The following is a 45192-nucleotide window of genomic DNA, read 5'->3' as shown; positions in this document are numbered from 1 at the left end:
TATTATCGTTGCTGGTTTGTTGTTAAAAAGCCAAGAAAGAAATGCTTCCGGTGTCAGTTCACTGTTTGATTGCACCTTTTTGTTTCTGTGAATACAAATTTGAATAACTTTTTTTGCTAAATCAACGCCAACTCTAGTACGATACATAACAGGACTCTTTTAATATATTTGTGTGGTAACTTTTATATTACCTCACTCGTTAAGGGTGAGGGAGTCCAATTATCTATATAATGCTTTACTAGCTGGGGGAGTTGCAGGACTGAAAAGTAAGTATAGTGAGCTAAAAGAGCAAAATAACCCGCTTCGAGAAAGAACCATCAACTACTTTGGTTATGAATTAATGACAATGAAAAAACTTGATGCCGCCATTGCAATCTTTGAACTCAATGCAGCGCAATACCCTGACTCTGCGAACACGCATGACAGTTTAGGAGAAGCTTATTTAACTGCAAATAAGCCAACACTCGCATTAAGGAGCTATCAAACTGCACTTGCATTGAACCCTGAGAGTGAAAGTGCAAAAAAAGCCATCAAACAACTGCTATTAAAATAAACGAAAAAAGAAACTGCCGATAAATTTATTATCCAAAGATCACGTAATTAGGGTGTACTTGTTGCTTTAGTTTACCAATACACTGGTGTCAAGTATCCCCTTCTCAACAAGCTGTTTTAGTGTTTCGTGTGCTTTTTGTCTGCATACATCACGCAACAACCGCACTGCGGGCGTAATTGATTGCCGACTTGGGCAAATTAGCCACAGCTCGCCGCAGGTATGTTGATAATCAGGCATAACTGTAACGACCCTGTCATTAAGCAGGTCATCTGCAATATCCAGCGCCGATTTTACAGCAAGTCCTTTACCGCCAACACACCAACGCCTAACTAAATCACCATCGTTTGAAGCTCGCCTTCCCTGCATTTTTACTTTGTATTTATTTTCGCCATCGGTAAATTCCCAAACATTATTGATAATGTCTTGTAGCTGATAAAACAGTCCTTGATGCTGTTCAAGATCATCGGGATGTATGGGGTTAGTGTGCTCAGCAAGATACTCTTTGGTTGCACACAATAAACGCGGCACCGTACAAATTTTAAATCCATACACGTTAGCATCATTAGGCGAGCCATAGCGAAGCGCTATATCAACTGAATCACGATAAAAATCTATGTTACTGTCACTTATGTGAGTACGTAAACTCACTTTAGGGTAGTTGTCCATTATTTCATCTATCCAAGGGATCACTAAATTTCGACCAAGATCAGATGACAATGCAACCCTCAGCTCGCCTTCAATTTCATCGTGTTCACCTTTAATGTTTTGCTTTGCCTGCTCAAGTATTGTCAGCGCTTGCTCACACTGCACAATGTACCGCTCGCCTGCACTTGAAAGCCTTAGGTGACGTGTAGTACGTACAAATAATTCACAGCCTAATGCTGATTCTACTCGTTTAATTGCTGCACTGGCAGTGGCTGTACGCATATCTAGTTTTGCTGCGGCGCGCGTAATACTTCTAAACTCCGCTACTTTCAAAATCAGTTTTAAATCTTCAATCTGCATATTATCTATTTTTATTTGATAATGATTCAATCATTATGGTGTTTATCTAAAGCAAAGCAAGGATTACTATGCATGTATAGAATAAACCTAGCTTAGATACATTCATTCGTAGGAGTTAAAGTGGCACAACTGACCATTGTGGCAAATATTATTGCCAAACCTGAACACATTGATTTAGTAAAAGTGCAATTAATAAAGCTTATTGAAACAACACGCGCTGAGCAAGGCTGTATCAATTACGACTTACATCAAAATAATGATAACCCCGCTCATTTTATGTTTTATGAAAACTGGCAAACCCGCCAATTATGGCAAGCACATATGAACAACCAACACCTTCAAGACTATGTTGAAGCTGTTGATGGTGCAATTGAGTCATTTACACTTAATGAAATGACGATTATTAAGTAATCAAGGTTTAGCTAATTTAAACTATTCGCTACAGGAAAAAATATGACACACCCAATTATTAATGACTTAAATACTCGTTACACAACAAAAAAATACGATGCAACCAAACGTGTTGCTGCTGACGATTTAGCCGTATTATATGAAGCAATGCGCCTATCACCTTCATCTATCAATTCGCAGCCGTGGAAATTTATTGTGATTGAATCAGATCATGCTAAACAACGTATGCATGACACTTTTGAAAACAAATTTCAGTTTAATCAGCCGCATGTTAAAACAGCCTCGCATATTATTTTATTTGCCCACAACCCTAAATACAGCCGTGAAGATTACGCCAGAGTTATTGATGCGGATATTAAAAATGGTCGTACACCAGCAGAGAACCGTGAACAAGCATTTGGCGCTTACGCATTTGTTGACCTTAACACCGATGAAAATGGCAATAACGAAGCATGGACAAAAGCACAAACATATATTGCACTGGGTAACACAATGCATACCGCGGCGCGCTTAGGGATTGACTCAACACCAATGGAAGGCGTAGATCCACATCTTATTAGCCAAATATTTGCAGATGAACTCGACGGATACATTTGTGATGTTGCACTTGCTATTGGCTATCATGAAACGGTAACCGACTATAATGCTAAATTACCAAAATCACGTTTGGGCCAAGAGCACGTGATCAGCATTTTATAGCTTATAAATACACATCACTATAATTCCAAAATAAAATGCACAAAAATAACAATTGTGCATTTTTAATCTTATTCGTAATAACCGTTAATTTGTGTTTTAAGATAAAATAGCCCTTAAAAAATTGATACGTTATCCACCCTATCTACCTTACATTTGAAGTCAACCTCACCAGCAAATTGCGCAAAAAAACGCTCAAATCCAGCTGATAATTCAACCCTAATATGATATTTAAATTCAAGTCACTTTGAAAAATGGTTGAATTTGTAGTATTTTTGTACCGCTTTTACATTTCACCTTGATTACCCAACAATAATGAAAGGGAAGACAAGCTAAGTGGCACTCAGCGATTAGGCTGAGTGGTTAGGCTGAGTGGTTAGGCTCAATACTAATCAATTAAAAGGAATTATCATGAACAACATAAATAAAATATGTGTGCTTTGTATTACTTTTCTAAGTTTTACATTTAGCATACAAGCAAAGCCCCTACTTTCACCCTACCCAAATGCAAAGTTGCAGAATTCAGTTATTTTAGCAGGCGAAGAAACTCGCCTTGTTACAAAATTTGTGCCTAAAGAAAAACGACCTCAACAATTTGAATATCAAAAATTTATTGGAGATACCGGACATTACTCTTATACGATAAAAAATGTTGCTTCGTTAAAGGTAACAAAAAATTATGAAAGTGCGTTAAGTGATGCTGGTTTTAAAGTGGTTTATACATGTTCTTTAAGTGATTGTTATTCAGGAGATAGACATGTACAAAGAAAATTATTAGCTGACAAGTCTAGCTACTTTAACTCTGGTAATCAATTCCAACAACCTCACTATATTTTCGCCACAAAAGGGGATGAGTCCCTCGATGCTGCTATTTCGTTATTTGTTGGTCAGTATAAAAATACGACGCGAGTATTATTAACCACAGTGGATATAAAAGACATTGAATCAGGACTTGTCACTGCCAATTTTGACGCATTTACCAAACACAATAATAAACAGATAACCAAGGCACCACGTAAAGATAAAGGAGGCTCAGCAGACCATCCATTAATAAGTCGCTACCCTAGTAGTTATATTGAAGATTATAAACAGGTTGATTATGAAGAATTCAGCATTCCTGTTGGTATTGTTGATACAAAAACAAACACACTCCCAATGCTAGACGTTACCGGAGACTTAACCAAAATTACTTATATCGTAAACAGGGTGTCAACGCTAAAAATTTATCATAATTATCTAAGTGCTTTAGTTAAAGCAGGGTTTGAAACGGTATTCTCTTGTCAAAAAAATACATGCAGTGGTAACACCAGAGATAGGTTAATCGATGAGGATTTACAAAAGTTAGGTGATAAGCTCGCTGTAAAACAAGCTTATAATTACTGGCGCCAACCTCGATACCAAGTTATGAAAAGTACTGTTGATGGCCAAACTACCTATGTAGCTTTTTTTATAGGTAACTTTGAAGGCGATTCTCGTATTCAGCTTGTAGTGATGCAGAGCGAGCCATTATTAACTGGGTTAATAGAGACAAATAGCGATAAAGTGTTAGAGCAACTTAAGCAAAAAGGTAAAGCCTCAATCTATGGGGTGTTATTTGACTACGATAAAGCGGGCATAAAGCCTGAATCTAAACAATCATTGGATGTCATTGCGCAAGTTTTAGAAAAAAATAAGGCATTGAGTTTGTATGTTGTTGGTCACACAGATGATAAAGGCTCTGCTGAATATAATTTAGAGCTTTCTAAACGTCGGGCTGATGCTGTTGTTAACGCTTTAATTACTAACTATGGTATCGCTGAAAAAAGATTAATTTCACAAGGTGTTGGGCCCTATTCCCCTGTAGCAACTAACAAAAATGAATTAGGCCGCGAACTTAATCGACGTGTTGAGTTAGTGGAACAAATGTCGGATTCAAAATAATTAACCTCTGCGCTACTACGGTATGGTTAATGTTTAATACATTCTGCATAAGTTAGATGAATAAGTGGCTTATTTCCCTAATAAGCCACTCTTTGTGCAACTGGTTAAGCATAAAACAGTTAATACCAATCTTAGAGCTGCGCGAGGTAAACTCCCTCCTACGATACATGCATAAAGATCTAAACCTGCCGTAGGCGGGGCTTTATGCCGCGCATGATTTACTAATATTCACAAAAGAAGGTACTACTCTAAATACGTTATTATTTTAGCGTTTTTAACGAGTGTGTTTTCAAGCCTTGCACTGATCTTCACTTTTGCTCCATTAACTAAACATAAATTGGGCGCTACATGACCAATATCTGCATCTATTATTACTGGAAATAAACGATCACTGAGTGCAAGTTCCAGCGCTTGGTAATAATCAATATCTTGCTCTTTTGTACTTATAACCGCACTTCGACCAATAATTAAGCCATTAATAAGACCAAATATATCATTTAGCTTAAGTGAAATAATAAACCTTAATACAGCTGCCGGCTGAAGCTCTGCATTTTCTAGATACAAGACCAAACCATGCGGCGCGAACTGCTTTTTAAATTCATGTAGTGATAAAAAAGGTGACGTAAGCAATAAACCTAATGTATCCAAACAGCCACCAAATAGTCGCCCAGAAAGCTCAACATCACGGTTGTCTTTTACATTGAGACAACGCCATTGGCTAGGCTTTGACAGTGAAAATAACGCATCCGGTGATTGTGCATAATTAATTGCATCACCTTGATAAAAGGCCGCAGGGGTTTGAGTAAACTCATTGCCCGCTTCAAGCTCAAGCGTTTTAAATACTTGTAAGCAATGAGTATCTTGTTCGTCTGGATGTAATTGCATTAAATTTGTACAGTGCAATGTGGCCCAACCGCATTTCGCTGTTATTACACAAGCAAGTGTACTTATATCAGAGAACCCAACCAGCCATTTAGGGCGAGACTTTTTAATCACATTAAAATCAAGGTGTGGAAGTATTTCCATAGCAAGCTCACCACCCCAAGGTGGCATAATTGCGGCAATGCTATCATCAGTCAAAAAAGTCATTAACTCATCTGCACGTTGCTTTGCAGAGCAATTTTTTTGCCTTAAACACTCCCCTTCTATTACTTCGTAGCCGCGCAGTGTTAAACCATTCAATACAATATCAAGGCGTTTATGGAAAGGGCTTTCTACACTAGAAGAAAACGCACAGATTGCAATTTTATCGCCACTTTGTAATGCTGTAGGGAAAATAACCTTTTCCATAAAAAACCTAAAGTATAAGAAACAATTACTTCTAACGTACCTAGTTTATTAATGAATGTCGAGGTTAGCATAGGCATAAAAAAACCGATGCTTATTGCTAAGCATCGGTTTTTAATAAAACGTGAAAGTCAGTAAAGTAATTAAACGTACTCAACCTCAAGGATTTCGTATTCCACGTCGCCTTTCGGGGTTTTAATGATCACAGCATCATCAGCTTGTTTACCAATTAAACCACGGGCAATCGGTGAATTTACCGAAATACGGTTATCTTTAATACTCGCTTCATCATCACCAACTATTTGGTATTTAACTTCAGCGTCAGTATCAACATTAACGATTGTTACTGTCGTACCAAAAATAACTTTACCTGTATTTGGTAACTTAGTTACATCAATGATTTGTACATTTGAAAGCTTTGCTTCAATCTCTTGAATACGGCCTTCACAAAAACCCTGCTGTTCACGCGCTGCGTGATATTCAGCGTTTTCTTTTAAGTCACCATGTTCACGTGCCACTGCAATATCAGCAACAATTTTTGGACGGGTAACTGTTTTTAATTCGTTAAGTTCTTTGCGCATTAAATCTGCGCCACGAACTGTCATCGGAATTGTTTGCATACTTTTCTCACTTAATCCCAAGGCCGATTAAGGCCTTGGCACATTTCCTTAGTTCAATCGCTGGTGTAGTTCTTGAACTGACGTCACTTTGCTGCGGTCGTCTGCTTGGTTAGCAGTACAGTTAGCAAATGCCGCATTCAAGGTCGTAGTATAGTTAGTCTTGTGTTGCAATGCACCACGACGTAACACCTTCGAATCTTCGATCGCTTGGCGACCTTCGGTAGTATTAACGATATAGCTATACTCGCCATTTTTGATTCTATCAAGAATATGCGGGCGACCTTCAAATACTTTGTTTACACGGCGTACCGCAATACCAGCATCTTCAAGTGCAGCAGCTGTTCCACCGGTTGCATCTAGTTCAAAACCAAGATCTGTCATGGTTTTAGCTAGCTCTACAATACGTGGTTTATCGCTATTACGCACAGATAGTAACGCGCGACCACCGCGTGGTAAAGTATTGCTTGCACCTAATTGCGCTTTTGCAAAAGCTTCAGCGAACGTATCGCCTACACCCATCACTTCACCAGTAGAACGCATTTCAGGGCCACGGATTGGATCCACGCCTTGGAACTTAGCAAATGGTAATACCACTTCTTTTACACTGTAGTAAGGTGGAATAACTTCTTTAGTAATACCTTGGCTTGCTAAAGATTGACCTGCCATACAACGCGCCGCTACTTTAGCAAGTGCAACCCCCGTCGCTTTAGAAACAAACGGTACTGTACGTGCTGCACGTGGGTTAACTTCGATTAAATATACTTTGTCTTCTTTTACAGCAAACTGTGTATTCATCAAGCCAACTACACCAAGCTCAAGTGCCATATCAGTCACTTGCTTGCGCATTACGTCTTGTACTTCTTGTGATAACGAATGTGCTGGTAATGAACAGGCTGAGTCACCTGAGTGAACACCGGCCTGCTCAATGTGTTCCATGATGCCGCCGATAATCACTTGCTCACCGTCGCAAATTGCGTCAACGTCAACTTCAATCGCATTATCTAAGAAACGGTCAAGCAATACTGGCGCTTCATTTGATGCTTGTACAGCTTCGGTCATATAACGACGTAAGTCTTGCTCGTCATACACGATTTCCATCGCACGGCCACCAAGTACATACGAAGGACGTACTACTAATGGAAAACCAATTTCAGCTGATTTTAAAATCGCTTCTTCTGTTGAAGTCACTGTTGCATTTTCAGGCTGAAGAAGGTTTAAACGCTCAACTAATTGTTGGAAACGCTCTCGGTCTTCTGCACGGTCAATCGCATCTGGCGAAGTACCAATTACTGGCACACCGTTCGCTTCAAGTTCACGAGCAAGTTTAAGTGGCGTTTGACCACCGTATTGCACGATTACACCAACTGGCTTTTCAACACGTACGATTTCTAGCACGTCTTCAAGGGTAATTGGTTCAAAGTATAAACGGTCTGAAGTATCGTAGTCGGTAGAAACCGTTTCAGGGTTACAGTTAACCATGATAGTCTCAAAACCATCTTCACGTAATGCAAGCGCTGCGTGAACACAACAGTAATCAAACTCGATACCTTGACCTATACGGTTAGGACCGCCACCAATAACCATGATTTTATCACGATCAGTTGGGTTCGCTTCACACTCTTCATCGTACGTTGAATACATGTAAGCGGTATCAGAGCTAAATTCAGCAGCACACGTATCAACGCGCTTGTATACTGGCAAGATGTTTAATAAATGACGCTTCTTACGAATCTCAGCTTCAGATACACCGGCAATTTCAGCAATTCGCGGGTCAGCAAAACCTTTACGCTTTAACTTACGTAGGAAGTCAGCATTTAAACCAGCCATACCTACATCGCTAATTTTTGCTTCGTCTTTTAAAATGTCTTCAATTTGTACTAAGAACCAGCGGTTGACTTTAGTCAATTCGTAAACATCTTCAACACTCATACCATGACGCATTGCATCGGCGATGTACCAAATACGCTCTGCACCTGGTTCACGTAGTTCACGGATGATTTTTTCTTTCGCTTTAGGGTCATCAAGTGCCACAATTGGGTTAAAACCCGTTGCGCCTACTTCAAGACCGCGTAATGCTTTTTGTAACGACTCTTGTTGGTTACGACCAATCGCCATTACTTCGCCTACAGATTTCATTTGCGTCGTTAAACGATCGTTTGCACCGGCAAATTTTTCAAAGTTAAAGCGAGGAATTTTTGTTACGACGTAATCAATCGATGGTTCAAATGACGCAGGTGTTTTACCACCAGTAATATCATTTTGTAATTCATCAAGCGTGTAGCCAATCGCAAGCTTAGCCGCGATTTTAGCAATCGGGAAACCTGTTGCTTTTGACGCTAGTGCAGATGAGCGTGATACACGAGGATTCATCTCGATGATAACCATACGGCCATCTTCAGGATTAATACCAAACTGTACGTTTGAACCACCTGTTTCAACACCAATTTCACGAAGAACCGCCATAGAAGCGTTACGCATTAATTGGTATTCTTTATCGGTTAATGTTTGTGCTGGTGCAACAGTGATCGAGTCACCTGTATGCACGCCCATAGGGTCAAAGTTTTCAATGGTACACACGATAATACAGTTGTCGTTTTTATCGCGAACAACTTCTGTTTCGTATTCTTTCCAACCAATGAGTGATTCATCAATCAGTAATTCGTTAGTTGGCGAAAGGTCTAAACCGCGCTCACAAATTTCTTCAAACTCTTCTAAGTTATACGCTACACCGCCGCCGGTGCCGCCCATAGTGAAAGAAGGTCGAATAATACACGGTAAGCCAATACGCTTGATGATGTCTTTTGCTTCATCCATTGAATGAGCGATTTCAGCACGTGGGCATTCTAAGCCGATGCTTTTCATTGCCACATCAAAACGTTCGCGGTTTTCTGCTTTGTCGATTGCATCAGCCGTTGCGCCAATTAGCTCAACACCGTGTTTAGCTAAAACACCATGCTTGTCTAATTCTAGTGCACAGTTTAATGCTGTTTGGCCACCCATAGTAGGCAGTACTGCATCAGGCTTTTCTTTTTCAATAATTTTTTCTACAACTTCCCAGTGAATTGGCTCGATGTACGTCGCATCAGCCATATCAGGATCAGTCATAATTGTTGCAGGGTTTGAGTTAACTAAAATAACTCGATAGCCTTCTTCTCTGAGTGCTTTACACGCTTGAGCACCAGAGTAGTCAAATTCACAGGCTTGGCCGATTACAATCGGGCCAGCGCCTAGGATAAGAATGCTTTTTATGTCGGTACGTTTTGGCATTGTTACTCCGGTCTAATTAGTTGTTACGCGCTTGCATCAAATCGATGAAGTGGTCAAATAATGGGGCTGCATCGTGTGGGCCTGGGCTTGCTTCTGGGTGACCTTGGAAGCTAAACGCTGGTTTATCGGTGCGATGGATACCTTGCAACGTACCGTCAAATAACGACTTATGCGTAGCACGAAGGTTATCTGGTAACGTTGTTTCATCAGCAGCAAAACCATGATTTTGCGCTGTGATCATCACAACACCACGGTCTAAGTCTTTCACTGGGTGGTTACCACCGTGATGACCAAACTTCATTTTCACTGTTTTTGCACCCGAGGCAAGAGCTAGCAATTGGTGACCTAAACAGATACCAAAAATAGGTGTTTCAGTTTCTAAGAAGGTTTTAATTGCATCGATGGCGTATGTACACGGTTCTGGATCGCCCGGGCCATTCGATAAGAAGATACCATCTGGGTTTAGTGCTAACACGTCAGCTGCCGAGGTTTGTGCAGGTACAACGGTTAATTTACAACCACGATCTACAAGCATACGTAAAATATTACGCTTTACACCGAAGTCATAAGCAACAACATGAAACTTTTCATCGGCTGCGTTTAGAGTTTTGAACCCTTCGCCTAATGTCCAGCTTGATTCACGCCACTCAAAGTTTTCCTTGGTTGAGACTACTTTCGCTAAATCCATACCTTTTAAGCCTGGGAAGGCTTGCGCAGCTGCGAGCGCTTGGTTTTCGTCTACTTCGTCACCGGCAACAATACAACCGTTTTGAGCGCCTTTATCGCGCAAAATACGAGTCAGTTTACGGGTGTCGATATCTGCAATACCTAAGATATTACGTTCTTTTAAATAATCATCTAACGATTGCTCGTTACGAAAATTACTTGCTAGCAGTGGCAAATCACGGATCACAAGGCCTTTAGCCCAAATGTGACTCGCTTCTTCGTCTTCGCTGTTAGTACCCGTATTACCGATATGTGGGTACGTCAAAGTTACGATTTGTTCCGCGTATGAAGGGTCAGTCAGAATTTCCTGATAACCAGTCATAGACGTATTGAATACTACTTCACCGACAGACATGCCGTCGGCGCCGATTGCAGTACCGCGAAACACTGTGCCGTCTTCTAGAACTAACAGAGCGGATTTAGTCAAGTTAACCTCCTAACAGTAAAAAACGGGCGTAAAGTCATTTGCTTTACTACCCGTTTATAGCGATTGGAAACACGCAATTATGAATTTTTGGCAAATTAGCGCTATTTTATAGTAATTTGGCTTTTAGGTCTAACCCTATTTCAATAATTAGCAGAAATAAGCCTTATTAGCTAAAAAAGCCACCAAACACCCAAAAATGCAACTAAACTACTTCAAGTCAAGCACATCTTGCATATCATAAAGTCCTACAGGCTTATTTTTCAACCAGCCTGCAGCTCTTACTGCGCCTAATGCAAAGGTCATTCGCGAACTGGCTTTATGAGTTAATTCAAGCCTTTCGCCAGAAGTTGCGAAATATGCGGTATGTTCACCAACTATATCCCCCCCTCTAAGCACCGAATAACCAATTTCATTTTGCGATTTTTCTTTTTCTACTTGGCTACGATCAAATACCGCAACATCATCATGTACCCAGCCTTTTGCCTCTGCAATGGCTTCGCCAATAGCCAGCGCAGTGCCTGATGGCGCATCTATTTTATGGCGATGATGCGCTTCGAAAATTTCGATATCTAAGTCATCACCAAACTTTGTTGCCGCGGTTTGTACTAAGTTAAGCAGTAAATTCACACCTACGCTATAGTTGCGCGCAAATACGATCGGGATATGCTGTGCTGCCGCTTGTAAGGTTTGCATGTCATCATCATTTAAACCGGTAGTACCAATAACCATTGGGATTTTTTGCTTGATGGCCGTCTTTAAGTGCTCACGCATACCGGCAGGCAATGTGAAGTCAATTAGTACATCAATGTCTTCAACATTACGCTCATCACTAAAGTCCATAGCAACTGGCGCTGCACTATTTAACTGATTAACCGCTAAATTAAGTAAGGGCGAACTACTACGGACATAGGCTGCGCCAAGCTCTGCATTATTATTTTTATGTGCGGCTTCGACTAATGCCAGCCCCATTCTTCCATTTGCGCCAAATACGCCGATTCGATTCATGTTATTAACCTATGCATGTTTGAGTTCGCTAGATTTTATCTAAAACTCGTGTAATAGTCAGGTAACCCTTTAAAATAATAATAACAGATACCCATAGACTTTAGCCATCTATACATTTAAACTTCCTTCTTTGCGCCGATTTGGTCTTTGGCTTGCGGGCGCTGTTGAGGTACTTATCTTTTTTGATGAGACAAACAACTAAATTCAGCTAAAAGAGGGAAGCTTTGGCTGTTGTAATGAGTTATCTAACGAGGAATATGATGCAGCCAGCATTTAATAAAACAACAGCAAAATTATCTTTGCTCCCCCTACTTACCTTTGTGGCCTTATTTTTAGGTGCTGGTTTATACCTGCAATCACAAGGGGTTGATTACGCCTTTTATCAACTTCCTGCCCCCGTCGCGATTTTACCTGCGATTATGCTAGCGTTTATCCTTAATAAAAATACCATCAACCACAGTGTCGAAACCTTTATAAAAGGCGCAGGCCATAACAACATCATTACCATGTGCTTGATTTATTTACTTGCCGGTGCGTTTTCTGCCGTAGCGGGTGCCACTGGGGGTGTTGATGCCGTTGTTAATGCGGGCTTATCGCTTATTCCACCAGCCTTTCTTTTACCTGGTTTATTTTTAATTGCTGCGGTTGTCTCTACAGCAATGGGAACGTCAATGGGCACCATTGGCGCGATTGGCCCTATCGCCTATGCCGTATCAATTAAAACCGGTATTGACCCTGCATTGATGGCCGGTACGATTGTATCTGGTGCTATGTTTGGTGATAATTTATCTATTATTTCAGATACGACGATTGCCGCAACACGTACGCAAGGTTGTGAGATGAAAGATAAATTCCGCGAAAATTTAAAAATAGCCTTGCCTGCTGCAGCGCTAACAATTGGCTTATTATTTTATTTAACACCAGCTGCGCAAGCTGTTGAAACGAGCGATTACAACATTTGGTTAGTGCTTCCTTATGCGTTTATCTTAGTGTTAGCCGTAATGGGCTTTAATGTTTTTGTGGTGTTATTTAGTGGTATTATTTTCGCCGCACTCATGGGCTTTACGGGCAGTTATGAAGGCGCAAGCTTTGTAAAAGATATTTATAAAGGCTTTACCGATATGCAAGAGATATTCTTGTTATCAATGTTTATAGGTGGCTTATCTGAGTTTATCCGTATTAACGGCGGCCTTGATTATATAGCGCATAAAATTCAGGCTATCACCAAGGTAATTGCCAAATGGCACCGTAAGGTAGCAGATCAAATTGGTATTGCCGCATTAGTAATGACCAGCAATATGTGTATCGCCAACAATACTGTGTCGATTATTGTTGCAGGTCCTATCGCTAAGAAGCTAGCCGATGATGGTAAAATTAGTGGTAAACGCTCAGCAAGCTTGTTGGATATTTTTGCCTGTGTAACACAAGGCTCGCTGCCTTATGGCGCACAAGCTTTACTGTTAGGTGCAACATTTAAAATTAGCCCATGGGAAGTATCAACCTCCTCGTACTACTGTTTTATATTGGCGTTTACCGCCATCACTGTAATTTGCTTACGTCGAAATAAAGCATAAAAGATAATAAATCCCGTGCTGCGCCCAATTCTAGGCGCAGCTGCTATACTTTGCTTTGAATTTTCCATTAAGCATAACGTTATGAACTTAAAAACATCTTTACCTTTAATTACGCTTTGCATACTAAGCACTTCAAGCTTTGCAGCTAGTTGGAGCAAAACCCAGTTACATATAAATCGTGGTGATATTACAAACCCATTCACTTCATTAGAAGCAGGCACTACCAATGTTTCTCTACAACATGCATCTGGTTACGATTACGGCGATAACTTTTTCTTCATTGATTATTTAAATGATGATTTAGAAGATGATTACCAAGATCGTGACTTTTACGGCGAATGGTATTCAACTTTCAGCCTGTCTAAAATATCTGGTAATGACTTTTCATTTGGTGCCATTTCTGATGTCGGTTTAACCGCTGGGTTTAATGCCTCAGGAGAGGCTAAAGTATTAAAATACTTACCCGGGGTAAAAGTTAATTGGCAAGCACCCGGGTTTAGCTTTTTATCGACCTTAGTGACCGCCTACATTGATGATAATGAAGGTATTGCACGTGGTGGTGCACCAAGTGAAACTAATAGTTGGATGCTTGATATTGCGTGGGGGTATCCATTTACGATTGGTTCTCAACACTTTAATATTACAGGCCACATTGAATACATTGCTGAACGCGAAAATGAATTAGGCAATGATGTTAAAGCGTGGATTTTAGCGCAGCCAATTATTACTTGGGATTTGGGCAATGCCATAGATATGAAAAAAGACACACTCTTAATAGGTTTAGAATGGCAATACTGGCATAACAAGCTAGGCACTGATACCAATGAGTCTGTGCCACAACTTCATGTAGAATGGACCTTTTAACGTCAAATATTATAATATAAGCAACGTATTAAAATACGTTGCTTATATCTAACTTAATTAATACCAATCAGCATAAATATTTGAACAATTTAACGAATTAAATAGACCCCATATCTACCCAGATTGATATAACCCATCAATGGTTATTGCGTATTTGCTGACACTTTCACCCAGTCGTATGCTGATTGACCATACAACCCAATAGCAAGCACCTGTCCTGATGTAACAGGCACTGTGCATGTCTGTGCTGAACCACTCGTTACTGACTTACAATCATAACTAGTCAGACTAACCTCGCCCGCTACTTTTACGTATAAATTAACATCACCTATTTGTCCTGACGTTTCTATCGTTACGCTACTTTTGTTTGCAGGAACTGTATACGTATATTTATTCCATAAACCCGGGTGCCCATAAGCACGTGAGGTAATGATTGAACTTGAGCCATTACCTGATCCTGGTGGAGGCGTAGGTGTCGTTGTAGGCATATCATAATCTGCTAAGATGCTGACATTACTAAAGCTGGCATACCCCTTAAGCATAATATGGTATCGACCTTGGCCAGTATTTAAGCTACATGTTTCATTATTGCCATTTCGATACGGACGGCAATCGTAGCTAGCTGACGTTGGTTTACTGCCTTTTTTAACATATAAATCAACATCACCTGAACCACCTGACGTGGTAACTTTTATGTTCGTTGCTTGAGATGGAATATCGATAAAATAACGTATTTCTGAGCCTTTATTACCGGCTAGATTACTAATCGTCTGCCCTTTGGTTAATTTATTTACTGGAGGCTGAGAGTCGCTGCTGACAATGATTTGTTTTGTAATCGTGTTTGTTTGATTATTGCTATCGCGAATTGATAATGTAACATCGTAATTACCCGCTGCATTATATGTATGTACGGCAGTTACACCATTACTTGTTTGGCCATCGCCAAATTGCCAATCAAAACGGTTTACCGTTCCTGATGAACTTGAGTTTGTTGCATCAAAACTGCATTGCTCAAAATCACATTGATAACTAAAACGTGCAACAGCTGGCGGCGTTGTTCCTGCGTTATCTCCAACGGGTACCACGCCATTGAAAAAAGTAGATACTTGTGGCCAAATTCTACTAATTTTTGCACCTTTATTGTAACAACCGCCCAAGTGGTGCAACGCAATTACCTTATTACTCGATGCTGCGATAACAGGTGAGCCCGAAGACCCTCCTATTGTGTCACAGTAATAGCCCATATCTGTGTTAGTGCCTCGGCCATTCACTGAGGCATTATTTATTTGGCATAATCCGTTAGTATCGCGATCAGATTCTATAGCGAGCTCTTTAGGGTTTCCGGCACCATGTTGAGGTATATATATTCGTTCGCCATTAATACCGCTGCGAACATCAAGGCCCAAATGCCCAAACTGGGTTATTGAAGAAAAGTTGTTAACACTAAATAAGGTGTAATCAAGCATGACGTCCGTTTTTAAAAAGTCTTTTCCTGACACTTTAACAACCGACTCCCGAATCGTCCCATTGCAACTTTTATGTTGATAATTAAACCACACTTCAGTTGATGCAAGTTCAGCGGCGGTTTCGACGCAGTGGTTATTAGTAAACATTTTATTGTCACTACCTACTCGCCAGCCCGTGCATAAACTACGCCCACCTATAACAAGGCGTGCAATAGGTCGGCTTCGCTCGAATTCTGTTGGGTGAGTATTAGCCCAACACTGAACATCTTGACGTTCATTTACGCCACAGGTTGATGATGGCGCTACGTCACTCAAATCGTACTGAGCTGTGTGGCTTTCTGTACCATAAAAATAGTTATCTATATGGCCAAACTCTGTCAATGAAGTAGCATCAAGGGGATCTGGATAATACTCTATGATAGCGCTGTCATTTGAGACCGACATAGACGAAAAAGAATGGATACCATCATCACCTTCACGTGAATCAAAAGTAGCAAATCGCATATTACTTGCGGTGTATTCGTATCGTTCAGAATTATCTGCATTTCTCACGACCAGTTTAGCATTGCCTTGTAAGTGTAAATCTTTAAAGTGCACTTTTATAAAATCGGCCCCAGGGTGGCTTACTTCATGGCTTATAACCACAACCCCGTCTGCCATAGTTTTATATTGATTGGAAAAACTTAAATCAATATCAGCGCTCTCACCTATTGTGCTTTTTCTTGCTTCACTGGTGTATTGTAGTATTTGTAGTTCATTCACCTCTGCCTGACTATACTGGCTACAAAGTGCGGCGGCTAACAAAGGGATACATTGACGTAACTTCATCTTCATTCCTGCTTTTTAATTGTTGTAATAATATTTATTAAGTTAAAACGAAAAGCACCTAAAAGGTACACGCTAAACTTAGAGCGTATTACAAACAAAACAAGTTTATGATTAAATTAAAGCCCCCCAACAATTACTGCGTTAAATGAAATAGAAAAAGTTATAATGATCCATACTAAATTTGCAACCCCCCTTTTTTATAGACTGCTTTATAAAGGCTTTACATTATAATTTGCAAACACCCCACTGTAAGCAAAAGGTTAATAGTGAGTTTCAAATTGTAAATTTATACATACAGCTATGCACATATCTAATCACAGAAAAACTCACTAGAAGTACCTGTATTTAGTGCAAACTAAAGTATTTAAAGGCAAATTAAATATTTAAGAGGGTAAATTACATTAAATTAGTGAGCTGTAATAACGATAAGGAAATAACTCATTTACTGAATTACCTCCTTTGACAAGATAATCACGTTTTTAATAATATTAAGCGATTTAATTGTAATTCTGTTTTGCAGCCCATTTTGAAATGTAGCGGCCACCTGCTAAGGCTATTTTTTCAAGTCGATCACATGCTCCAAACGCTGCACCTGAGCCAATTTCTTTACTAATAGTGGCGACAACCTGATCATTTTTGAGTATTTCAGCTTTAACCGTTGCCGACGAACTAGGCCTTAAAGATGGAAATACCCATCTGTGCGCATTTACGTTTGTGTACGTTGCTTTTAGCACAAATTCTGTTTGAGCGACTCCAGCTATTCTTTCTTTAACGACTAAAGGATACCTTTGTGATGATTTTAAAATAGCAGTCGTTAAACGCTCTAACATCAAACACTCCACTTTTACTTTCGCACCTGCTGTATCAGAAGCAAAATCAACAGTGTCTAGCGTAAGCGAAATAGCCTTATTGTTTTGTTCTACGGGGTTAGACGGGTTAGTCTGTTGTTTTGGGCTGCTATTACATGCACACAAGAGTACACTCGCGACTGTAATAAATGCCATGTTCTTTTTCATTGTTAACTCGCTATTTTTATTATTCCATTGATGATAAGCCGTAATCAAAACGTCCCCGTTATAAGCATTTCGGTGTCTTTTGATTTTAAAAAAGCCTGTAAATATTGATTCACAGGCTTGTTATATTACAGGTTACACTGCGGGTTTTTACCCGCTACTTTTTGCTCGTTCAATGCACCAGGCATTTTATTTTGCAGCTCTTTAATACGATTACTCGGTGATGGATGAGTTGACATAAACTCAGGTGTATTGCCACTGCCTGCTTGGCTCATATTTTGCCAAAGTGTCACGGACTCCTGAGGGTTAAAGCCCGCTTTCGCCATTAAATCTAAACCGATTACATCAGCTTCTGATTCGTGTGAGCGACTAAATGGTAAAATTACGCCATACTGCGCACCTAAGCCTAATGCCTGCATAATTTCGCCACGATATTGTACATTACCCATATCAAGTGCAGCGCCGCCAACTTGCATACCGGTTTGGAGCAATGCACTTTGTGAAACACGTTCATTAGAATGCTCTGCAATTACATGGCCTACTTCATGGCCTATTACTGTTGCTAATTGATGTTGGTTCTTCGCAACTTTTAATAACCCCGTATGCACGCCAATGTAACCACCTGGTAATGCAAATGCATTCGCTGAATCATCTTCAAATACAACAACTTCCCAAGCCTGAGTTGCATATTGCTGTGGTAAAACAGCAATGACATCATCAGCAATACACTTCACATACGCGTTAACTCTTGGGTCATTATTTATTTTTTGATTCTTTTTCATATCAACAAAACTTTGCTGACCCATCTGGCTCATTTGCTGATCTGAGTAAAGTGCAATTTGCGTGCGCCCTGTCGGCGATGTTTTACAACCGGCAAGTACCGCTGTTGCAAGGATTGCTATAACTAATTTTTTCATTGTATTTCCAAAAATCACAATTTGATTCCCTATAGAATAACAAACCAATTATCAATTTAACATCATCATAAGTTCTATAAAAAGGAACATATGTTACACCGATGTTAAAGGCAATCAATATCAGCCAAACTAAGTACACAAGGGTGTTCGGCACTGCTACAATGCGCTTCTTTTTCAGATGGATGGATTCGTGATGCAAGCCTCAGCTGCCTATTTAAATAAACGTATTCTACTTCCCTTATTAGCAAGTATTGTTGCCATCACTCCACTGGCTATTGATATGTATTTACCAGCAATGTTAGTCATTGCTAACGATCTAAATACCACAATGCCAAATGTACAAATATCTTTGAGCCTATATTTAGCCGGTTATGCGCTTGGGATGCTATTTTTTGGCCCTATAGCGGATCAAATTGGACGCAGAGTACTTGCAAAAGTCGGGTTGGCTTTATTTGGTGCCAGTTCGTTAGCGCTGGCATTTTGCAGTGACATTCATCTATTTTGGTTTTTAAGAATCGTACAAGCTTTTACCGGCGCTGCTGCTACCGTGGTTGTGCCCGGGATCATTCGCCATATTTACCAAAAAGATACCGCAAAAGGAATGTCTTACGTATCAATGATTATGATGGTTGCGCCATTAGTCGCCCCCACTGTTGGATCATTAATTTTAGGGCTTTCTCACTGGCAAACCATCTTTTTAGTTCTAGCCAGCTACAGCTTTACCATATTAGCTTTAGTGCAAATTTATTTAATTGATATCCCTATTTTCAAAAGTCCCTTAAAAGGTTTTGCGTTATTTTTTGATAGCTATAAAACAGTTTTTAAAAATAAAGATACCCGCGCTGATATAGCAAGCTCAATGTTTGTGTCTTTCGGTTTCTTTTGCTTTCTAACAGCGGTGCCTTTTGTGTACCTCGACTACTTCAAAGTATCAGAACAACTTTTTGGGCTACTCTTCGCTTTTAATGTGATGGCATTAATGGTGGGTAATTTTTTAAACACCCGACTAGTGCCGCGTATAGGCTCACGAAAAATGCTCTACTACGGATTAACGGTAGGCTTTATCTCAGGCGGCGCATTACTCACCTTTAGTATTTTACATTTATCGTTGTATTTTATTGTAGCCGCAATTGCACCTTTGATGATGAGCTTAGGTGTTACAGCAAGTAACGCAGATGCGCTAATATTAATGGAATTTGAAGAAAAATCTGGTACAGCAACGGCTGTCATCGGTACGCTTAGATTTGGCAGTGGCGCATTAGTGGGCCCCATACTCGCGCTTATGCATGCGCAAAGTGCGGTCCCCTTCTCAAGTTTAATGTTTAGCGCACTGGTACTTACTTTAATTGCCCAGCTTTGGCATCGAGCTCGAAACAAAAAAAATGCCCGTTTATAACGGGCATTTTTATTTTGTTACTTTAAGCATTGCTTAGTCAGCAGCTTTAGATACCATTACCATTGCAGGGCGTAATAAACGACCATTTAATGTATAACCTTTTTGCATAACAGCTAAAACAGTATTAGGTGTTACATCATTACTCGGTTGAATAGACATGGCTTGATGAAACTCAGGGTTGAACTGCTCACCCTGTGGGTTAACAATTTCAACACCAAACTTTGCAACCGCATCATTAAAGCTCTTAACTGTCATATCAATACCTTCAAGCAATGGCTTTAAGGTTTCGTTCTCTTTATCGGAAAACTCAATAGCACGCTCTAAGTTATCAATAACAGGTAATAATTCGTTAGCGAACTTTTCAAGTGCAAACTTATGTGCTTTTTCTACATCTTGTGCAGCACGACGACGAATATTGTCAACATCTGCAGCAGCGCGAACTACACCATCTTTTTGATCAGCGATTGTTTGCTTAGCATCTTCAAGCTCTGCATACAGCATAGCAATTTCAGCTTCAGGGCTTACTTCTTCGCCCTCATGTGCATCGGCAGCTTCTACAGCGGCTTCAACTTCTGCTTTCATCTGCTCTAGCTCTTCGTTTAGTTCAACTTCTTGCTCTGGTGATTTTGTCTGCTCAGACATAGTTTAAATGCTCCAATTCTTTTCAATTGCGGTAATTATGGGGATTGAATCAAAAGATTCAAGAGTCAGGTGACTCGATTAATTTAAATTCTTGGATGATTGCTTCAATTTGCGCCGATTTAGGGCAAATTACACAAAAACGACTTTGGTATTCATGATTTTGAAAATACGGCACACTTATCACCATTAACTCATCGCAATCAGTAAAAGGCAATTGCGCTGTATTTAAAACCGACACGCCATTTTTGAACGCTAATTTATCTTCTACAAAGTTCAAAAATGAGACACCGATATTTAAACTTTGTTCGCAATCAATTTGACGATATAAATAATTTTCGCCCACAACAATACTGTTGTCTGAGCCTAACTTTTGGCTTAATTCACGTGTCCATTGATTTAATGAATCATGACAGTTTCGTGGTGCGGTATTCGCCATTGCTTGCATTCGATACAATCCTTCCATCAACGTTTGTTGACTAAAAACTGTATTTAACCACGTAGCAAATTGGTAGCGTATTGTATCTGACGCGTCATCTGGCTTATGAATACAAATATTATGGCTTTGCCCTGCCCGATCAAGCAACAAAATAAGCCAGTCATTACCATCAAAGTCTAGCACTTCAACCCTAAACACTTGTTGCGAACTAACCTGTGGTAATCCAACGCAACAACACACTTGATAGCGCTGACTAATACCATGCGCCATTTCGACTAGTTGCGCCTGTGCTGGTTGCCAATACTGAGCAATTTCAGTCAATGGGAAAAACTCATTCAACCAATAATCGAACCCGGCATTGGTAGGCACGCGCCCAGCGGAAGTGTGCGGTGAGTACAACAGGCCTATCTTTTCAAGACGCGACATGGCATTTCTCACTGTCGCAGAACACACAGCCATGCCTTTTTGTTTAGCAATACGGCTAGACGCCACAGGCTGCCCTTCACCATTACAGTAAAGGCTCATTACCGCTGAAAATATTTGTTGATCTCGGGGATTTAAATTCATAATTTCTACATCTTGCTGCATACAAGGTATATCGGGGCAAAGAGAAGTTATTTCAAGGCACCGATGTTTTCAAAGCGATCATTTTTGAGTTACTCTAGTAATATTATAACTATTTGCGTAAACATCATGGAATCACCGTTTAAAACCATAGGCTTAATTGGAAAAGCAAATCACGATGGCGCAGCTGCAACATTACAGCGACTTTATACATTTTTAAACGCACTTGGCTTTAATGTTATTGTGGAGCAACGTACAGGGCATCAACTAGCTGGCGTTCCAAAAGAAAAACTCGTTAAATTGATCGAACTTGGCGAGCAAGCAGATTTAGCGATTGTTGTTGGCGGTGATGGAAATATGCTTGGTGCCGCGAGAGTGTTAGCACGCTTTGATGTGGCTGTAATTGGCGTTAACCGGGGTAATTTGGGCTTTTTGACCGATTTGAATCCGCAAGAGTTTGAACCAAGTTTAGAGCAAGTATTAAGCGGCCAATATATTGAAGAAAAACGCTTTTTATTAGAAGTTGAAGTATACCGCCATGGTGAACTCAAAAGCGCTAATTCAGCAGTCAATGAAGCGGTACTGCATGCCGATAAAGTCGCCCATATGATTGAGTTTGAAGCCTTCATTAATAACGACTTTGTGTTTTCGCAGCGCTCAGATGGCCTTATTGTATCTACGCCAACAGGATCGACCGCCTACTCTCTTTCTGGTGGTGGCCCAATATTAACCCCTGAGCTCAATGCAATGTCACTGGTGCCAATGTTTCCGCATACACTATCAAGTCGCCCTTTAGCTGTTGACGCTGATAATGAAGTGCGTTTAAAACTCAGTTTAGAAAATACGGATAGCTTACAAGTTAGTTGTGATAGCCATGTTGTATTAGCTGTTTTACCCGGTGACGAAGTGGTTATTAAAAAAGCAGACAAAAAACTACGTCTTATTCACCCTAAAGATTACTCTTATTACCACGTACTGCGCACCAAATTAAATTGGGGTAGTCGTTTGTATTAACACTATTGCGGTTTCCCATACTTTATTGCAAAATAGCTAAAATTAATTTAATACCCATATTAGGGAATTCGACACAATGACTTACGTTGTATTTTTTGCCATATTATTACTTATCACCCTGCTTGGCAGTTATTTGGTGATTGAGAATAACCGTCGAAAAGCGGTCGAAGCGAAAAAAAAGTTATTTAATGCACGCGTCACAGAAGTGACAAACAATTTGAAAGCAAAGCTCAATGAGTTTAGTGACGCAAAAATACTACGCCCAAAATATATCGCACGCACTCAAGTTATCGCCAGTAATTTTTTTGTTGTACAGCCACACACTGATGAAAATTTATTGTACCTAGAAGGAATTATAGAGTCATTAATAAGCACCATAAGCAGTGAACTTGCAAAAACCTATGTGACTGGTGAGCGTGACGCATTAGCCGAAAAGTTAGATTACTTTGTTGCAGACTTACCCCAAACTGGTATTGCTTATAACCATGGGTTTTATCGTGAAATACTTCCCTCCCTGATCAAAATATTACAATCTCCTGAGCTGCAAAATAATGATAACGAAGACTATTCAAACGCAACAGAACAAACTGAAATTACACCTCCTATTTCACCTCCTAAAATAGACACACAAGAAATAAACTTAGCTTAATAATAAAAATTTATTTGCAAAAACCCAAAACACTGTATAAATTAACAGTTAATTGACTGGATGGATAAACAGTATGTTAATTGGGTTAGAAATTAAAAATTTTGCGATTGTAAGTAATTTAAGCACTGAATGGCACAGTGGCATGACCGCTATAACTGGTGAAACAGGTGCCGGCAAGTCTATCGCTATTGATGCGTTATCACTGTGTTTAGGTGAACGTGCTGAAGCCTCAGCCGTTCGTCCTGGCACTGAACGCGCTGAAGTTTGTGCCGCGTTTGATTTGACCTCACTGCCCTTCGCTAAGCAATTTTTAGAGCAAAACTTACTCTCTAATGATGAGCAAGAATGCCTACTACGACGTGTAGTGTGCAAAAACGGGCGAAGCAAAAGTTACATTAATGGCAGCCCTGTCACCGCAGCACAACTTAAAGAGCTCGGTCAGCATTTAATTTCTATTCACGGGCAACATGCTCATCAGCATCTGCTAAAAAGCGAACATCAGTTACAGCTACTTGACGCCTACGCGGGACACCATACATTAGTGGGTACTGTACGTACGCACTATCGTAATTATCATAATTTACAAAAAGAATTTACGGTTCTTGAACAAGCACAATTACAGCAAGCTGCACAAAAACAACTACTTGAATACCAAGTGGCTGAGCTAGATGAATTTGCTTTACAAGAAAATGAATTTACACAAATTGAAGCCGAACATTATAAGCTCAGCCATAGCCAAACCATCATCGACGCGTGCCAACGTGAATTGCAAAGCTTGTATGAAAATGAAGAACAAAATGCATGCTCACTACTGCAACACAGTGCACAGCAATTTGCTGAACTTGCTAGTTTTGACGAAAGCTTATCAGGTGTTGCCGCATTACTTGAAGAGGCAGCAGTACAAGTTGAAGAAGCCAGCCGTGAAATTCGCAACTATGGCGAGCAAACAGATCTTGATCCAGCCCGCCTTGATGAAGTAGAAGCACGCCTAGCAGGCATAATGGACCTTGCGCGTAAACATCATATAAAACCTGAGCAATTGGTTGAGTTTCACCAAAATATAACGCAAGAGCTTGAGTCAATAAGCAACAACTCTACCCGATTAGCTCAGCTAGAAAGCGAAATAGCCAACGCATTTGACGCATACCAACTTGCAGCACAAAATTTAAGTGACAGCCGATTTATTTCTGCACAAACATTAAATGAATTGATCAGTGCAAGTATGGCGCATTTATCAATGGAAAATGGCGTATTTGAAATTGCGTTATCACCGCAACCAGACAAAGCCCCTAACAATCTAGGGTTTGATAATGTCTCGTTTTTAGTGTCAACCAACCCAGGGCAACCATTACAACCATTATCAAAAGTTGCCTCTGGTGGTGAATTATCACGTATTAGCTTAGCTATTCAAGTGATCATTGCACAAAAAGTAGTAACGCCAACACTTATTTTCGATGAAGTTGACGTAGGTATTTCAGGCCCCACAGCATCAGCAGTTGGTAAGCTTTTACGACAACTAGGCAAATCTACTCAGGTAATTTGTGTCACTCACTTACCGCAAGTGGCCAGCTCTGGGCATCAACAGTTTTTTGTAGCGAAAGAAATTGCAAATGGAGAAACCTATACGTCCATGCTTCCACTGAATAAACATGGCCGAATTGATGAGATAGCGCGCCTACTTGGTGGCGATAACATTAGTAAAACCGCCAAAGCTAACGCCAAAGAGCTTATAATGGCGCACGCTTAATGACTATTTAGCTTAACGTTTAAAAACGTTTTAGCTAAAAAAATATATAAACATAGCTTTGTATGGCTGTACTGCAAAGCGACTATAACCACAAAATAAAGACACGACACATAATGATAACAACACACACCTTGCAACCATTATTAATGGCAGCGTTTAGCTGTATATTATTAACCCCATTAGCGAGTACATTACTTTTAGTATTTAGCCGCTGGAAGCATCTGCAATTTAAAATAATGTTACAGCGTTATTTACATGCATCACTTATTTTTATGCTTATCCTCGCATGGTTTATCGAATTATATTTACCAACGAGGGCTGCTAACCGCATAGAGCTATTACTTACTCTTTGTGCATTAGCCATGCAAATGGCGTTAGTCGTTTATGCTTTTTTAAAAGTAAATAAGCAGAAAAAACAACACCACAGAGCAAAAAACTTTTTGTAAGTGCTTATTTTAAAATACAAATAAAAACAATTAATTTACATAATTGACACATCTAATTGTGCAACTTACACTGAATAAAATAAAAAATCGATGGAATGAATAATGAAAGCAGCACAATCCAAACTCACACAGCTCAAACGCTGTTATGCAACATTACAACTGGGTGTTGCTAAAGCAGATGGTCGTTTAACACTCACTGATAACCTACTGCATTTTGAAGCCCTAAATAAACAACTTAATTTAGGCAGTTATGCCATCAAACTTAATAATATTTCCCGCGTTGAGAAATGTTCAGGTAAAGCTGGCGGTTTAATCCCCATAACCACCGCGGGAATCAAAATAACCACCAAAGAGAACCACCACTTAGAGTTTATTTTAGCCGAACCCGATGAGTGGCTTAATTGCTTGCAAGCTAGTCATTAAATTGGGAAGAAAAAGAGCCTAGCTGCTAGATTCTGGGCGCTAGGGCGTGTTGACCTTTGTGGATTGAAATTTGTTCAATCTAGGGGAAATTTAATCGCGGCGCGAGGTTTGTAACCTAGTGGGCTAAGTAAAAACCGAGCAACAAAGAGTTAATTGTCCCTAGAAAGAACCCGGAGGGCAGCGCATGTTTGGCATTTATGCTGCGTTATCGCCTATTAATGGGGAATAACCACACTACATAGGCTCTGCCTTGCCTAAAAACCAAACATACAGCTGCAAAATCAATCACGAAAGGTCAACACGCCCTAGAGCACCGATCAGTATACATTCTAACCAGATCGACATTTGCTTCAATTCATGATCAAATAGCGTGTCTTAGCTAACGTAGTCATATCATGAAATATAATCGCCATTGGCAATGCCCTGAAGCATTCATTCGAGGTATTATTCACAGTCGAACGCTGTTCATCACTATCACAACACGGTGATCTATGTGAATTTAAGTTCATTTGTAGTATCTCCTCTGGTTAAGATGTTCAGGCCTTCACCGTGTCCCCTCCATTACGATGGGCGTTTGGCTACTCGGCAACTGCTCCTGCGTTGCTCTACCTTCTGCATCCATGCAGTCGTATGCCATCTGCTGACTTCTGATAAATCACTCTAGCGATTACTCGATAAAGCGCGTCTAAACTAACGCTTGTTTACTGCTATTTCGCTCGCTGTAGGTCGCAGCAACCAGAGCGCCAAGGGTTGAACAACCAGTCCCTAACTGGTAATCTCCAAGCGTTAGCGCGGATGCGTGTTTATCAGATCTCCCCCCCTTTTTACCAATAAAGAGCAGGTGCATTGACTTTCTCTGCACAACTGCATCATTTACGGTGGCGGTTAGATCACATGACTTCGCTATCTTGTGCTAGCTCGTCTCCAGCCTACGCCTCATATGATGTTTTTGTTCATCAGCTCGCACTTATTTTTATAAAGAATGCTAGCGGCTTCCTCCAGACTATCTCTCACGATTTAGCCCTTGCCATTTGCGAGTGTCTATCGTTTAATAACAGTATGTTATTTAAACGGTGATCTTCCTACAGAGGACTTTCACCTCATAAGTCAATGCCCATGTCGGGCGTACACAAGGCAATTAAGTCGGATTCGTAACAGTTTGCTCGGTTCCACTTCGTTTCACATTTTAGCAAGCTATTACTCACCGCTTATGGCGGCGGTTAGGTGTTTCTCAGGTTTGGAGTTCAAATGGGATTTAAGTTTTGGTTCGTTAGAGCATTAAAAGTATTTCTTGCAGTAGCAGCCTTACTTTTTATAGTTGAGTTGCTTAAACAGCATTCAGTTCAAGAAGCATTAATTTTTGCTTGTACTTGGTCTTTAATTACAACAACAGTGTTTATATGTTCAAGATTATATCAATCACGTAAAGGTGTAGAGTGTGCTTTATGTAATGATATTCCAGACAAAAGTGATAAAAACACCTAACAAGCGCCTTAGCTCCGACAATGTTAAGTTGTCATGGCTTTGGCAAACAACGCAAAAAGCCATGCCAACACATTGCGTGTTAGGCGGGCGTTGTGGCTGTAGAATTACTCTTTTTTAAGAAAAACAGCCTGTTTTATGGGTTCCAAATGCATTACCTAATGCTTTAAAAACGCTTAGAGTTAATCACAGGAGCTCGTTTTTTAATTGAATTTGGCTGTTAGAGTTATTCTACAGCCTCGTTGTGGCTGTAGAATTACTCTTTTTTAAGAAAAACAGCCAGTTTTGTGGGTCCTAAATGCATTGCCTAGTGCTTTAAAAACGCTTAGAGTTAATTGTAGGAGCTCGTTTTTTAATTGAATTTGGCTGTTAGAGTTATTTTACAGCCTCGTTACTAAACTTTACAAGAATCTGCTCCATATCAACTTGTAGTGCAGTAATCTGTGTACTCCAATGATTATTTATACTTTTGCAGGCTCCAATTATTTATTACATGGAATGACCTGCGGACTTATTATGTCTAAGCTATTTAACGCGCCAATGGCTTTATTTTTTCGACAATCTCCAGAGCTAGTTCTTCTGATGATGCAGATAATAAAGTTTCGCTGAATATTAGGTTATTAGTACAACCGTGTAAATTCATTACCACTGAACCAGACTCTCTTAGACAAATGATTAGTGCTGCACTATCCCAAGGCTTCATTATAGTATCTATCGCCGCATCAACTTGACCTAGAATTACTTGTACATGCTGTATGCAATCACCTGTAAATTTGAATAACTTTGCATCCTTAAATATTCTTTGCAATTCCCATGGGGTAGAGCCATTTTCTAACCAAGTTGAGGTCCCATGTATCCCAGACGCTGAAATAGTTGCATCTTTAATATGATTGACTACAGAGGACTCTGTAGGTACTTTTTCACTTTTATCATATTCTTCAACAAAGCACCCACCTCCTTCGAATGCATAACAGACCTTGTTAATACCTGGTAGGCTAATACAACCTATAACTGGTTCTCCATTTTTAATAAGGCTTATAAGCGAACCATAAACGGGTATACCCATTTTATACCAAGCAGTACCATCAATTGGATCGATCAGCCAATAAGTATCCTCTGATTCAACCCCTTCAGAGCCAAGTTCTTCACCATAAACTGGCGTGTTGGGATCAATTGATTTTAAATTTAGGCTTATAAACTTTTCAACACTAATATCAACTTCACTTACGTATGAGCTATCATTTTTAAGAGAGAATTTAGCATTTTTTTTAGATGCTTCAATCATATTAGATGCATCTTTTGCTATTTTAAGAACTTTAAACATTAGGTCTTCATACATGATTTTTAGCCTTTGTGCTGAATAAATATAAATTATATGAAATTAATACAAATATTAATGCTGAGTACGATATAAATGTATGTCCTTCGATGCTTTGATTATATAAAACTATACCTATTGATATTCCAAGAACAGGTGAGAGTAATTGGTATATTGAAAGTATGTCAAAGCTAACCACCTTAGTTGAACTTACAAACAATAATAGAGGAAGCACAGTAAGTATCCCTAGAATTGACAAGTATAAAATTTCAATTAACTCCCAATCTGAAATAAGCGCAAAATTAACAAATGGAAGTATAATTATTCCGATAGGAAGCATTAAGCTAGTTTCATAGAATAATGCTTTTACAGGCTCTAAGTTATACTTAGAGTGCCAAAGTATGTAGGCCGCAAATGGTGCTGCTATAGCAAACCCTATAATCGGGAAAACGCCTTTGAGATAGCACTCGAATGCAACAATCGCCAAGCATAATAATATACAAATAATTGAACTTCTATGAGCAACGCTACTCAACATATGCCCAACAGTAAGGAGAAGTACTGGTAATATTAAGTATGCAAAACTTGCTTCGATAACATAGCCAGCTTTAACTGCAACCGCATACCCTCCCCAATTAATTGTCAATAAACACGCCGGTACAATACTGAGTTTTAGCTCTAAAAACGAAAATACATTTCTTTTGCTTATTAATAAGAATAATAAGACGACTAGAAAGGTAGAAATCATCTGAACAGACAGTAAAATTAAGGGGGGGTACTTGCCAATAAAATAAAAGTATATCGGCAAAGACCCCCAAATCACGTTAGCAATAATTGCTTTCAAGTGACCTTTGAACATCAGTAGGCGCACTCAATGCAATAAGTTTTATCTACCATTCTGTGTATAGCTTCGTCATCAGTTAAAGCTTTGACTTCCGTTAAGGGAACCCACTTTAAATTTTTTGATTCTTGACTGATTTTTACTTTGGCATCTTCAGGAGCTACGATATAGCAAGTCACATCAAAGTGTGGATGACTTTTAATACCTTTGTATTCTGGAATTTCATGTATATCTAAATCAATTATGAAAGAACCATCCAGTGTCAAACCAACGATACCGCTTTCCTCAATAGCTTCACGCAAACAAGCATTTAAAAAACTACTATCTTCTTCTTCTATATGGCCCCCTAACTGAAACCACTTACCTAATTTAGCATGCTCGGTTAGTAAAACAGATTTCCCGTCATGAGATACAATCCAAGCAGATGCTGTAAAATGGCCAGCTGTATTAGTTAGATATATTGGGTTTTCGTTAGCTCTTAAAAAATTAAGCATTTTCTGCTTATACTGAATTTCAACCGAACCTTCAGAGGAATAATTTGAAAGTATTTCTTCAAGGTCATTTTTAACATTTAATGAGTTCATCGTGTTAATCCAACAAATAATTTAATTAAAGGGTGCTTTTCCAGCTTGATAACGCTGAGTGCAATTTACTTTCTAATAATTCAAAATCAATTGATTCATGAGCCAAGCAAATGAATGAATTATGCCCCTGCAAAACAAATACACCATTTGTTATGAACTCCTTTTTTAAGAGTTCTCTTGACGTGTAATTATTTATCATCGAGTCTGAAAATTTAAGGTCAAATAAAGTATTGTCTAATAGTGGGACAGCTTTTAAGTATTCATTTGTCCCTGAAAGTTGAATAGCTTTGTTAAAAGTATCAACTACCTTTTGGCAAGCGTCTTTAATTCTTACATAGCCGTTCCGCTCTTGCATAATGTTAGCAACTATAATCCCTGCACTTGCCGAAAGAGTTTCCTTTGTATGAGTGCCACCAATTCTTGCTTCACGGTATATCTGCAATTGCTCTGGTTGACCCATTAGGATTGATAAAGGAAGACCGTTTCCTATCGCTTTCCCTAAGACAATATAGTCAGCTTCAAACTTTGATGTATCAATATAGCCACCAGCGCTCCCTCTACCTGCAGTTTTTGTTTCGTCTATTATAATTTTAATCCCATATTTTGAAGCAAGTTTAAGGGCCTTACTAAATGTTTCTAAGGGAATAAATGCTAACTGGTAGACATCAATAGCAAATGCGGCAGCTTGTGAACCGTGTATACTTAAAAGCGATTCTAAGTAATCCAAGTCCCCATCTAACCAATTAAATACTTGCTCTGAATCATCAATACCGCGCATTCCAGTTTTGAACCGTGTTTGTATACGCTTGTCACTACCAGGCCATTCATGCCAACTAGGTGTCTTTGCAAGTTGTGTGTCATGCCATCCCAAAAAACCACACCGGATTATTTTCTTTCGTCCTGTTTCGATCATAGCGCAACGTATAGCTGCAGTGACCGCCTCTGAACCTGTTTTAAAAATTGAGACAACCTTATGTGACTTGTACACACTTTCATATACGCTTGCTAACTGTGTATGTACTTCTGAAAAGCCTGGATAAGAAAGCCCTTTTTTCAACTCTGATGTAATTTTAGAGATAAATTCAGGGTCTGAATGACCCAATATTACTGGTCCCAAACCTAAAACAAAGTCCGTATATTCTTTGTTATTTTGGTCAAATATAGAACTTTCTGAACCGTGACTAAATAATATAGGCTCATTTTTAGCATCAAAGTATCTATCACTTCCGACTAAAGGGGATAACATATTTAATTTCCTTTTATAGAGTAGCTACATGTTGTAAATGTTCTTTTTTAGGTAGTTTTTTCCAGCCATCATGACTAAACCCATACATTCTTATTAACCAACGATCATTTCCATCGTAAAATGAGTCATTTTTCAAATCGTCTCTGCCGTGTAATAATGTTCGGTTGTTTAGAATCAGCACTTGCCCAGGCTCAACAACGAGCCTATCTACGTTATTTGCATCATCTAGATATTCTTTTAAGCGTTTCAATGCATTTTTAGCTCGTATAGTGTCACCTTTGAGTTTTGAATAGCTGAATCGAATGCTCAGACGGTCTCCGTATTGGGAAATTACACTAACTCCCTCTAAGTTATGTTCAACATCGAAACTAGATTGGCTAGTTGTACTAAATTCTGGCCGCATTAAATCTCTTACTACAGAAAATGGTAAGCTTTTCAAAATATCTTCTAAGTACCAAACTCGTGTCGCACATTTAGCTGGGTTTCTAATGCTAGCTAATCCAAAAACATTTGGAGCTATACAATACCCTGCATTGTTCGAGAATATTTCTTCAGGCCATAAACCATTTACAACCTCGGTATGAGGCATCAACTGTTTAGTCGAACGACTTTTATATACTTCATTATTTAGGGCTGGCATAACCATATGAGCTAAACGACCTTTCATTTCGCCTTTATAGCTTGCCACTTTGTGACCAGTTGATGAAATTAGCCCCATGAGGATTGCTGCAGGAATTTTCCACGACTCATTTTCTGGAGGTGTATCATTTATCGGAGTTAATGGCATAAAAGAAGTATCAAAGCAGTTCTTGAATAAAATCCAATCGTAACGCTCATCTTCTTCAAAATTTTCTATTAAAGAAAGGTCTATTTTTTTGTCAATAATTTCATTTCTAATAACTTGTTTAACTAACTCACTAATTACATAAGGCTGAGTTTCTTGATCGTATAAACTCAGCTGTTTTTCTAATTTTTGTTGTAACAAGCTGCAAGATTCAAAATCTATCTCAAGCCCTCTACCGTTAGTATTTTCTTGAATTGGAAACACTATTTAACCTCCTTTTAAACCATACTCTCAAAAAATAAAGCAACTAAATTCACTGCAATTTCTGTATGTTACACAGGTAATTGTGCACAATCTTGCACAACAGATGTTAGGAAAGTGGCGAATGGAGTAAAGTTTAAGCAGGTTGGGTTAATGGATTTAGAAAAGAGTCCTGAGTAAAAATGTTTGAAAATTATAGGATGCCACCCCTATCTATGGTTTTAATAAAGGGGCTAAATCTACTAATGTATCTAAAAAATTCCTAACCCTAGGTGGTGTATTTTCTCTTTTTAGGAATAAAGCTTGTAGCTTAACTTTATGGGTCCAATTAGTTAGACAGGGGATTAATTTACCCTCAGCAATCAAATCAGAGCATGTAAAATCTAAGAGGGTAGTAACTCCCGAGCCGTCTAGTGCAAATGACATGAGCATTTCATCGCTATCGCATATGTGAGAGGCTCCTATGTCTACCAAAAACACATGCCCATTTTCAATAAAGCCCCATTTACTACCAGTTTTACAGTGGCGATAATTTACACACGGTAAATCTCTTAGCTGGTTCGGATGCACAGGATAATCATATTTATCCCAAAATGATTTACTAGCTACAACGTAGGTGTCAAAAGACGTTATAGTGCGACAGATGTAGCTGCTATCTTGTAATTCTCCAAGATGAAGTGCTACATCAACTTTCTCATTTACTAGGTCACAAACATTATTATCTACTAATATTTTTAAAATAACTCCTGGATACTTTTCTTTAAACTTTCTGAGTAGAGTATGAAAGTTTTTATTATCAAGTACAGTGGGAATTTTAATGCATAGACCACCAGCATCATTGTTTGAAAAATTAGATAGGAGTTCATTACTTGACTGAAGTAAATAGTTTAATTCCCGACATTTATCTAATAATTTCTCCCCTTCTTCGCTAAGTGAAAAACTTCTGGTTGTCCTATTAATTAATCTTATCGAATAGATTGATTCAAGCTCATAGATGTGATTAGTTAAAGTACTCCGTGATTGTCGTAAAATACGGGATGCTTTACTAAAGCTACCAAGGTTTGCGACGTGGTAAAATGATTGCATTAAGAGGCTAAGTTTTGGGTTCATTTCAGAATTATTTACGCACATGTTATTATTATCTTTTATGAAAATGTTCGTAACTTAACATAGAATATAAGGTAAGCGTATAGCTAACGACACCTCATAGCTTAGTTCTTAAGGAACATTGATCGCGTAACTTCCTATTTTAAAACGGCAAATTTCACTCTCTTTTTCAATGGATTGACGCTTACAATTTTCCGCTAGTAGCTTTAGTACACGGTGTATCTTGTGGCTGCACCGTGTTTGCTCCATGCAATCTAGAATATCATCCAACCAAAGATAACTGCACTTGCTCGCTCTAAATGTTGAGATCGCACACTTAAACATAGTTGCCGCACTATGGCAGATAAAACGCTTGATAAGTGTTTGCAGTATGCTCAGCCAAACCAATGATTCGGCAATGTGTGGATCTCGTGTGATAAACCCTTTAAGGTTATTCCATGACTTTAGCTCTTTGAAATGGAACTTAGGATGACACCCATCTTAACCCGAATGCACGGTTTCCATTAAGCTGTTGTAATGATCCATTGACATAACGACAGCATCTCTGCGGGTAATGATTGCATAGTCTGCATCATTCACTACATGATCGAGTACAGATTTAAGCCCATTTCTTGCTTCAGTAAAAGACACTATTCTCATAATTAACTCACTTTAAGTTGTACAACTAATAAGACAAGTTTAATTAAAAACTATAACGTGTCCAAGATTGAGTACACGTTATACTTAAGCAACTAACGAGGCTGTAAAATAACTCATTTTTAATTTATTTTTATTGATAGTTCAACAATAGCTGAGTTCCTATTTTTGGTTCAATCGGTTACTTTGATTTTACGTAAAATATAAAAAGAGGGTTTGGTGTTGTTTTAATGGACGTTTTAGAAGGTATTATAGTGGTTTAGTGGCTGATTTAAGACATCGATAATGTAAAAAACTGGTGTTAACTGGTTGGTTTTTTTCGTTGGGTTTCGTGGTACTCAAGCCAACCTACGTTACTTAGTTTAACACCGAGCAAGCTTATGCCTTACAACTTACAACTTACAACTTACAACTTACCCGCTATTATCCAATGCATAAAAAAAGCAAGCCAGTAGGCTTGCTTTTTACATTCTTAAACTTTCAAAGCGTTACACTTTCAAGTAGTCCATGATCCCTTCGGCGGCGTTACGCCCTTCAAAGATTGCGGTGACTACTAAGTCTGAGCCGCGCACTATATCACCACCAGCAAAGATTTTTGGGTTGGTTGTTTGATGTGTAAACTCACCTTTTTCTGGTGCGTTAATGCCGCCCCAGTGATTTATCTCTACATCGTATTTTTCTAACCAGTCCATTTTGTGTGGTTTGAAACCAAATGCCATTATTACTTGGTCGGCTTCAATCACATGTTCTGAGCCAGGTACTACTTCTGCGCGGCTGCGGCCTTTTTCATCTGGTTCACCCATTTGGGTTTTTACCATTTGTACGCCTGCTACATGGCCGTTGTCGTTTAGTACTATACCTGTTGGTTGCACGTTAAAGGTAAATTCAACACCCTCTTCTTTGGCGTTTTTCACTTCACGTCTTGAACCTGGCATATTTTCTTCATCACGACGATAAGCACAAATTACTTTTTCTGCGCCTTGACGAATCGAGGTACGAAGACAATCCATCGCTGTATCGCCACCTCCAAGTACCACGACTTTTTGATCTGCCATATCAAGGTATTCTTGATTTGATTCGTCGTAACCCATTACGCGGTTTGTATTGCCAATTAAAAACGGTAGTGCATCATGAACGCCTGGTGCATCTTCATTTTCAAGGCCCGCTCGCATACTTTGATAAGTCCCCACTCCCAAAAATACTGCGTCGTATTCTGCCAATATTTCATCCATCGTGATATCAACACCAACTTCAACATTGAGTTTAAATTCAACACCCATTTCGGTGAAAATTTCACGACGTTTTTGCATAACTTCTTTTTCAAGTTTAAACGATGGAATACCGAACGTTAGCAGACCACCAATTTCTGGATGACGGTCAAATACCACGGGTTTTACACCATTTCTCACCAGAATATCAGCACAACCTAGACCCGCAGGGCCTGCGCCGATGATAGCTACTTTTTTATCTGTCCATACAACGTAGGACATGTCAGGCTTCCAGCCCATTTTAAACGCGGTATCGGTAATATATTTTTCAATATTACCAATCGTTACAGCACCAAATTCTTCGTCAAGCGTACAGGAGCCTTCGCATAAGCGGTCTTGTGGGCATACGCGGCCACACACTTCCGGTAAACTATTTGTACGGTGTGACAGCTCTGCTGCTTCAAGAATGCGACCTGTACGAATTAACTTTAACCACTGTGGGATATAGTTATGTACTGGGCATTTCCATTCACAATATGGGTTACCACAATCAAGACAACGATCGGCCTGAGAGTTTACTTGCTTCTCTGAAAAGGGTTCGTAAATTTCAACAAATGACTTTTTACGTGATGAAATTGGCTTCTTGCGGGGATCAACCCGCTGCACGTCTATAAATTGATATACATTTTCGCTCATACTACCCCCTTACTGTGCTTGAACACGAAGTTCAGCACTACTGCGAGCGCGATGCCCGAGTAAACTTTTCACATCACTTGATTTCGGTTTAACAAGTTTGAATTTTGGTAAATACGCTTCAAAACTGGCTAAAATGTTTTCTGCACGGCTTGAACCGGTTAGCTCCAAATGCTCAGCAATTAGACCTCGTAAGTGTTCTTGATGTGACGCAAGCTCATCTAATAGCACGACTTCAACAAGCTCTGGATTGATGCGTTTTTCAAAATCATTACGCTCATCCAATATATAGGCAAAACCACCGGTCATACCTGCACCAAAGTTAACGCCTACATTACCTAGTACACAAACAACGCCACCGGTCATGTATTCACAGCCATTATCACCCACGCCTTCAACAACCGCTTGCACACCTGAGTTACGAACAGCAAAGCGCTCACCTGCACAACCTGCTGCAAATAATTTGCCGCCTGTTGCACCATATAAACAGGTATTACCCGCGATAGTCGCTTCATGGCTTTTAAACGAAGACCCTAGCGGTGGGCGAATAACGAGCTTACCGCCCGCCATGCCTTTACCAACGTAATCGTTGGCATCGCCTACTAGCGTCATTTCTAGACCACCGGCATTCCAAACACCAAACGATTGACCCGCTGTACCATGTAATTCAATTGATACAGGATCTGCTGCCATCCCTTGGTTACCATGCTTATCGGCAATATAACCCGATAACATCGCGCCCACTGAACGGTCAGTGTTACAAATACGACTGACTAATGAAATACCACTGCTGGTATCAATTGCTTGTTGCGCTTTTGCTAATAGCGTTTCATTTAACTTACCTAAGTAATGAGACGTATTAGGCGCGCTACAATAAAGCGTTTCACCGGTTGGGTTATTAGGCTGTGCAATCACTGACGATAGGTCAATTTTTTGCTGTTTCGCCGTTTTACCTTCAATCGCTTCAAGCAAATCAAGACGGCCAATGAGGTCTGTTAATTTAACAACCCCTAGGCTTGCCATAATTTCACGCGCTTCTTGAGCAATAAACTTAAAGTAGTTCATCGCCATTTCAGGTAAGCCGTGGTAATGCTTTTGACGTAGCGTTTCGTCTTGCGTTGCAACACCGGTCGCGCAGTTATTCAGGTGGCAAATACGTAGATATTTACAGCCTAATGCAACCATAGGCCCCGTACCAAAACCAAAGCTCTCAGCACCTAAAATAGCGGCTTTGATGATATCTAACCCGGTTTTTAAACCACCATCTGTTTGTAAGCGAATACGATGACGTAAGCCATTTTCAACCAGCGCTTGTTGTGTTTCAGCCAGACCAAGTTCCCATGGGCTACCTGCATATTTAACCGAGGTAAGCGGGCTTGCACCGGTACCGCCGTCGTAGCCTGAAATAGTGATTAAATCAGCATACGCTTTTGCTACACCGGTTGCGATAGTGCCAACACCTGGCTCTGAAACCAGTTTCACTGAAATTAACGCTTTTGGATTAACTTGCTTTAAATCGAAAATCAGCTGGGCTAAATCTTCAATCGAATAAATATCGTGATGCGGCGGTGGTGAAATCAAGGTTACACCCGGCACCGAGTAACGAAGCTTTGCAATATACGGGGTTACTTTTTCACCCGGTAATTGACCACCCTCGCCTGGCTTTGCACCTTGCGCTACTTTGATTTGGATAACGTCAGCACTGCGTAAGTAATGCGGTGTTACACCAAAACGCCCTGACGCAACTTGTTTAATACGTGAGTTTTTCTCCGTACCGTAACGAAGCTTATCTTCGCCGCCTTCACCTGAATTTGAACACCCGCCTAAACGGTTCATTGCAATTGCAAGTGCTTCATGCGCTTCTGGTGATAATGCACCAATACTCATTGCAGCAGAGTCAAAACGCTTATATAGCTCAGTTGCAGGCTCAACCTCATCAATATTAATGCCTTCAGCTGGCAGTTTAAGCGATAACATGTCACGTAATGTAGCAATTGGGCGTTTATTCACTAAATCAGCGTACACGCTGTAATCAGTGTATTCACCTGAGCGCACTGCTTTTTGCAGCGTTTGAATTACATCAGGGTTGTACGCGTGGTACTCACCACCGTGAACATATTTTAATAAGCCCCCATGGCTTAATAATTTACGTTTGCTCATTGCTAAAGTATGCAGTTTGCGTTGGTCATCATCAAAGTCAGTAAAGCAGGCACCTTTAATACGACTTGCTACACCGTGGAAACACGTCTCAACAATACTGTCTGATAAGCCTACTGCTTCAAATAACATTGAACAACGATACGATGCCACGGTACTAATACCCATTTTTGACATGATCTTGTACAGGCCTTTGTTGATCGCATTACGATACGCCAAAGTAACCTGACAATAGCTTTTATTAATCACTTTATTATCGCTCATCGCAACCAGTGATTCATACGCTAAGTATGGGTAAATAGCCGTTGCACCAAAACCAAGTAATACCGCAAACTGATGTGCGTCGCGCACACTGCCGGTTTCAATAATGATGTTTGATTCACAACGTAAATTGTTATCAACAAGACGCTTTTGCACCGCACCAACCGCCATAGCCGCAGGAATTGGTAATTGATTCTCATCAAAATTACGGTCACTTAAAAACAACATGACACAGCCAGCAGCCGCTTTTTCTTGTGCTTCATCACAAATACGAACTACCGCATCGCCCAGATTTTCATCTTTGTTGTAGGTAATGTCTATTTTGCAATAACTGTAGTGCGCTTGATCGGCGCTGAGTAATTGTTGCATGTCTGCATACATCAAAATAGGTGTATCAAACTGCAATCGCTTAGCGTGACCTGTGGTCTCATTAAATACGTTTTGCTCACTACCGATGCACGTTGCCAACGACATTACGTGATTTTCACGCAGTGGATCAATTGGCGGATTTGTAACTTGTGCAAACTTCTGGCGGAAGTAATCAAATAAAGAACGGTTACCTTCAGAGAGCACTGCAAATGGCGTGTCGTCCCCCATAGAACCCGTTGCTTCTTGACCAATTTCACCCATCACGCGAATAACGCTATCAAGCTCTTCATTGGTGTAGCCAAACATTTTTTGATATTTGGCCAAGGTTTCGTCATCAAATGAACGATTTCCTGCATCTTGTTCTGATAATTGCTCAAACGGGGTTAAACGCTTAACGTTTTCTTCAAGCCAAGCTTTGTATGGATGGCGAGATTTTAAATCCTGATCAATTTCATCAGAATGCCAAATTTTCCCCTGCTGAGTATCTATTACAAGTAACTCACCTGGACCGACTCGGCCTTTCTCAACCACTTCATCGGCGGTGTAATCCCAAATACCCACTTCAGAGGCAAGTGTGATAAAACCATCTTGGGTGATCACATAACGCGCAGGGCGCAGACCATTACGATCCAAGTTACACGCAGCAAAACGACCATCAGACATTACAATACCCGCGGGGCCATCCCATGGTTCCATGTGCATTGAGTTAAAGTCATAAAATGCCCGTAAGTCATCATCCATTGCACGGTTTTTTTGCCATGCCGGTGGCACAAGCATACGCATAGCACGGAACAAATCCATGCCGCCCGCTAAAAACAGCTCAAGCATGTTATCTAAGCTTGATGAATCTGAACCCGTTTCGTTTACAAACGGTGCCGCTGATTGTAAATCTGGGATCAGTGGCGATGAGAACTTATATGAACGTGCACGTGCCCATTGGCGGTTACCTTGAATGGTATTAATTTCACCATTGTGCGCTAAATAGCGAAATGGCTGTGCTAATGGCCAACGTGGCTGTGTATTTGTTGAAAAACGTTGGTGAAAAACACAAATCGCACTAGTCATGCGAATATCAGCCAAGTCTAAATAAAAATTAGGTAAATCTACCGGCATCATTAGGCCTTTGTAGATAGTCACTAAGCCTGACAAGCTGGCAATATAAAAACCGTCGTCTTCGCTTAAACGCTTTTCAGCACGACGACGCGCAACATACAAACGGCGCTCTAAATCTTTAGGACGCCAACCTTCTGGTGCACTTACAAAGATTTGCTCAAACTTTGGTAATTGCTTGATTGCAATAGGCCCTAAGCATGACTCATCAGTTGGTACTACACGCCAACCTTGAATATTGAGGGTTTCTTTTTCGAGTTCTTCACTCAATATATCTTTAGCAGCTTGCGCAAGTACTGGATCTGAATTTAGGAAAATCATACCTACAGCATAATTTTTACCCAGGTGCCAATTTTTTTCAGCGGCAATAGCGCGGAAGAAACTGTCTGGTTTTTGTAATAATAAACCACAGCCATCGCCTGTTTTACCGTCGGCAGATATACCACCACGGTGTTCCATACGGTCTAAACCCGTGATCGCTGTACGAATTAAGCGATGACTTGCCTGACCATTAACTTGGGCTATTAAGCCAAAGCCACAATTATCTTTTTCTAATTTTGAGTCGTATAACATAGACCCCTCCCCTTGCTACAACAGCTAGCTATGAATGACCTTCTCGACGGTTTGCTAGCAGACAGTCAAAACTATCGCCAATTGTACATTGAGTCAATAGTGTTTTGAATACATATTCACATTCTTGAATATTTCTCACCACAACACAATCTTTTTATTTCATGCCTTTTTTTAACATTTAGCGATATTTTGGTCATTATTTTTTTATGACACTGGTGTCATAATTAACAAGTTGTAAAATCACAAAATAAAAACAGTACAGTTTACGTAAACGTAAGCCTCGTCAAAAGTGAATAAATATTCACTAATCCATTCACCGATATATTTGCTTTAGCCTAAATAGTTGCCATTTAATTTGCACACTTGAGCAGCGTTACTCGTACCTGTAGAGCGCTGGCTCTAATCTAGACGCAAATTGTTATATATAAAAGGCAGCTAACTAATGCATAAAAATAATAAAATGTAGCTTTACTGCATAATTAATACTGATTGACCCTGCAAGTTTAAGAACTTAACCGCGCCGCTCTTTACCTCAACGCAAAGCATACATGTCCGCAGCGGACACTTTAACTGTCCGCGGACAGTTAAAAAATACAAAATAAAAATAATAAACAATAAAATCAAACACCTAAATATTGGCATGCTTTTCGGATAATAAACTTATGATAGTTAATGGACAGCACCATGTTTATTTTAAGCATTTTTTTAGTTTCGCCAGTTACCATGATTTTAGTTGCATACATGATCACTGTTTTTGAAAAATCACATGCCTAGCCATTCACTCGTGGCTTTGCCTTTAAAGCAAGCAACCCAATTTAGTTATGCTGATTTTAAGTAAGGGATAAAAATGATCAAAGATACCAGCGCACAAGATGTAAGCGTAAAACCTACAACTAACTATAAGAAGACGTTGATCATTGTTTTGACTCTGCTGTTATTTATTGTTTTGTGTAGCCAAGTTTTTATTGCACAGACCTCTGCAAGCGTGTCTGTAGAACTTAAACGCGTAAATACAGCAACTGTGATTATTGATACGTTAATAAGAGACGTAGCCGCAAGTGGCAAAATAGTTGCTGCAAATGCGCCTCAGGTATACAGCCCTGAACGTGGTTTTGTAGATTTGAAAGTTAAAGCAGGTGATAAAGTACAACTAGGTGATGTTATAGCCACGTTAGAAAGCCCCGAATTAACTAACGAATTAAAACAACAACAATCTGTTTTGCAACGCTTACATGGAGAGCAACAACGCAAGCACTTAGAAGCCCGTCGTCAAACACTCAGCCTAAGTAAAACACTCGATATGGCTCAAGTTGAGCTCAATGCAGCGGATAGAGAAAATCGTCGCGCCCAACTTTCAATTGAAAAAAACCTTATCAGTCAAATTGATTTAGAAAAAGCGGTAGATGAGTTAGCGCGTGCCAAATTAACATTTAAACATGCACAACAAGAAGCTTTACTTGCTAAAGACACCCTTGCCTTTGAGCTACAAGCAGCACAAAGTGATGTTAACCGCCAACAGCTAGTCGTTGATGATTTAACGCGTAAAGTTAATAACTTATCTATTCAAGCATCGGTTACCGGTATTGTCGGGAATTTATTAGTGCAAGAGAAATCAGCCGTTATACAAAGTCAGGCACTGATGACTTTAGTTGATTTAAGTAATTTTGAAGCTCAACTACAAGTACCTGAAAGTTACGCCAACGAGCTGGGTTTAGGGATGCAAGTTGAATTAAAGCTCGGCGCTAGAACTGTAATGGGTGTACTTTCTGCGATCTCCCCTGAAGTTAATAATCGCGAAGTCACTACCCGTGTCCGTTTTGATGAGCCACTTGATAACATCCGTCAAAATCAACGCCTCACGGCACGTATTATATTAGATAACCGTGACGATGTGTTAATGATTAAACGCGGTGCATTTATGCAACAAGGTGGCACTGTGGCTTACAAAGTAACCGGAGATACTGCTACCAGAATTCCTATCAGCATTGGTGCCACCAGCATTACCGCCGTTGAAATTTTACAAGGTGTAGCGCCAGGTGATGAGTTAATCATTTCCAGCTACAGCGAATTTAAGCAAGCCGACACTATATTATTACGCTAAAGACTAACAACCTAAACGATAACAACCAAATTAAGTGATATAAACAGGATCCCAACCATGTTAAAAATGAACAATATTAGTAAGATGTACCAAACTGAAATGGTACAAACCCACGCACTAAGAGATTTTAACTTAAACGTTAATGAAGGCGAGTTTATTGCCGTTACAGGCCCAAGCGGTTCAGGTAAAACCACCTTTTTAAATATTGCCGGTATGTTAGAACCCTTTAGCGACGGTGAATATTTTTTAGATGATATTAATGTAGGCAAGCTTAATGACAACCAACGCGCTGACTTACGCAATCAAAAAATTGGTTTTATCTTTCAAGGATTCAACCTTATCCCTGATTTGAATCTCTATGAAAATATTGAAGTACCGCTACGTTATCGTGGTATTAAAGCCAACGAGCGAAAACGCCGTATTGAGCAATGTTTAGAACAAGTCGGTTTGGCCTCACGAGCAAAACATTTACCACAACAATTATCGGGTGGTCAGCAGCAGCGCGTAGCGATTGCCCGCGCACTTGCAGGTGAACCTCGCTTTTTATTGGCTGATGAACCAACTGGTAACCTCGATAGCCTTATGGCACGTCAAGTTATGGAGTTACTTGAACAAATTAATCGCGATGGCGCCACCATTATTATGGTGACTCACGACCCTGAACTTGCCCGCAGAGCACCGCGTAATATTCAAGTAGTTGATGGTCAACTTGCCGACTTTACCTTGTACCAAGGTGCGCAAAATCTTAAAAATGTGGCTGGAGTGTAACTTATGCTATTACATTATCTTGATTTAAGTTGGCGTAGCTTTAAGCGCACGCCATTAGTCAGCTTTTTAATGGTACTGGCAATTGCAATCGGTATTGGTATCACCATGACCAGCTTAAGTGTTTACCATATGATGTCGACGGATCCTATTCCTGAAAAAAGCAGTCAATTATACAACGTGCAATTACAAACCATGGATGAAGGCCGTACCTGGTGGAAATACGACAACATGCCTTTACAGCTTACCTATCAGGATGCGGTAAACCTACTAAATGCCCCTGTAGAAACAAACAAAGTGGCTATGGTACGTTCAGGATTTTCAGTGCACCTTAATTCAGATACGTTAAAGCCATTTATTGGCGGTGCTCGTTTAACAACGCCTGATTTCTTTAACATGTTCAATGTACCATTCATCTATGGTGGAGTATGGACACAACAGCAAGAGCAAACTGCTGCGCCTGTGGTTGTACTGAGTGAAAAAATCAATGATAAGTTATTTGCAGGTGAAAACTCCGTCGGAAAAATGATCTATCTTGACGATCTAAGTTACGAAGTTATTGGGGTAATCGCTGACTGGCAATTAACAACCAAATACTATGATTTAAATAACGGTGCTTTTAACGATACTGAAGAGCTATTTATGCCTTTTAGCTTGCTTGAAGCGAATGAGTTCAATAATTGGGGTAATACTAACGGCTGGAAACATGAGGTTACTCATACCTTTAAAGATAAACTGCAATCAGAGAGGTTTTGGATTCAGTTTTGGGTGCAATTGCCCGATGAAAAAGTAAAAAATAAATACCAAGACTACTTACTTGCCTATATGCAAGACCAACAAAAAAATGGTCGTTTTAATCGAAAAGAGCTTCAATACACATTGCGTGACGTAAAACAATGGATGGCCTACAACGATGTTGTAAGTGAAGACAACAAAATTTTAGTGGCACTAAGCTTTATGTTTTTAGCTGTGTGCTTAGCAAATATACTCGGACTCTTATTAGCTAAATTTTTGCGTCGCGCGCCTGAAGTGGGTGTTCGCCGTGCACTTGGAGCCAGCAAACGCCAAATATTTTTACAACACTTAGTCGAAGTTGCAATGCTGGGCTGTTTTGGTGGGCTGCTTGGTATCGTGCTCGCACAAATAGGTTTATTAGGCGTACGTCAAAGTTATGATTATTACTCATCATTAGCAACAATGGATTTAACGATGCTTATAAGCGCACCACTTATTGCTATCACCACCTGTATTCTTGCTGGGCTTTACCCTGCTTGGCTGGTGTGTCGCACTAATCCTGCTATTTACTTAAAAAGCCAATAAAGGAGCTATCACTATGTTAGAGATCAAACCTATATTTCATGCACTGTGTCGCTCCAAAGTGGGCGCTATGTTACTACTGATCCAAATAGCAATTACAACTGCGATTGTCAGTAATGCCGCTTTTATTATTCAAGATAAAATAAGCTTTTTGAGCCAGGAAACAGGTTACCCTGAGCAAGATATTTTCCTATTTAATGTTATGACGTTTGGTAAAGACGTAAATGTTACGCAACAGTTTGAATTAGATGAAGCCATGATCAGGCAATTACCTGGTGTGGTAGGTGCAGCAATGAGTAGCAGTGCCCCATTAACTGGTAGTGGTAGTGCGTCTGACTTTAGCCTAAAACCCGCGCCACAAGAAAGCCTATCAGTCAGAACAGGGTACTTTTTTATTGATGAGCACGGTGTTAACACTTATGGCGTAAAACTAATAGCAGGTAGAAATTTTACCGAAGAGGAAGTAGTCGTTACTAACAACTT

The 45192-nt window shown here is 39.8% G+C and carries 38 protein-coding genes and 1 pseudogene (1 of these 39 running past the window's edge); 17 read left to right on the top strand and 22 right to left on the bottom strand.

From position 1 onward, the window contains the following. Positions 1-340 precede the first annotated feature (340 nt). A complete protein-coding gene (locus ACJJVX_RS12605; RefSeq protein WP_405631705.1) occupies positions 341-553 on the top strand; it encodes a hypothetical protein in 213 nt (70 codons plus the stop codon). A gap of 66 nt (positions 554-619) precedes the next feature. On the opposite strand, the gene ACJJVX_RS12600 is transcribed toward ACJJVX_RS12605, so the two are convergent. After that, positions 620-1558 carry a LysR family transcriptional regulator gene (locus ACJJVX_RS12600; RefSeq protein WP_054206238.1) on the bottom strand — a complete coding sequence of 313 codons (939 nt, stop codon included), beginning with the start codon at positions 1556-1558 and terminating at the stop codon, positions 620-622. A gap of 120 nt (positions 1559-1678) precedes the next feature. On the opposite strand from ACJJVX_RS12600, the gene ACJJVX_RS12595 reads away from it, so the two are divergent. From ACJJVX_RS12595 to ACJJVX_RS12585, 3 genes are all read left to right on the top strand, one after another. Then, complete coding sequence (locus tag ACJJVX_RS12595) at positions 1679-1969, top strand: putative quinol monooxygenase (RefSeq protein WP_054206237.1); 291 nt, start codon at positions 1679-1681, stop codon at positions 1967-1969. Positions 1970-2011: 42 nt separating this feature from the next. Beyond that, complete coding sequence (locus ACJJVX_RS12590; RefSeq protein WP_054206236.1) at positions 2012-2668, top strand: nitroreductase family protein; 657 nt, start codon at positions 2012-2014, stop codon at positions 2666-2668. Positions 2669-3076: 408 nt separating this feature from the next. Continuing rightward, positions 3077-4585: an OmpA family protein gene (locus ACJJVX_RS12585; protein ID WP_054206235.1), complete on the top strand. Its 1509-nt coding sequence runs from the start codon at positions 3077-3079 to the stop codon at positions 4583-4585. Between the two features lie 243 nt (positions 4586-4828). Here ACJJVX_RS12585 and ACJJVX_RS12580 read toward each other — a convergent pair whose 3' ends face one another. From ACJJVX_RS12580 to dapB, 5 genes are all read right to left on the bottom strand, one after another. Then, positions 4829-5875, bottom strand: a complete 1047-nt coding sequence (locus tag ACJJVX_RS12580) for a S66 peptidase family protein (RefSeq protein ID WP_054206234.1) — start codon at positions 5873-5875, stop codon at positions 4829-4831. Between the two features lie 140 nt (positions 5876-6015). Continuing rightward, positions 6016-6492 carry a transcription elongation factor GreA gene (gene greA, locus ACJJVX_RS12575; protein WP_054206233.1) on the bottom strand — a complete coding sequence of 159 codons (477 nt, stop codon included), beginning with the start codon at positions 6490-6492 and terminating at the stop codon, positions 6016-6018. Positions 6493-6540: 48 nt separating this feature from the next. Next, entirely contained in the window at positions 6541-9759 is a 3219-nt protein-coding gene (carB, locus tag ACJJVX_RS12570) for a carbamoyl-phosphate synthase large subunit (protein ID WP_054206232.1), read from the bottom strand. A gap of 16 nt (positions 9760-9775) precedes the next feature. Further along, the gene (gene carA, locus ACJJVX_RS12565) at positions 9776-10912 is read right to left on the bottom strand and encodes a glutamine-hydrolyzing carbamoyl-phosphate synthase small subunit (RefSeq protein WP_054206231.1); all 1137 of its coding nucleotides are present in this window, start codon (positions 10910-10912) and stop codon (positions 9776-9778) included. 207 nt (positions 10913-11119) lie between these two features. Beyond that, a complete protein-coding gene (dapB, locus tag ACJJVX_RS12560) occupies positions 11120-11917 on the bottom strand; it encodes a 4-hydroxy-tetrahydrodipicolinate reductase (RefSeq protein ID WP_054206230.1) in 798 nt (265 codons plus the stop codon). Between the two features lie 260 nt (positions 11918-12177). Here dapB and ACJJVX_RS12555 point away from each other — a divergent pair, with 260 nt between their 5' ends. Both ACJJVX_RS12555 and ACJJVX_RS12550 read left to right on the top strand, forming a co-directional pair. Further along, positions 12178-13491, top strand: coding sequence for a Na+/H+ antiporter NhaC family protein (locus ACJJVX_RS12555; protein WP_054206229.1), 1314 nt, complete (start codon positions 12178-12180; stop codon positions 13489-13491). 81 nt (positions 13492-13572) lie between these two features. After that, positions 13573-14355: a nucleoside-binding protein gene (locus ACJJVX_RS12550; protein ID WP_054206228.1), complete on the top strand. Its 783-nt coding sequence runs from the start codon at positions 13573-13575 to the stop codon at positions 14353-14355. A 143-nt stretch (positions 14356-14498) separates the two neighbouring features. On the opposite strand, the gene ACJJVX_RS12545 is transcribed toward ACJJVX_RS12550, so the two are convergent. From ACJJVX_RS12545 to ACJJVX_RS12535, 3 genes are all read right to left on the bottom strand, one after another. After that, positions 14499-16649: a pre-peptidase C-terminal domain-containing protein gene (locus tag ACJJVX_RS12545; protein WP_064435887.1), complete on the bottom strand. Its 2151-nt coding sequence runs from the start codon at positions 16647-16649 to the stop codon at positions 14499-14501. Positions 16650-17146: 497 nt separating this feature from the next. After that, positions 17147-17665: a hypothetical protein gene (locus tag ACJJVX_RS12540; protein WP_152960638.1), complete on the bottom strand. Its 519-nt coding sequence runs from the start codon at positions 17663-17665 to the stop codon at positions 17147-17149. 125 nt (positions 17666-17790) lie between these two features. Continuing rightward, positions 17791-18579, bottom strand: coding sequence for a M48 family metallopeptidase (locus ACJJVX_RS12535; protein WP_054206225.1), 789 nt, complete (start codon positions 18577-18579; stop codon positions 17791-17793). A 193-nt stretch (positions 18580-18772) separates the two neighbouring features. Between ACJJVX_RS12535 and ACJJVX_RS12530 the strand changes: the two genes are divergently transcribed. After that, on the top strand, positions 18773-19975 hold the full coding sequence (locus tag ACJJVX_RS12530) for a Bcr/CflA family efflux MFS transporter (protein WP_054206224.1): 1203 nt from the start codon (positions 18773-18775) through the stop codon (positions 19973-19975). 33 nt (positions 19976-20008) lie between these two features. Here the strand turns inward: ACJJVX_RS12530 and grpE are convergent, their stop codons facing one another. Both grpE and ACJJVX_RS12520 read right to left on the bottom strand, forming a co-directional pair. Beyond that, positions 20009-20617 carry a nucleotide exchange factor GrpE gene (gene grpE / locus ACJJVX_RS12525; RefSeq protein WP_054455452.1) on the bottom strand — a complete coding sequence of 203 codons (609 nt, stop codon included), beginning with the start codon at positions 20615-20617 and terminating at the stop codon, positions 20009-20011. Positions 20618-20675: 58 nt separating this feature from the next. Then, entirely contained in the window at positions 20676-21641 is a 966-nt protein-coding gene (locus tag ACJJVX_RS12520) for an HrcA family transcriptional regulator (RefSeq protein WP_054206222.1), read from the bottom strand. Between the two features lie 105 nt (positions 21642-21746). Between ACJJVX_RS12520 and nadK the strand changes: the two genes are divergently transcribed. From nadK to ACJJVX_RS12495, 5 genes are all read left to right on the top strand, one after another. Continuing rightward, on the top strand, positions 21747-22631 hold the full coding sequence (gene nadK / locus ACJJVX_RS12515) for an NAD(+) kinase (RefSeq protein ID WP_405631715.1): 885 nt from the start codon (positions 21747-21749) through the stop codon (positions 22629-22631). A 76-nt stretch (positions 22632-22707) separates the two neighbouring features. Beyond that, on the top strand, positions 22708-23280 hold the full coding sequence (locus ACJJVX_RS12510; protein WP_054455450.1) for a hypothetical protein: 573 nt from the start codon (positions 22708-22710) through the stop codon (positions 23278-23280). 73 nt (positions 23281-23353) lie between these two features. After that, entirely contained in the window at positions 23354-25027 is a 1674-nt protein-coding gene (recN, locus tag ACJJVX_RS12505; protein WP_342883996.1) for a DNA repair protein RecN, read from the top strand. A 113-nt stretch (positions 25028-25140) separates the two neighbouring features. Next, the gene (locus ACJJVX_RS12500) at positions 25141-25473 is read left to right on the top strand and encodes a hypothetical protein (protein WP_054206219.1); all 333 of its coding nucleotides are present in this window, start codon (positions 25141-25143) and stop codon (positions 25471-25473) included. Positions 25474-25575: 102 nt separating this feature from the next. Then, positions 25576-25896: a GRAM domain-containing protein gene (locus tag ACJJVX_RS12495; protein WP_054455445.1), complete on the top strand. Its 321-nt coding sequence runs from the start codon at positions 25576-25578 to the stop codon at positions 25894-25896. Positions 25897-26246: 350 nt separating this feature from the next. Here ACJJVX_RS12495 and ACJJVX_RS12490 read toward each other — a convergent pair whose 3' ends face one another. Both ACJJVX_RS12490 and ACJJVX_RS12485 read right to left on the bottom strand, forming a co-directional pair. Beyond that, positions 26247-26405, bottom strand: coding sequence for a hypothetical protein (locus tag ACJJVX_RS12490; protein ID WP_405631698.1), 159 nt, complete (start codon positions 26403-26405; stop codon positions 26247-26249). Between the two features lie 176 nt (positions 26406-26581). Continuing rightward, positions 26582-26743 (bottom strand): hypothetical protein, encoded by a 162-nt coding sequence (locus tag ACJJVX_RS12485; protein WP_157601503.1) that lies wholly within the window; start codon positions 26741-26743, stop codon positions 26582-26584. Between the two features lie 401 nt (positions 26744-27144). Here ACJJVX_RS12485 and ACJJVX_RS12480 point away from each other — a divergent pair, with 401 nt between their 5' ends. After that, positions 27145-27381 (top strand): hypothetical protein, encoded by a 237-nt coding sequence (locus tag ACJJVX_RS12480; protein WP_054205789.1) that lies wholly within the window; start codon positions 27145-27147, stop codon positions 27379-27381. Positions 27382-27907: 526 nt separating this feature from the next. Here ACJJVX_RS12480 and ACJJVX_RS12475 read toward each other — a convergent pair. The 9 genes and pseudogenes from ACJJVX_RS12475 to gltB form a co-directional block, all read right to left on the bottom strand. Continuing rightward, positions 27908-28717, bottom strand: a complete 810-nt coding sequence (locus ACJJVX_RS12475; protein ID WP_054205788.1) for an inositol monophosphatase family protein — start codon at positions 28715-28717, stop codon at positions 27908-27910. Continuing rightward, the gene (locus tag ACJJVX_RS12470) at positions 28710-29555 is read right to left on the bottom strand and encodes a hypothetical protein (protein ID WP_054205787.1); all 846 of its coding nucleotides are present in this window, start codon (positions 29553-29555) and stop codon (positions 28710-28712) included. Before ACJJVX_RS12470 ends, ACJJVX_RS12475 begins: the two co-directional genes overlap by 8 nt. Continuing rightward, entirely contained in the window at positions 29555-30121 is a 567-nt protein-coding gene (locus tag ACJJVX_RS12465; protein ID WP_054205786.1) for an NUDIX hydrolase, read from the bottom strand. Before ACJJVX_RS12465 ends, ACJJVX_RS12470 begins: the two co-directional genes overlap by 1 nt. 25 nt (positions 30122-30146) lie before the next feature. Continuing rightward, on the bottom strand, positions 30147-31367 hold the full coding sequence (locus tag ACJJVX_RS12460; RefSeq protein WP_054205785.1) for an aminotransferase class III-fold pyridoxal phosphate-dependent enzyme: 1221 nt from the start codon (positions 31365-31367) through the stop codon (positions 30147-30149). Positions 31368-31380: 13 nt separating this feature from the next. Further along, positions 31381-32415: a TauD/TfdA family dioxygenase gene (locus ACJJVX_RS12455; RefSeq protein WP_054205784.1), complete on the bottom strand. Its 1035-nt coding sequence runs from the start codon at positions 32413-32415 to the stop codon at positions 31381-31383. A 210-nt stretch (positions 32416-32625) separates the two neighbouring features. Beyond that, a complete protein-coding gene (locus ACJJVX_RS12450; protein ID WP_231659058.1) occupies positions 32626-33522 on the bottom strand; it encodes a LysR family transcriptional regulator in 897 nt (298 codons plus the stop codon). Between the two features lie 486 nt (positions 33523-34008). Then, positions 34009-34158 (bottom strand): annotated as a pseudogene (locus ACJJVX_RS12445) (type II toxin-antitoxin system Phd/YefM family antitoxin); the annotation flags it as partial. Between the two features lie 485 nt (positions 34159-34643). After that, positions 34644-36059: an FAD-dependent oxidoreductase gene (locus tag ACJJVX_RS12440; protein ID WP_054205782.1), complete on the bottom strand. Its 1416-nt coding sequence runs from the start codon at positions 36057-36059 to the stop codon at positions 34644-34646. A 9-nt stretch (positions 36060-36068) separates the two neighbouring features. Then, complete coding sequence (gltB, locus tag ACJJVX_RS12435) at positions 36069-40526, bottom strand: glutamate synthase large subunit (protein WP_054205781.1); 4458 nt, start codon at positions 40524-40526, stop codon at positions 36069-36071. An 847-nt stretch (positions 40527-41373) separates the two neighbouring features. On the opposite strand from gltB, the gene ACJJVX_RS12430 reads away from it, so the two are divergent. The 4 genes in view from ACJJVX_RS12430 to ACJJVX_RS12415 are tightly spaced (at most 57 nt apart) and all read left to right on the top strand, a layout consistent with a single transcriptional unit that may run on beyond the window. After that, positions 41374-42627, top strand: coding sequence for an efflux RND transporter periplasmic adaptor subunit (locus ACJJVX_RS12430; RefSeq protein ID WP_405631694.1), 1254 nt, complete (start codon positions 41374-41376; stop codon positions 42625-42627). Positions 42628-42684: 57 nt separating this feature from the next. Next, a complete protein-coding gene (locus ACJJVX_RS12425) occupies positions 42685-43395 on the top strand; it encodes an ABC transporter ATP-binding protein (protein WP_054205779.1) in 711 nt (236 codons plus the stop codon). Positions 43396-43398: 3 nt separating this feature from the next. Beyond that, entirely contained in the window at positions 43399-44712 is a 1314-nt protein-coding gene (locus ACJJVX_RS12420; RefSeq protein WP_405631692.1) for an ABC transporter permease, read from the top strand. A 13-nt stretch (positions 44713-44725) separates the two neighbouring features. Continuing rightward, positions 44726-45192 carry the 5' end (the start) of an ABC transporter permease gene (locus ACJJVX_RS12415; RefSeq protein WP_405631690.1) on the top strand. 739 nt of this gene lie beyond the right edge of the window, so only the first 467 of its 1206 coding nucleotides appear in the window; its start codon is at positions 44726-44728; the stop codon falls past the right edge of the window.

It is taken from the genome of Pseudoalteromonas sp. Ld20, assembly GCF_045064175.1.
Taxonomy (GTDB): domain Bacteria; phylum Pseudomonadota; class Gammaproteobacteria; order Enterobacterales; family Alteromonadaceae; genus Pseudoalteromonas; species Pseudoalteromonas neustonica.
This window is presented reverse-complemented; position numbering and strand designations above follow the sequence as displayed.

Coding starts and splice junctions, on each gene's coding strand:
- ACJJVX_RS12605 (WP_405631705.1), top strand. CDS start 341: ATGACAATGAAAAAACTTGATGCCGCCATTGCAATCTTTGAACTCAAT.
- ACJJVX_RS12600 (WP_054206238.1), bottom strand. CDS start 1,558: ATGCAGATTGAAGATTTAAAACTGATTTTGAAAGTAGCGGAGTTTAGA.
- ACJJVX_RS12590 (WP_054206236.1), top strand. CDS start 2,012: ATGACACACCCAATTATTAATGACTTAAATACTCGTTACACAACAAAA.
- ACJJVX_RS12585 (WP_054206235.1), top strand. CDS start 3,077: ATGAACAACATAAATAAAATATGTGTGCTTTGTATTACTTTTCTAAGT.
- ACJJVX_RS12580 (WP_054206234.1), bottom strand. CDS start 5,875: ATGGAAAAGGTTATTTTCCCTACAGCATTACAAAGTGGCGATAAAATT.
- greA (WP_054206233.1), bottom strand. CDS start 6,492: ATGCAAACAATTCCGATGACAGTTCGTGGCGCAGATTTAATGCGCAAA.
- carB (WP_054206232.1), bottom strand. CDS start 9,759: ATGCCAAAACGTACCGACATAAAAAGCATTCTTATCCTAGGCGCTGGC.
- dapB (WP_054206230.1), bottom strand. CDS start 11,917: ATGAATCGAATCGGCGTATTTGGCGCAAATGGAAGAATGGGGCTGGCA.
- ACJJVX_RS12555 (WP_054206229.1), top strand. CDS start 12,178: ATGCAGCCAGCATTTAATAAAACAACAGCAAAATTATCTTTGCTCCCC.
- ACJJVX_RS12550 (WP_054206228.1), top strand. CDS start 13,573: ATGAACTTAAAAACATCTTTACCTTTAATTACGCTTTGCATACTAAGC.
- ACJJVX_RS12545 (WP_064435887.1), bottom strand. CDS start 16,649: ATGAAGTTACGTCAATGTATCCCTTTGTTAGCCGCCGCACTTTGTAGC.
- ACJJVX_RS12540 (WP_152960638.1), bottom strand. CDS start 17,665: ATGAAAAAGAACATGGCATTTATTACAGTCGCGAGTGTACTCTTGTGT.
- ACJJVX_RS12535 (WP_054206225.1), bottom strand. CDS start 18,579: ATGAAAAAATTAGTTATAGCAATCCTTGCAACAGCGGTACTTGCCGGT.
- ACJJVX_RS12530 (WP_054206224.1), top strand. CDS start 18,773: ATGCAAGCCTCAGCTGCCTATTTAAATAAACGTATTCTACTTCCCTTA.
- grpE (WP_054455452.1), bottom strand. CDS start 20,617: ATGTCTGAGCAGACAAAATCACCAGAGCAAGAAGTTGAACTAAACGAA.
- ACJJVX_RS12520 (WP_054206222.1), bottom strand. CDS start 21,641: ATGCAGCAAGATGTAGAAATTATGAATTTAAATCCCCGAGATCAACAA.
- nadK (WP_405631715.1), top strand. CDS start 21,747: ATGGAATCACCGTTTAAAACCATAGGCTTAATTGGAAAAGCAAATCAC.
- ACJJVX_RS12510 (WP_054455450.1), top strand. CDS start 22,708: ATGACTTACGTTGTATTTTTTGCCATATTATTACTTATCACCCTGCTT.
- recN (WP_342883996.1), top strand. CDS start 23,354: ATGTTAATTGGGTTAGAAATTAAAAATTTTGCGATTGTAAGTAATTTA.
- ACJJVX_RS12500 (WP_054206219.1), top strand. CDS start 25,141: ATGATAACAACACACACCTTGCAACCATTATTAATGGCAGCGTTTAGC.
- ACJJVX_RS12495 (WP_054455445.1), top strand. CDS start 25,576: ATGAAAGCAGCACAATCCAAACTCACACAGCTCAAACGCTGTTATGCA.
- ACJJVX_RS12490 (WP_405631698.1), bottom strand. CDS start 26,405: ATGAACTTAAATTCACATAGATCACCGTGTTGTGATAGTGATGAACAG.
- ACJJVX_RS12485 (WP_157601503.1), bottom strand. CDS start 26,743: ATGCACCTGCTCTTTATTGGTAAAAAGGGGGGGAGATCTGATAAACAC.
- ACJJVX_RS12480 (WP_054205789.1), top strand. CDS start 27,145: ATGGGATTTAAGTTTTGGTTCGTTAGAGCATTAAAAGTATTTCTTGCA.
- ACJJVX_RS12475 (WP_054205788.1), bottom strand. CDS start 28,717: ATGTATGAAGACCTAATGTTTAAAGTTCTTAAAATAGCAAAAGATGCA.
- ACJJVX_RS12470 (WP_054205787.1), bottom strand. CDS start 29,555: ATGTTCAAAGGTCACTTGAAAGCAATTATTGCTAACGTGATTTGGGGG.
- ACJJVX_RS12465 (WP_054205786.1), bottom strand. CDS start 30,121: ATGAACTCATTAAATGTTAAAAATGACCTTGAAGAAATACTTTCAAAT.
- ACJJVX_RS12460 (WP_054205785.1), bottom strand. CDS start 31,367: ATGTTATCCCCTTTAGTCGGAAGTGATAGATACTTTGATGCTAAAAAT.
- ACJJVX_RS12450 (WP_231659058.1), bottom strand. CDS start 33,522: ATGAACCCAAAACTTAGCCTCTTAATGCAATCATTTTACCACGTCGCA.
- ACJJVX_RS12440 (WP_054205782.1), bottom strand. CDS start 36,059: ATGAGCGAAAATGTATATCAATTTATAGACGTGCAGCGGGTTGATCCC.
- gltB (WP_054205781.1), bottom strand. CDS start 40,526: ATGTTATACGACTCAAAATTAGAAAAAGATAATTGTGGCTTTGGCTTA.
- ACJJVX_RS12430 (WP_405631694.1), top strand. CDS start 41,374: ATGATCAAAGATACCAGCGCACAAGATGTAAGCGTAAAACCTACAACT.
- ACJJVX_RS12425 (WP_054205779.1), top strand. CDS start 42,685: ATGTTAAAAATGAACAATATTAGTAAGATGTACCAAACTGAAATGGTA.
- ACJJVX_RS12420 (WP_405631692.1), top strand. CDS start 43,399: ATGCTATTACATTATCTTGATTTAAGTTGGCGTAGCTTTAAGCGCACG.